General features: G+C 49.6%; 49 protein-coding genes, 1 tRNA gene and 2 rRNA genes. 16 read left to right on the top strand and 36 right to left on the bottom strand.

Annotated features, from left to right (window positions below; all coding sequences use genetic code 11):
- Nucleotides 1-247: 247 nt before the first annotated feature.
- Nucleotides 248-883, bottom strand: a complete 636-nt coding sequence (locus tag AC6R1A_RS18335; RefSeq protein WP_274674146.1) for an inovirus Gp2 family protein — start codon at nt 881-883, stop codon at nt 248-250.
- A 422-nt stretch (nt 884-1,305) separates the two neighbouring features.
- Here AC6R1A_RS18335 and AC6R1A_RS18330 point away from each other — a divergent pair, with 422 nt between their 5' ends.
- On the top strand, nt 1,306-2,289 hold the full coding sequence (locus AC6R1A_RS18330) for a hypothetical protein (protein WP_253816125.1): 984 nt from the start codon (nt 1,306-1,308) through the stop codon (nt 2,287-2,289).
- A 28-nt stretch (nt 2,290-2,317) separates the two neighbouring features.
- On the opposite strand, the gene AC6R1A_RS18325 is transcribed toward AC6R1A_RS18330, so the two are convergent.
- The 3 genes from AC6R1A_RS18325 to fabR all read right to left on the bottom strand — a co-directional run bounded on the left by AC6R1A_RS18325 (nt 2,318) and on the right by fabR (nt 4,883).
- Nucleotides 2,318-3,577 (bottom strand): tyrosine-type recombinase/integrase, encoded by a 1,260-nt coding sequence (locus AC6R1A_RS18325; RefSeq protein ID WP_248419499.1) that lies wholly within the window; start codon nt 3,575-3,577, stop codon nt 2,318-2,320.
- Nucleotides 3,578-3,870: 293 nt separating this feature from the next.
- Nucleotides 3,871-4,242, bottom strand: a complete 372-nt coding sequence (locus tag AC6R1A_RS18320; protein ID WP_500632160.1) for a YijD family membrane protein — start codon at nt 4,240-4,242, stop codon at nt 3,871-3,873.
- Nucleotides 4,242-4,883 carry an HTH-type transcriptional repressor FabR gene (gene fabR, locus AC6R1A_RS18315; RefSeq protein WP_334555580.1) on the bottom strand — a complete coding sequence of 214 codons (642 nt, stop codon included), beginning with the start codon at nt 4,881-4,883 and terminating at the stop codon, nt 4,242-4,244. The genes AC6R1A_RS18320 and fabR overlap by 1 nt, the downstream gene beginning before the upstream one ends.
- Nucleotides 4,884-5,175: 292 nt before the next feature.
- Here fabR and sthA point away from each other — a divergent pair, with 292 nt between their 5' ends.
- A complete protein-coding gene (gene sthA, locus AC6R1A_RS18310) occupies nt 5,176-6,576 on the top strand; it encodes a Si-specific NAD(P)(+) transhydrogenase (RefSeq protein ID WP_334555581.1) in 1,401 nt (466 codons plus the stop codon).
- 80 nt (nt 6,577-6,656) lie between these two features.
- Here the strand turns inward: sthA and dinF are convergent, their stop codons facing one another.
- The 3 genes from dinF to lexA form a co-directional block, all read right to left on the bottom strand.
- Nucleotides 6,657-8,003: an MATE family efflux transporter DinF gene (dinF, locus tag AC6R1A_RS18305; protein WP_500633539.1), complete on the bottom strand. Its 1,347-nt coding sequence runs from the start codon at nt 8,001-8,003 to the stop codon at nt 6,657-6,659.
- 42 nt (nt 8,004-8,045) lie between these two features.
- Nucleotides 8,046-8,858 (bottom strand): class I SAM-dependent methyltransferase, encoded by an 813-nt coding sequence (locus tag AC6R1A_RS18300; RefSeq protein WP_500633541.1) that lies wholly within the window; start codon nt 8,856-8,858, stop codon nt 8,046-8,048.
- 125 nt (nt 8,859-8,983) lie between these two features.
- Nucleotides 8,984-9,604, bottom strand: a complete 621-nt coding sequence (lexA, locus tag AC6R1A_RS18295) for a transcriptional repressor LexA (protein WP_500632159.1) — start codon at nt 9,602-9,604, stop codon at nt 8,984-8,986.
- A 307-nt stretch (nt 9,605-9,911) separates the two neighbouring features.
- Here lexA and plsB point away from each other — a divergent pair, with 307 nt between their 5' ends.
- A complete protein-coding gene (plsB, locus tag AC6R1A_RS18290; protein ID WP_500633540.1) occupies nt 9,912-12,350 on the top strand; it encodes a glycerol-3-phosphate 1-O-acyltransferase PlsB in 2,439 nt (812 codons plus the stop codon).
- 90 nt (nt 12,351-12,440) lie between these two features.
- Here plsB and ubiA read toward each other — a convergent pair whose 3' ends face one another.
- Together ubiA and AC6R1A_RS18280 are read right to left on the bottom strand one after the other, a co-directional pair.
- Complete coding sequence (gene ubiA, locus AC6R1A_RS18285; protein WP_487902842.1) at nt 12,441-13,295, bottom strand: 4-hydroxybenzoate octaprenyltransferase; 855 nt, start codon at nt 13,293-13,295, stop codon at nt 12,441-12,443.
- Nucleotides 13,292-13,834, bottom strand: a complete 543-nt coding sequence (locus AC6R1A_RS18280; protein ID WP_334555586.1) for a chorismate lyase — start codon at nt 13,832-13,834, stop codon at nt 13,292-13,294. Before AC6R1A_RS18280 ends, ubiA begins: the two co-directional genes overlap by 4 nt.
- A gap of 165 nt (nt 13,835-13,999) precedes the next feature.
- Between AC6R1A_RS18280 and AC6R1A_RS18275 the strand changes: the two genes are divergently transcribed.
- On the top strand, nt 14,000-14,407 hold the full coding sequence (locus AC6R1A_RS18275; protein WP_500632156.1) for a flagellar basal body-associated protein FliL: 408 nt from the start codon (nt 14,000-14,002) through the stop codon (nt 14,405-14,407).
- Between the two features lie 64 nt (nt 14,408-14,471).
- On the opposite strand, the gene glpG is transcribed toward AC6R1A_RS18275, so the two are convergent.
- The 6 genes from glpG to ftsY all read right to left on the bottom strand — a co-directional run bounded on the left by glpG (nt 14,472) and on the right by ftsY (nt 19,953).
- Entirely contained in the window at nt 14,472-15,311 is an 840-nt protein-coding gene (glpG, locus tag AC6R1A_RS18270) for a rhomboid family intramembrane serine protease GlpG (RefSeq protein WP_334555588.1), read from the bottom strand.
- A 23-nt stretch (nt 15,312-15,334) separates the two neighbouring features.
- On the bottom strand, nt 15,335-15,658 hold the full coding sequence (gene glpE / locus AC6R1A_RS18265; RefSeq protein ID WP_334555589.1) for a thiosulfate sulfurtransferase GlpE: 324 nt from the start codon (nt 15,656-15,658) through the stop codon (nt 15,335-15,337).
- A 419-nt stretch (nt 15,659-16,077) separates the two neighbouring features.
- Nucleotides 16,078-16,935: an RNA polymerase sigma factor RpoH gene (gene rpoH, locus AC6R1A_RS18260; RefSeq protein ID WP_334555590.1), complete on the bottom strand. Its 858-nt coding sequence runs from the start codon at nt 16,933-16,935 to the stop codon at nt 16,078-16,080.
- 167 nt (nt 16,936-17,102) lie between these two features.
- A complete protein-coding gene (gene ftsX / locus AC6R1A_RS18255) occupies nt 17,103-18,071 on the bottom strand; it encodes a permease-like cell division protein FtsX (protein WP_500627814.1) in 969 nt (322 codons plus the stop codon).
- A complete protein-coding gene (gene ftsE / locus AC6R1A_RS18250) occupies nt 18,058-18,735 on the bottom strand; it encodes a cell division ATP-binding protein FtsE (protein ID WP_500633480.1) in 678 nt (225 codons plus the stop codon). The genes ftsX and ftsE overlap by 14 nt, the downstream gene beginning before the upstream one ends.
- Nucleotides 18,736-18,765: 30 nt before the next feature.
- Nucleotides 18,766-19,953 (bottom strand): signal recognition particle-docking protein FtsY, encoded by a 1,188-nt coding sequence (gene ftsY, locus AC6R1A_RS18245; protein ID WP_500627813.1) that lies wholly within the window; start codon nt 19,951-19,953, stop codon nt 18,766-18,768.
- 207 nt (nt 19,954-20,160) lie between these two features.
- On the opposite strand from ftsY, the gene rsmD reads away from it, so the two are divergent.
- Entirely contained in the window at nt 20,161-20,766 is a 606-nt protein-coding gene (gene rsmD / locus AC6R1A_RS18240) for a 16S rRNA (guanine(966)-N(2))-methyltransferase RsmD (RefSeq protein ID WP_500633481.1), read from the top strand.
- Nucleotides 20,767-20,793: 27 nt separating this feature from the next.
- Complete coding sequence (locus AC6R1A_RS18235) at nt 20,794-21,066, top strand: DUF1145 domain-containing protein (RefSeq protein ID WP_334555595.1); 273 nt, start codon at nt 20,794-20,796, stop codon at nt 21,064-21,066.
- Between the two features lie 94 nt (nt 21,067-21,160).
- Here the strand turns inward: AC6R1A_RS18235 and AC6R1A_RS18230 are convergent, their stop codons facing one another.
- From AC6R1A_RS18230 to AC6R1A_RS18220, 3 genes are all read right to left on the bottom strand, one after another.
- Nucleotides 21,161-21,745: a YhgN family NAAT transporter gene (locus AC6R1A_RS18230; protein WP_334555596.1), complete on the bottom strand. Its 585-nt coding sequence runs from the start codon at nt 21,743-21,745 to the stop codon at nt 21,161-21,163.
- Between the two features lie 93 nt (nt 21,746-21,838).
- On the bottom strand, nt 21,839-22,462 hold the full coding sequence (locus AC6R1A_RS18225; protein WP_500633482.1) for a lysoplasmalogenase: 624 nt from the start codon (nt 22,460-22,462) through the stop codon (nt 21,839-21,841).
- 938 nt (nt 22,463-23,400) lie between these two features.
- A complete protein-coding gene (locus AC6R1A_RS18220; RefSeq protein ID WP_487902836.1) occupies nt 23,401-23,769 on the bottom strand; it encodes a DUF4145 domain-containing protein in 369 nt (122 codons plus the stop codon).
- A gap of 260 nt (nt 23,770-24,029) precedes the next feature.
- Here AC6R1A_RS18220 and AC6R1A_RS18215 point away from each other — a divergent pair, with 260 nt between their 5' ends.
- Nucleotides 24,030-24,359 carry a DUF2500 domain-containing protein gene (locus AC6R1A_RS18215; RefSeq protein ID WP_334555599.1) on the top strand — a complete coding sequence of 110 codons (330 nt, stop codon included), beginning with the start codon at nt 24,030-24,032 and terminating at the stop codon, nt 24,357-24,359.
- Here the strand turns inward: AC6R1A_RS18215 and AC6R1A_RS18210 are convergent.
- The 7 genes from AC6R1A_RS18210 to rhtB all read right to left on the bottom strand — a co-directional run bounded on the left by AC6R1A_RS18210 (nt 24,356) and on the right by rhtB (nt 30,651).
- Nucleotides 24,356-25,369: an acyltransferase gene (locus AC6R1A_RS18210; RefSeq protein ID WP_500632150.1), complete on the bottom strand. Its 1,014-nt coding sequence runs from the start codon at nt 25,367-25,369 to the stop codon at nt 24,356-24,358. The genes AC6R1A_RS18215 and AC6R1A_RS18210 overlap by 4 nt on opposite strands.
- Before the next feature lie 99 nt (nt 25,370-25,468).
- Nucleotides 25,469-26,689, bottom strand: a complete 1,221-nt coding sequence (gene arsJ / locus AC6R1A_RS18205) for an organoarsenical effux MFS transporter ArsJ (protein WP_500632149.1) — start codon at nt 26,687-26,689, stop codon at nt 25,469-25,471.
- 64 nt (nt 26,690-26,753) lie between these two features.
- Nucleotides 26,754-27,242: a cyclin-dependent kinase inhibitor 3 family protein gene (locus AC6R1A_RS18200; protein WP_500633483.1), complete on the bottom strand. Its 489-nt coding sequence runs from the start codon at nt 27,240-27,242 to the stop codon at nt 26,754-26,756.
- A gap of 12 nt (nt 27,243-27,254) precedes the next feature.
- Nucleotides 27,255-28,256, bottom strand: a complete 1,002-nt coding sequence (locus AC6R1A_RS18195) for an ArsJ-associated glyceraldehyde-3-phosphate dehydrogenase (protein ID WP_500632147.1) — start codon at nt 28,254-28,256, stop codon at nt 27,255-27,257.
- A 49-nt stretch (nt 28,257-28,305) separates the two neighbouring features.
- Nucleotides 28,306-28,647 (bottom strand): metalloregulator ArsR/SmtB family transcription factor, encoded by a 342-nt coding sequence (locus AC6R1A_RS18190; protein WP_487902831.1) that lies wholly within the window; start codon nt 28,645-28,647, stop codon nt 28,306-28,308.
- A gap of 136 nt (nt 28,648-28,783) precedes the next feature.
- Nucleotides 28,784-30,010: an EAL and HDOD domain-containing protein gene (locus tag AC6R1A_RS18185; RefSeq protein ID WP_500633484.1), complete on the bottom strand. Its 1,227-nt coding sequence runs from the start codon at nt 30,008-30,010 to the stop codon at nt 28,784-28,786.
- 23 nt (nt 30,011-30,033) lie between these two features.
- On the bottom strand, nt 30,034-30,651 hold the full coding sequence (gene rhtB / locus AC6R1A_RS18180; RefSeq protein ID WP_334555606.1) for a homoserine/homoserine lactone efflux protein: 618 nt from the start codon (nt 30,649-30,651) through the stop codon (nt 30,034-30,036).
- A gap of 79 nt (nt 30,652-30,730) precedes the next feature.
- On the opposite strand from rhtB, the gene AC6R1A_RS18175 reads away from it, so the two are divergent.
- Together AC6R1A_RS18175 and AC6R1A_RS18170 are read left to right on the top strand one after the other, a co-directional pair.
- Complete coding sequence (locus AC6R1A_RS18175; protein ID WP_500633485.1) at nt 30,731-31,741, top strand: alpha/beta fold hydrolase; 1,011 nt, start codon at nt 30,731-30,733, stop codon at nt 31,739-31,741.
- A gap of 182 nt (nt 31,742-31,923) precedes the next feature.
- Complete coding sequence (locus AC6R1A_RS18170; RefSeq protein ID WP_500633486.1) at nt 31,924-32,751, top strand: Cof-type HAD-IIB family hydrolase; 828 nt, start codon at nt 31,924-31,926, stop codon at nt 32,749-32,751.
- Here the strand turns inward: AC6R1A_RS18170 and AC6R1A_RS18165 are convergent.
- Complete coding sequence (locus AC6R1A_RS18165) at nt 32,748-33,221, bottom strand: EVE domain-containing protein (RefSeq protein WP_500628065.1); 474 nt, start codon at nt 33,219-33,221, stop codon at nt 32,748-32,750. The genes AC6R1A_RS18170 and AC6R1A_RS18165 overlap by 4 nt on opposite strands.
- A 38-nt stretch (nt 33,222-33,259) precedes the next feature.
- Between AC6R1A_RS18165 and AC6R1A_RS18160 the strand changes: the two genes are divergently transcribed.
- A complete protein-coding gene (locus AC6R1A_RS18160; RefSeq protein WP_500633487.1) occupies nt 33,260-34,813 on the top strand; it encodes a COG3650 family protein in 1,554 nt (517 codons plus the stop codon).
- Nucleotides 34,810-35,409 carry a tRNA-uridine aminocarboxypropyltransferase gene (locus tag AC6R1A_RS18155; RefSeq protein WP_500633488.1) on the top strand — a complete coding sequence of 200 codons (600 nt, stop codon included), beginning with the start codon at nt 34,810-34,812 and terminating at the stop codon, nt 35,407-35,409. Before AC6R1A_RS18160 ends, AC6R1A_RS18155 begins: the two co-directional genes overlap by 4 nt.
- Nucleotides 35,410-35,430: 21 nt before the next feature.
- Here AC6R1A_RS18155 and yigB read toward each other — a convergent pair whose 3' ends face one another.
- From yigB to lptM, 6 genes are all read right to left on the bottom strand, one after another.
- Nucleotides 35,431-36,150, bottom strand: a complete 720-nt coding sequence (yigB, locus tag AC6R1A_RS18150; protein WP_500633489.1) for a 5-amino-6-(5-phospho-D-ribitylamino)uracil phosphatase YigB — start codon at nt 36,148-36,150, stop codon at nt 35,431-35,433.
- On the bottom strand, nt 36,147-37,094 hold the full coding sequence (gene xerC, locus AC6R1A_RS18145) for a tyrosine recombinase XerC (protein WP_500633490.1): 948 nt from the start codon (nt 37,092-37,094) through the stop codon (nt 36,147-36,149). Before xerC ends, yigB begins: the two co-directional genes overlap by 4 nt.
- Complete coding sequence (locus tag AC6R1A_RS18140) at nt 37,066-37,776, bottom strand: DUF484 family protein (RefSeq protein ID WP_500633491.1); 711 nt, start codon at nt 37,774-37,776, stop codon at nt 37,066-37,068. The genes xerC and AC6R1A_RS18140 overlap by 29 nt, the downstream gene beginning before the upstream one ends.
- Before the next feature lie 42 nt (nt 37,777-37,818).
- The gene (dapF, locus tag AC6R1A_RS18135; protein ID WP_500633492.1) at nt 37,819-38,649 is read right to left on the bottom strand and encodes a diaminopimelate epimerase; all 831 of its coding nucleotides are present in this window, start codon (nt 38,647-38,649) and stop codon (nt 37,819-37,821) included.
- A 10-nt stretch (nt 38,650-38,659) separates the two neighbouring features.
- Nucleotides 38,660-39,913 carry a diaminopimelate decarboxylase gene (gene lysA / locus AC6R1A_RS18130; protein WP_500633493.1) on the bottom strand — a complete coding sequence of 418 codons (1,254 nt, stop codon included), beginning with the start codon at nt 39,911-39,913 and terminating at the stop codon, nt 38,660-38,662.
- A gap of 67 nt (nt 39,914-39,980) precedes the next feature.
- On the bottom strand, nt 39,981-40,097 hold the full coding sequence (lptM, locus tag AC6R1A_RS18125) for an LPS translocon maturation chaperone LptM (protein ID WP_420378243.1): 117 nt from the start codon (nt 40,095-40,097) through the stop codon (nt 39,981-39,983).
- Between the two features lie 75 nt (nt 40,098-40,172).
- Here lptM and cyaY point away from each other — a divergent pair, with 75 nt between their 5' ends.
- Nucleotides 40,173-40,487 carry an iron donor protein CyaY gene (gene cyaY, locus AC6R1A_RS18120; protein WP_500633494.1) on the top strand — a complete coding sequence of 105 codons (315 nt, stop codon included), beginning with the start codon at nt 40,173-40,175 and terminating at the stop codon, nt 40,485-40,487.
- A gap of 62 nt (nt 40,488-40,549) precedes the next feature.
- Here cyaY and AC6R1A_RS18115 read toward each other — a convergent pair whose 3' ends face one another.
- Nucleotides 40,550-43,078: a class I adenylate cyclase gene (locus AC6R1A_RS18115; protein WP_500633495.1), complete on the bottom strand. Its 2,529-nt coding sequence runs from the start codon at nt 43,076-43,078 to the stop codon at nt 40,550-40,552.
- A 356-nt stretch (nt 43,079-43,434) separates the two neighbouring features.
- Between AC6R1A_RS18115 and hemC the strand changes: the two genes are divergently transcribed.
- From hemC to AC6R1A_RS18095, 4 genes are read left to right on the top strand one after another with little or no spacing between them, the layout of a single operon-like run.
- Complete coding sequence (hemC, locus tag AC6R1A_RS18110) at nt 43,435-44,373, top strand: hydroxymethylbilane synthase (protein ID WP_334555620.1); 939 nt, start codon at nt 43,435-43,437, stop codon at nt 44,371-44,373.
- Between the two features lie 4 nt (nt 44,374-44,377).
- Nucleotides 44,378-45,124, top strand: coding sequence for a uroporphyrinogen-III synthase (locus AC6R1A_RS18105; protein ID WP_500633496.1), 747 nt, complete (start codon nt 44,378-44,380; stop codon nt 45,122-45,124).
- Nucleotides 45,124-46,353 carry a uroporphyrinogen-III C-methyltransferase gene (locus tag AC6R1A_RS18100; protein ID WP_500633497.1) on the top strand — a complete coding sequence of 410 codons (1,230 nt, stop codon included), beginning with the start codon at nt 45,124-45,126 and terminating at the stop codon, nt 46,351-46,353. The genes AC6R1A_RS18105 and AC6R1A_RS18100 overlap by 1 nt, the downstream gene beginning before the upstream one ends.
- Nucleotides 46,353-47,531, top strand: coding sequence for a heme biosynthesis protein HemY (locus AC6R1A_RS18095; protein ID WP_500633498.1), 1,179 nt, complete (start codon nt 46,353-46,355; stop codon nt 47,529-47,531). Before AC6R1A_RS18100 ends, AC6R1A_RS18095 begins: the two co-directional genes overlap by 1 nt.
- Nucleotides 47,532-47,979: 448 nt before the next feature.
- On the opposite strand, the gene AC6R1A_RS18090 is transcribed toward AC6R1A_RS18095, so the two are convergent.
- The 3 genes from AC6R1A_RS18090 to AC6R1A_RS18080 form a co-directional block, all read right to left on the bottom strand.
- Nucleotides 47,980-48,056, bottom strand: a tRNA-Asp gene (locus tag AC6R1A_RS18090).
- 41 nt (nt 48,057-48,097) lie between these two features.
- Nucleotides 48,098-48,213 (bottom strand): 5S ribosomal RNA (gene rrf / locus AC6R1A_RS18085).
- An 86-nt stretch (nt 48,214-48,299) separates the two neighbouring features.
- Nucleotides 48,300-50,508 (bottom strand): 23S ribosomal RNA (locus AC6R1A_RS18080); the annotation flags it as partial.

Genomic DNA, 50,508 nt, shown 5'->3' with positions numbered 1-50,508 from the left:
GTGGGTTCTATTCGCCATGAGTAATGCCTTTTGTGTGTGAATGACATAGGCATTACTCGCGCTGTATTTTTTAAGGTGAGTAGCGACAGCAACCAAAACTCATACTGCGATTATCGGCGTCTTTGGTGATGGTTAGGTGATTAGGCGCTTCTGAGCGACTGTGGACTACATTGAGTTGATTAAGCATTCTAGTTCCTATGGTTTGCTGTTCATCCCACAGGGACTATGGCCGTTACTTTTAAGCTGACTAACTGCTAGTGCCAAAGTTTCTCGCGTTTCCCTGGTAAACCTTTGAGTAAGGTTTAGCGAAATAGCAAACTCTTTTGAATAACTCATTCTTCGAGCTCTGAACATCAGATGAGTTAAGATTCAAGTAGTACACACCATTCTTGCAGAAATGGACTAGTGCAGGTTTATCCTGTTTGATAGCACTGCACCAAGATTGCTTCATTAGAGCAGCTAGACACCCTTCTGATGCACCTACGTCACCGAGTCGATGATAGATGTCTTTATTCAGGAAAATAGCCACATGGTAGTGATACTGCTTAGAGGTATTCTTCTCTTTGGCCCATACGTAACTGGTCTTGTTACTTAAGCTCCTTCCCCAGCTTTTCTCTTTGCGTTTGATATCCACATCCAGTTTGGCATTTAGAGATTTGAAGAATCGAGTAATGACCTTTGAATCTGCATCATCGAAATCTTCGGGTAAGTGTAGGTCTATCCGAAATACGGATAGCCTAGAGTGATACTTCAAAGCTTTCTCTATCAATTGAGAAATCTTGTAGAGGTAAAACTTACGGTAGAAGAATCGTTGCTTTCGTTTTGTTGGTTGAGGTAGGTCGTAGTTGTTGAATTTGTCTTCAGATGTGTACTGGTGATTCATGGTGTTATCCCTATGTGTGTGTCTCATACACACAGGGAGTAACGTTAATTTTAATAGTTGGTAGTTATGTATATTACCTATACCAACACGCTTCATATCTGTGTGATTAGATAACAGCGTCACAAACCACACCTCCACCAATCATTTCCCTTTTTTATCGTTACTAACCTGTATTTTCTCATTCAATTAGAGTGTCACTCGCACAACTTGATTACTCGAACTTTATGCCGCTAGTAAAAACAGGTAAAATCAGTAGAAAAAAGAGCTACGTCATGTGTTGAATACAAGCTATTGCGAGAAACAGCGAATGACACCAACAAAAACATAGGAACTTATTTACTACATAAATCAATCATAAAACACTCAATATAAACATAGTAAAAGATACTTTATTTCATCACTTATTCGTACGGAAAAACATCGTGAGCAAGAAGAGCATATACGAAGAAAAATTAGCTGAGAGAGGACTCTTTCGAGTCAATAACGTGCGGTATTTGAAGTACTACCTGTTCTTTATTTCTCAAAACACCGACATCTCATACAGCGTAGAGAGCGAGGATAAAGAAGAGTTACAACGAAAGATCAACATGGCAATTAACAACGTGCATACGGGTATTGATAGCCAGATAGAAGAGATGAACGAGCAAGCAATAAAGCACTTATTGCCCAACCGTTCCTTTCGTTGGATCGAAAAAAATGAAGATAGAATGGTCTACTTCGTCTGGTCAATGCTGAGGTTTGTTTCAACAAGAACCTACGAGTTAGATGATCAAAAGCGAGCTTTTAGTTACGAATTTTCTGTACGTTACTGCTTACGGCACTTAGATGATGAAGAAAGAAACCCATACCATATTTCAGGATTAAATAAGTTACCGCTCAACAGTGCTGAAGCGTTGGAGCTTGTCTATGATTTTTTTGACCAATGGGATGCAAAAGCCTCTGCGAAAGAAAAGCTCATGGGCATTTTAAAAGAGAAATGGCGATACATAAGTCATCACTTGAATCCAAACTACAGTTGGATAGAACCCAAAAATAAAGCACAAAACATATGGATTTATAACTACATCAAATCCAAGCTGGAGTTTCTACCGCACTTGATACAACCAGTGTCAGCAGCACAGTATTACAATAGCAACATTGCCATACTCGACACCTTGTTCACATGTCACCAAGATGAAATACTGAACCCAAATAGACGGAGAAATAAAAGGAAAAGTTCATCGAATACTGAAGATTCATCTCGTCACGAAGAACGGTACATAACCAGTAATGACGTAATGTATAAGATGATGAAGGCTTGGAAACAAAAGCGGTTTCGAGAAAAAACCGGACGCACATCAGCTAAATCTAAACCAAGCGATACACAGTCCGAACAGACACCTCTCCATGACGAACGGTTAATCTGATCGTAAAGCAAAGACTAAATTAGGTAAGTTAGGCCATCTTAGCTGAAGGTAACGGGTGGACGTTCGCTTCCATTAGCGATTGCAACTTGTTACCCCATGCTTCCAGAACCTTCAATTGCTCATCGATATAATCATGATGGTTGTAGACTCTGAGCATACCTGGGAGCTGGTGGCCGACTGTCTTTTCAATCGCTACGATATCTAACCCCATTTCACTACAACGACTGATAAAGGTACGGCGCAAGTCGTGAGGTGAAAAGCGCTCAAAATCGATAGGTAGATTACGTTTGATCAATGCCCGTACTGCCGCAGGTTCTTGCACTTTATCGACAGTTAGCTGAGGCCATACCAACTTCCACTTACTTGGCACGCTGTCACGCTGCTCTTTTAGAAGGGTCAGCAGATAGCCACTTAAAGGCACTTTACGAGCATCTTGGCTTTTAGTGTGTCGTTCTTCTGAGCTGGCTGGTAACAGCCAAGTTCCCTCTTCAAAATCTAACTCACTCCAACGCATTTCTAGTACAGCACTAATTCGCTGTCCACAACCAAGTAAGAACTGCATTAAACGAATGTTAGAGGGATCTGTACGCCATGACGGCATACTCGTTAACAGAACCTTTAACTCTGAAAAGCTTAAATTACGTTTTGTCACTTTTGAGCCGCCGCCAACGTCTTTTGCTTTCAGCTGTGGTGCAGGATGAGTATCAAGCATATTTAGTGCTAGGGCATGGTTAATCACTTGATTGATGATTTTATGGCAAACCCCGATAGCCCCCGCCATACGCTTACCGTCTTTATCGACCTTCGCATCAAAGACCCGGTTGAGGTCATATATGCTCAAATCAGCCAATTTGATGCTACCGAGAATCGGCTTGATATCTCGATAGTAAATGGTCCTCGACTGGTCACCACGAAGCTGTTTTGAAAGACGTTTTTCATCGAAACTAATAAACGCATCGTCAAAGGTCTTCGCCTCATCTTGTGCTCGTTTCTCGATATCCAACTCAACCTTTGGGTTCTTACCATTTTCCAGCCAACTACGATAACGACCCGCTTCCTTTCGCGCCTGATCCAATGTCATCCCGCGCTCTGGTTTGATCTTAATGTATCGACCCATAGAGATTTTTTCGTGTTTCTTCCCTACTTGAAAACGAAAGATCCAAGTCATTGTGCCTGTTGGACGAACTCGAATGTTCAATCCTTCGACCTTCTTATCGGGGATCGAGTATTCCTTATCCTGTGGCTTCAATGCTTGCAACGTTGCATTGGTACTGATTCGTTTCGTCATCGTTGGAAAACCTCTGCATTTCTGGGTACGGCTCTGGGTACGGCGTGGGGTACGGCAAGCGTCGAGTTTCTATTGTACGGCTTTGGACTTTACCGGACAATACGATTACAAAAAACAAATAAAATCAGGTGGTTAACTTTGAAAAATATAACTCTATAGACTTTGGCGGATTAAAGGTTCGATTTACCCACCACATGGAAGCGGGTGTGATGCTTGAGAAAAAAGACTAGCCCCTTAAATGAACAAACGAGCCTTAGGGCTCGTTTGTTGTTTAGGAATGTGTGGTCGCGTACTTATCGCTCGGCGCCAATGTAGCCGAGCTTTTTACCGATCCACAGCAGCAACAAGAGTGAGACGATGATCGAAAAGAAGTTTGAACCGGCCTCTGGGTATTGCGCTTTCACAAATGCGGAGTGACCAAACGCACCGACGAAAAAGCACGCGAGTCCGACGAGAGGAATATCCTCGGATACCGGATGACGGAGATACTCTTGGTACAAGGCCTGTAAGGAGAGCACCAAAGCGATCAACGGAAAGATAGAGAAAGAGACCTCACTCATCGTCAACCAAGACAACATGGCATCACCGCACATACCTGCGATTAATGCCAAAATGAGGGTTTTCTTTTCAGAACCACGATCGACTGGGTTTGTTTCGTTCGACATTAGTTTATCCCACCTTTTAATCGGTTACGTTCACGTTCTTTGCGATACCAATAAGCCCCTTTGGCTATCATTCGCAACTGCATTATCAGACGCTCGGCCAGTTCATCGCGTTCACGTCTGTCTAGATCTAACGCTTCGGCCCCAGAGCTAAATACCAGCGTCACGGACGCTTGTGCCTGGGTAAACGCCTCTTCACGAGACATGCCTGAGCTGATTAAATACTCGGTCAATTCGGCGCAGAAGTGTTGCATCTCTCGGGCAACCGCAGTACGAAACTCAAAAGACGTTCCGGAGCGCTCACGCAGTAGCAAACGAAACACGTTGGGGCTACTTGCGATAAACTCCATAAACGTCTCGACCGAGGTGCGAATCACACTGCCTTCTTTGACGATTCTCTGCCGCGCTTGGCGCATCAACTGACGCAGCAACAAGCCGCCTTCATCGACCATGGTCAATCCCAACTCATCCATGTCTTTGAAGTGGCGATAAAAAGACGTCGGTGCAATCCCGGCCTCTCGTGCCACTTCTCGCAAGCTCAGGTTCGAGAAACTCCGATCAGCACTTAATTGACTGAAGGCCGCATCAATCAATGAGCGACGAGTTTTCTCTTTTTGTTGTGCGCGTATTCCCATGGATTTCATCTTTGGTATCTGTGTTTAACCTCAATGCCAGTCAATATACAACGATTGGCTTACGGAGATAACCTCAATTCGTTGTTTAGTGAAGAATCGCTATTAAAACACGCCCGCTTAATTGAAGGCAAAATTCCCTCTCACTTGCCCGCCTATCCTGTGCGCCAGGCCGAAGATTCACTTCTCGCACTCTATTCTCGTGATCTCATCGACTCTCTCAGTCGCTTTTTTTTCTTTGCCTCTTGGAATCAGTTAAAATCTCGCTACAGCAATGTTAACACTCTATAACAAGGATAAAACTATGGCTCAGAGCAACCACTTTGATGTGATCGTAATAGGTAGTGGCCCTGGTGGTGAAGGGGCGGCTATGGGATTGACCAAAGCGGGGCTCAACGTCGCGATAGTAGAGAAAGAGAGCAGTGTCGGTGGCGGGTGTACACACTGGGGCACCATCCCCTCCAAAGCGCTGCGTCACGCGGTTAGCCGAATCATTGAATTCAACAACAACCCGCTGTTTTGCCACAATAACAGCAGCTTACACTCGACCTTTTCCAACATTCTTGGTCATGCTAAGTCGGTCATCGACAAACAAACTCGATTGCGCCAGGGATTTTATGATCGCAACCAATGCTCGTTGATTTTTGGTACGGCGCGCTTTGTGGATAAATACACCATCGCGGTGATGCAAAGCGATGGCACCGAAGAGACCTACAGCGCCGACAGATTTGTGATTGCGACAGGCTCACGCCCCTACCAACCGGCGGATGTCGATTTCCTCCACGAGCGTATTTACGACAGCGATTCTATTTTGAGCCTGAAACACGACCCGCGCCACATCATCATCTACGGCGCAGGCGTGATCGGCTGTGAATACGCCTCTATCTTCCGTGGGCTTGGGGTAAAAACCGATCTCATCAATACACGTGATCGCTTGCTGTCCTTTTTGGACAACGAAGTGTCTGACGCACTCTCCTACCACTTCTGGAATAGCGGCGTGGTGATTCGCAACGATGAAACCTACGAGAAGATCGAGGGCACTGAAGACGGCGTGATCGTCCACCTCCAATCGGGTAAGAAAATGCGCGCCGACTGTTTGCTCTACGCCAACGGCCGCACCGGCAATACCGACAAGCTCAACTTAAGCGCGGTAGGGCTTGAAGCCGACTCGCGCGGTCAGTTGAAAGTGGACACCAACTACCGCACGCCAGTTGAGCACATCTATGCGGTCGGTGATGTGATTGGCTATCCAAGTTTGGCCAGTGCGGCGTATGACCAAGGCCGATTTGTGGCGCAGGCCATTACCAAAGGTCAAGCGGATGGCTACTTGATTGATGATATCCCAACCGGCATTTACACCATCCCTGAAATCAGCTCTGTGGGGAAAACTGAACAAGAACTGACAGCGGCGAAAGTCCCGTATGAGGTTGGACGCTCGTCGTTCAAACATTTGGCTCGCGCCCAGATTGCAGGCAAAGATATTGGCAGTTTGAAGATCCTTTTCCACCGTGAAACTAAAGAGATTTTAGGTATTCACTGTTTTGGTGAGCGAGCGGCTGAGATCATCCATATCGGACAAGCCATCATGGAACAAAAAGGCGAAGCGAATACCATCGAGTATTTCGTCAATACCACCTTTAACTACCCAACCATGGCGGAGGCCTACCGCGTCGCCGCCCTCAATGGTTTGAATCGCTTGTTTTAACCCTTACTCGCGACTTTCATCTCATTCGACACGGCGTCAGGCTCTGCTTGGCGCCGTGTTTTTTCTTCGCAGCCATGACCTCAAATCGACTCAGGAAAGAACGCGCCCGCTCGCCACTGGCGATACAAAACCCACCCTAATGCCATGCCTCGCGCGGCCATAAAACAGAGCATCGATAACCAAAGCGCGTGGTTTTGCAACGCCTCAAACAGCCAGAATAGAATGAAGAACCCACAGGTCGCGACAAACATGCTGTTTCTCATTTCTCTTCCTTTCGTCGCGCCGACAAAAATACCGTCGAGTAGAAAACACCACATAGAAACCAACGGCATGGCTACCAGCCAAGGAAGAAAGTGCAGCGCTTGCTGCTGGACGGACTCAATATCCGTGATCATTGCGATCAAGGGCGATCCCAGTTGGGCAAACACCAACGTCAATATGGAGCAAATGATCAGACTCCAGAAAAAGGTGCCCAGCAATGACTGCGTCAGTTGATGACGATCTTTTGCGCCGATGGCCTTACCGACCATTGCCTCCATTGCATAGGCAAAGCCATCCATTGCGTACGAGATCATCATCAAGAAACTCATCAAGACGGCATTCGCCGCGACAATCTCATCGCCATAGTTTGCGCCTTGAAAGGTCATAAAGGTAAACACCGCTTGTAGGCAGAGCGAGCGAAGGAAGATATCTCGATTCAGTCTGATAAAACGGCTTAGCCCACGGGTGGTGGCACGCAACACATCACCAATAGGCGGTAGGTTCTGCTGGTGCCATGTTCGCCATACGCAGAAAAAACCAAAACTCATACCGGTGTAATCGGCCAATACCGACGCCCAAGCCGCCCCTTCGACTTGCCACTCCAACCCGATCACAAACAGCAGATCGAGTGCAATATTGGTCGCGTTGGTGATCACCACCATCCACATGGGCGCTTTTGCGTTTTGTGTTCCAAGCAGCCAGCCAAGCAGCACAAAATTGGCTAACGCCGCAGGCGCGCTCCAAACACGGATGGAAAAGTATTGTTCACCATAAAATTTGACTTGCTCGCTGGCCTCACTGAACTGAAAGACGATATCGGCCACTGAAGCATGCACGATGAGAAACAGCAGCGCAAAAAGCCACGCCATCGCGAGCCCTTGCGTCAACACAAGCGCCAACCCATGCCCTGACTTCCCGCCATACGCTTGGGCCGCTAAACCTGTGGTGGCCATGCGCAGAAACCCGAGCAACCAGAAAGTCACACTGATCATGGTGGTACCTAGCGCGACACCGCCTAAATACCACGCATGTTCTAAATGACCAATAACCGCGGCATCTACCAGCCCCAACAGAGGCACAGTGATGTTGGACAGCACCATAGGAATGGCGAGCCACAAGACTTTTTTGTGAAGAGAGAGATTGGAAAGAGTATCAAGGATCTGCACGGGTGGAATTCACTTAAGGACGATGTGTCCAGTGTAACCTTATCACCAGCGCAGCTGAACCACCACGGGCGTTAAACGATGCTTGAGGCGATGAATTTTTCTCAGCCATCGTTGCCACAGCTTCCAACGATGACAGTGCTGATCTAAAGGCGAAAAGAGTTTCACTGAACTTGCCCAAGGTAGTATGCGTTTAACCATCTCATCGGCCGACTTATAACCGTGCGCGTAGTGTGATGAGCCCATTTTCTGCCCCAATGCACTGGGTGTTAGGTCTCCGGCCAACACCAAGCACGCTCGGGCACTGTCAAAGTGACACCCCATGGCTTGAATGAAACGGGCAATTTGTCGTTCATTGCCATCAAGCAGTGCACATTCGCACACAATCATCACTGGAGATTTTTCCCCGATAGGTAGAGACGACATCCAACTCAAATCGGTAACACTGCCGCATAAATGGTGGTAGCGCTCACTGCGATGAAACAGCTTTTGCCGCCACAATAGATTTTCGGTGACATCCAGTTCGAGCCAATGGCAACGGCCATTGTCGACTCGGTAGAACCGAGTATCCAGCCCAGCGCCAACATTAATAATCCAGCCGTCTGGGTTATGTTGGATAAAGTGTTTCACTTGCAGGTCACACAGCTGTGTAATGGTCGCATGGAGCAGCTGTTTTTGAGGAATATCGCCCGATAAACACTCTGGCGCTAACTCACAATGTCGGCACGCGTTAGCGGCGATAGGATCGTAAACCAAGCCATTATCGACAAGGCTTTCACGACTGCGAAGCCACAAGGGCTGCAAAAGATTGGCGGGGATTTGATAGCGCGAATGCGCGTTGTGGTGCCGGGAAGCCATGCTCATTATCTCTCTATCGCGAATGAAGAAATGATAATGAATATCAATTGCAACATCAAGCGCAAGCGAACGCATCTTGATGTTGCTCTCAAAGGCAAGACTGACTCAGAGGACTCGACGTCGAATTACATCCAGTCGGTATTGCGAATGATGCCAACCGCTAGACCTTCAATCGCCAGGTTTTGGCTAGTTAAATCGACCTTGATTGGCGAAAATTCTTCATTTTCAGCGTGAAGCAGTACCGTTGACCCTTTACGTTCCAAACGCTTTACCGTCACGTCATCATCGACACGCGCGACAATCACTTGGCCATCACGAACGTCTTGTGTCTTATGAACTGCTAGTAGATCGCCATCCATAATGCCGATGTCTTTCATACTCTCGCCGTGAACGCGCAGTAGGAAGTCAGCCTGTGGCTTAAACATACTCGGGTCCACTTGGTAGTGTGCCTCAACATGTTCCTGAGCCAAGATAGGTTCGCCCGCAGCGACTTGGCCAATCAGTGGCAGCCCTTCGTCGTCATTAGCGGCATCGTTCAACAACACACGAATACCTCTTGAGGCACCGGGAATAATTTCAATCACTTGCTTACGTGCGAGCGCTTTCAAGTGCTCTTCCGCTGCATTGGCAGAGCGAAAACCGAGCTCACGGGCAATTTCAGCGCGGGTTGGCGGCATTCCGGTCTCATCAATTTTACTTCTGATGAGGTCAAAAACTTGTTGTTGGCGGGGCGTTAAGGGCTTCATAAGTCACCTGTCTTTTTATACAGTTAACTGTGAGTATATCCAGTATTGAGAAAAAGGAAAGGGTTAATGACGGATTTTATTTTCTGGTCGGGCTTAAGCTATTTACCTCACATTGATGCTTTCATGCTCAATTATCGTTAAAAGGTTTGACCAGTTTCTGCTATCCTTGCCAGCTGAAAACCCGCTTGGGCTTATTTCCACTTCTCAGGAGGCTCGGTGAGAGGCGTCAAACGCTCACACCCAACGGCCGTGACAGAAGTGGAAATGCGCTTTGGCATACTTTTGATTTTTGAGGCTAAGAACCTTTATGTCTTCTGGACACTCTTTCTCGCGATCTTTGTTAAAGCTGCCACTGTCAGTCTTAGTCAAAGGGACGGCGATTCCTTCCGATCCGATTGCTGATCACAATATCGATGTCGACAAACCGATTATCTACGCATTGCCATACCGCTCAAGTGTTGACTTGCTCGCCCTGCAAAAGCAGACGCAAAGACTTGGCTTGCCGGATCCGTTAACGCCGCTAGAAATCAACGGCAAATGTTTCCATCGCTACGTATTCACCTCGGCGCGCAATACTGTGGTGAGCCGAGACGATGATGTGCCTCGCGAATCCGTGGCGCTATTTTCTGAGCTGCTCGAACTGCACAAATTCGATAGCGAACTGGACGTTCAGATGATCCCTGCCACCGTGCTGTGGGGACGAAAACCAGGCCGAGAGTCTTCGCATAAGCCTTATTTGCAGTCGCTAAACGGCCCACAAAAAGCCAAAGCGGTGCTGTTTTCTGGTCGAGATTGTTTAGTACGCATCAGCCCTGTGGTCTCTCTACGCTATATGGCGGATGCGCATGGGACCGATTCGTCGATTGCACACAAACTCGCTCGTGTGGCGCGCATTCATTTCTCGCGTCAGAAACTGGCCGCCTCTGGGCCAAACTTACCGAGTCGCCAAGCACTATTTCAACGCTTACTCAAATCCAAAGCGATTGAGAAAGCGATTGAGGATGAAGCGAAAGCCAAAGACATTTCCATTGAAAAAGCGCGCAAAGCGGCGCATGACATCATGGATGAAATCGCGGCAGACTTTTCTTACTCCTTGGTCAAAAGCGGCGATCGCATTTTGGGCTGGCTGTGGAACCGAATCTATCAAGGCTTGAACATCAACAATGCCGCAGCGGTGCGCAAGCTCGCTCAAGATGGCCACGAGATTGTCTACGTGCCGTGCCATCGTAGCCATATGGATTACCTATTGCTCTCTTACGTCTTGTATCACGAGGGCATGGTACCGCCGCACATCGCGGCTGGTATTAACCTGAACTTTTTCCCCGCCGGACCGATTTTCCGTCGCGGCGGCGCCTTCTTTATCCGTCGCAGTTTTAAAGGCAACAAAATTTACTCGACGATTTTCCGCGAGTACCTTGCTGAACTGTTTGCCAAAGGCTACTCGGTTGAATACTTCTCTGAGGGCGGGCGTTCTCGTACCGGACGTTTGCTGCAAGCCAAAACCGGTATGCTTGCGATGACCATCCAAGCGATGCTGCGTGGACTCAATCGTCCGGTGACGCTTGTGCCTGTCTACATCGGCTACGAGCACGTGATGGAAGTGGGGACGTACGCTAAAGAGCTGCGCGGCAAGCGCAAAGAGAAGGAAAACGCGAGCTTAGTGCTGCGCACCATCCGTAAACTGCGTAACTTCGGACAAGGCTACGTCAACTTTGGTGAGCCGATCCCACTCAACCAGTTCCTCAATGAGCAGGCACCGGAATGGACGAAAGATATCGATCCGATGGGCGCTTCTAGGCCACAGTGGCTCAACCCAGTGGTCAATACACTAGCGACCAAAATGATGACCCACATTAACGATGCGGCCGCTACCAATGCGCTGACCTTGTGTGCCACGGCGCTGCTCGCATCAAGGCAGCGAGCGTTATCGCGCGATAATCTCGTCAGCCAAATCGATTGTTATCTCTCGATTTTGCGCAATGTGCCTTACTCATCGACCTACACGGTACCGACAGAGAGCGCAGAAGCGTTAGTGCAACACTCTGAAACGTTGGATAAGTTTGTGCTAGAAACCGACTCGATGGGCGAGATTGTGTCACTCGATCGCAACCAATCGATTTTGATGACCTACTACCGCAACAACATCATCCATCTGCTCGCCTTGCCTTCATTGATTGCCCAAATGTTGGTGCGTCACCAAGCGATGAGCCTAGAGCAGATCAAACAAAACGTTGCCTTAGTGTACCCGTTCTTAAAGCAAGAGCTGTTTTTGAGTATTGAGGAGTCTCGACTCGATGAACTTACCGAGTCCTACATCGAAGAGATTGCGCGCCAAGGCCTGGTGAACATCGACCACGAAGAGCAGGTCTCCATCAACCAAGCCAACAGCCAAGTGCTGGTCCTGCTTGGTCGCACCATCAGCGAGACATTGCAGCGCTACGCAATTGCGCTCAACTTGTTGGTAGCCAACCCAGAACTAGGCAAGAGCGATTTGGAGCAGCAGAGCCAAGACATTGCACAGCGCCTTGGTCGACTGCATGGCATTAACGCACCTGAGTTCTTCGATAAAGGGGTGTTTGCGGCGTTATTCACAACGCTCAAGCAGCAAGGCTACCTCGATGTGGAAGGCAACTGCGATTTAGACAAGAGCCAAGCCTACGCATCATTGCTCTACTCGATGCTCTACCCTGAAGTACGCTTGACCATACAAGAAAGCATTTATCAGTCGGTGGATGCGACGCGATAAACCACAAAGGGCACGATGATCGTGCCCTTTGCATATCCCCTCTCCTATCTAGAGAACCTTAGCGCTCGAAACAAGAGGGTGACGAAACGGTTACCAAAACGCGATCGCCAGTCCTATCGCGACACTCAACCCCACATAGTTGTTATTAAGGAAGGCGCGAAAGCACAAGTCTCGCTCACGATGACGAATCAAATGCTGCTGAAAAACAAACAACGCCCCCACCACCAGCAAGCTCCAGTAGTAACTCGCGCCAAGCGCATAGTAGACACCCACATAAATCAGCATCGCTAGCGTGGTCAGTTGCAGCGCGCCAATGATGGTTTTATCACGGCGACCAAACAGAATCGCGGTCGACTTAATGCCTATCTTCAAATCATCGTCGCGATCAACCATGGCGTATTGCGTGTCATAAGCAATCGTCCACAGAGCGTTAATGGCAAAAATAAACCACGCCATCATCGGCAAGGTATTCGCCTGCGCAGCCCAAGCCATTGGAATGGACCAACTGAACGCTAAGCCAAGAAACAGCTGAGGTAGATGGGTATAGCGCTTCATAAATGGATAGATGAACGCCAAAAACAGCCCAACAAACGACAGTTGGATGGTGAGCGGATTCATGGTCAGCACTAATAGAAATGAGGCCACCGCCAAGATAAGAAACAGACCGACCGCTTCTTTCGCCGACACGCGCCCAGACGGTAACGGACGCTGCTGCGTGCGCTTAACATGGCCATCAACACGACGGTCAGCAAAGTCATTAATCACGCACCCTGCGGCGCGCATAAAGATGACACCCAGAACAAAGACAATGAGCACCATAGGATCAGGGCGCCCTTGCCCGGCAATGATCAATGCCCATAGTGTCGGCCAAAGCAGCAGTAGCGTCCCTATCGGTTTGTCCATTCGCATCAGTTGCCAATAGGCGATGGCTTTTGAAGCGCTCATTGCACACTCTCCTTAGTGTAAATCGGGGCGGTAGGCAGAAACAGCTCGGCAACCAGCATGGGTTTATGGTTCATCCACAATCGGGAGCGGCGCGCCAATAAACGGCCTCCCTCGACCTGTGCCCAGCCAACTTGCAGTGCATCACGTTTGACGTTGTCGGCGCTAAAGACGGTCAGTCCAAGTGGGATCTCGCCTTGCGCGGTCAAATCAACATGCTGCTCTTGCAGTGAGGATTGAGGAATTAAGGTCCGCCCTAGCACCCAAGCGGTCTCATCGCCTTTCAATACCACTTTACGTAACAAACACGCTTCGTGGCTCAACAAGGCGATCTCTTGGGCATTCAAACGTTCCGATGACACAATGCGGTTGTGCAGCAAATCGACACTTAAGGTTTGGCAATACGATTCCAATAAACGTGACAATGAGCCCTGTTCTAACAGCCAATCTTTGGCGATCGGCGTTGGAAAGCTAAACTGGTCGGGATCATGCCATTCGACCTCTCGTAGGGCAGACAAACAATGCGAAGTTGATGGATTCATACTAGTATTCAATAGTCAGCTTTATATCGTAAAATAAAGCTTAAATAACAACGTTAACCACGGTATCGAGTGTTCAACGCCTCTTTTAATCACAGACAGAGGCAACATTGTAACAAGACTCTGACCTTTCGAATATCGTGAAAAGAAGAAAGAAAATCGCCCACTATGATGAAACGTTACCTAGCGCAGCTTTTTGTTGCTGCGAGTCTGCTCGTTAGCCTCCCCTCCTTGGCAGAAAAGGAAGGCGGGCCTCAACTGGCGTATTTCACGCTGGAACCGGATCTCACCACGAATTTTTATACCAAGGGTAAAGATTTGGGCTACGTTCAGGTGCGCATTGACATCATGGTTGCTAATCAAGCCGATTTGGCGGTGATTGAGCTGCATCAGCCTTTGATTCGTGATGCCGTGATCGAGTTGCTCGGGCAGCAGTCAAAAGACACCATCACCTCGCTGGCAGGACGAGAAGACTTGCGTAAAAGCCTAGTCGAAGAGCTCAACTCGATTTTACTGCCGGAAACCGGAAAAACCGTCATCGCGGATCTGCTGTTTACTAAATATCTCTACCAGTAAACGTGCACCCGTCAATCTCGATAGGTCTGTTAACGCCGCTAACGCGGCGTTTTCTATTTTGTCCCTACCCTTGGTATTTGGCTTTGCTCGCATCGAGTAACCCTAAGCCAACCCCAGACAACAGCCCCACCAAGTGAGCGGTATTGGCAATGGCCATAAAGGGCTGCATAAAGCCAAGCACCAACCAAACCAACATAAACCCAATCACCTGTTTTGGCATCATCAAACCGAGCGCGGGCGCCTTGTAGCCCATCATCCAGATGTATCCAACCAACGCGTACACCACACCAGAGAGGCCGCCAAAGTTGGCGCCTTCAACCCAATACTGCCCAGCGCCTGAGAGTGCCGCCGAAAGGACAAACAGTTGCAACAGCTTCCCTTGACCCAGTCGCTGCTCTATATCACCGCCAAGTTGCCACCACCAAAGTAAATTGAACACGATGTGCAACGCCGAAAAATGCAACACCGCATGACTGAGCCAGCGCCAGAGCTGCCATTGCTGGCTAGCGTCCGCAGGGAAGTGAAGCGCGAGGAAAATCGCTCGCCCTTGACCTATCTGCTGAAGAACAAAAATCACCACACATAGCAGCATGACGGCTAAAGTGATCGGCCCGGCTTTCGCTTTGATCATCGCGATGAAACTGGGTGAACGGTACTGGAAAGGATTGACTCGGGTATCCGCCACCTCCCACGACGCAGCGTGGTACTTATCTGCATTCGGGTTAGCCAGAAATTGCTCAAGCTCCTGCATCACCAGATCATAATGCTCACTTTCTTTGAGGAATAAGACAAAGTCGTCACTCTCCTCATCGCGCATCATGCCAACGGTGATTCTACGAGCCGCCATGTAATCAACAAAAGCTTGGCCCATTCTGGGGTTCTTGATGGTGGTCACTCTTACCATTAGGTTATCCTGAAAGATTGGGGTTAAGCCGTCTGCACGGTAGGTAGCCCAGCGCGATGCCAGGCTTCAAAACCACCATCCACACTGTATACCTGCTCAAACCCTTGGTTCACTAAATATTGCGCCGCACCTTGGCTGCTGATCCCGTGATAACACATCACCAAAACCGGCTGGTCAAACTCCACCTCGTCCATAAAGGCCACCATGGTGTCGTTGGTCAGATGATACGCATGCGTAGCATGCGCAACGGCAAAGGATTGTGGATCACGAATATCCACTAGGCGCGCGCCTTGCTGCTCAATCATTTGCTGCGCAGAGGCAACATCGATGTGCTGAAACTGGTCCATTTACTTTCTCTTTATGCTTTTATTGTCTGCGCTCATTGTAACCTATCCAACGGAGGACAAGTACTGTCGGTTAATAAGGTTATCCACCAGCGATCAAAATGACGTCATCTGTGGATAAAGTTGTGGATTGCGTTGATAAAGTGTTTGAATTAAAAAAGATCCACAATATGTAGTGATGATCATAACTATTCTGTGAGTGATTCAAAACATATCCCCATAGAAAAACCCGCCATTAGGCCTTTATTCACCCTGCTTTCTGACATCTAGCCAAGAAATTCCCCACAGAGTTATACACAGGAGTGAGCGTTGAAATGATCGCCAACTGGTTAATATAAAATGCTTTATACGATCCAAACAAAAAGCCGAGGTCACAAGACCTCGGCTTTTCATGTTTGTGTTTCGCGCTTTGCGTTAGCGGATTAAAACTCGCCGACTGCGGCTTTGAGCTTCTTCATCGCGTTTTTCTCAAGCTGGCGAATACGCTCAGCAGATACGCTGTAGGTATCAGCTAACTCTTGCAACGTCGCTTTGTTGTCATCTAACCAGCGAGAGCGAACGATATGTTGGCTACGCTCATCAAGACTTGAAAGCGCTAGGCTCAAGCGATTGTTGGTATGAGCTTCCCAGTTGGCCGCTTCGATATTTTCTGCGACGTCAGAGGCTTTATCTTCAAGGTAAAGCATCGGAGCCGAGTAAGATGTACCGGTGTCATCGTCATCACTAGAAAGCTCAAATGTCGCGTCTTGCGCAGCGAGACGAGATTCCATCTCACGCACTTCTGAAGGCTCAACACCCAACTCTCTTGCGACGGTTTCCACCTCGCCGTTGTTGAACCAGCCTAAGCGTTTCTTCGACTTACGCAGGTTGAAAAAGAGTTTGCGCTGCGCTTTGGTCGTGGCGATCTTGACGATACGCCAGTTGCGAAGTACGTATTCATGGATCTCTGCTTTGATCCAGTGCACGGCGAACGAGACAAGACGTACACCAACTTCGGGATTGAAGCGTTTGACCGCTTTCATCAAACCGATGTTGCCTTCTTGAACTAAGTCGGCCATAGGTAGGCCGTAACCAGAATAACCACGAGCCACATGCACAACGAAACGAAGGTGCGAAAGGATCAATCCTTTAGCGGCTTCAATTTCACCGTCATAGTGTAGTCGTTCGGCAAGTTCACGCTCTTCGTCCGCGGTCAGCATTGGGTAGCTGTTTACGGAGCGGATGTAGCTGTCTAAGCTATCTTGAGTTACTACCGCCATTGGATACGCTTGGTTAGTCATTCAAATCCTCATCAATCTCTGATCTGGAGTGTAATTTAACCCATCAATCTTGAACTCAAAATGAACAAGTTTCAAGCTGGGATTTGCCATTATGCATAAAGCACGCTCAGGCACAATAGAAAGTATACGCTACCGTATACTTTTTTCATTATTATGACCACGCCCTGTTAAACAGGTTCAATTTCTTTTAAATGGCGCCGCGCCGACACTTTCGCCGCCAAGCAGCCTAGAAAGATGCCAAGCATGATCAGTAAGAGCGACTCATCCCAACTGAGCCCGATAAGACGAAAACGGCTGTCATAGAGCAGCGCTAATTGCTCTACGCTGTGATTAAGGACGATGGTAATGATGGCCGTCAGTATCCATGCGCTCAATGCGCCGAGTAAACCAAACCACATCCCCGAGTAGAGATAGGGGCGCAAAATAAAGCTGTCTGTCGCGCCAATCAACTTCATGGTTTGAATCTCTTCTTTATTTGCCAACACATTGAAGCGCAGCGTGTTGCCAACAATCAAAAACACGGAGCAGAGCATCAGTACAGACAACGTAATGATGATCCCGGTGACCAGTGTCTTAATCGCATCGAGCTTTGTCAGCCAATCTTCGTCCAAACGCACATCGGCGATGTCTTCTTGCTCTGCAACCTCTGCCGCAAGGCGCTTGATCATCGCTTGGTCATCGCTGCTTGGGGTAATAATAAGCACGCCCGGCAGCGCGTAGTTATCAAGCAATGAGATCGCCTGTTCAAAGCCAGAGTACTGGCTAAAGTCTTCTAAACCTTGTTGCGGCGAGATGTAATCGACTTTGGCGACTTCAGTTCGGCTCTCTAACTGATCTTTTAGCACCATCACCTTCGGCTCTGGCGTCTGCTGCTTAATGTAAGCACTCACTTGCGAAGGGCTGGTCACGTCACTAGAGGCAGCGGCGATGTTTTTACCGAGCAAATAGAGAGCGGAGGGCATGGCGAGCGCCATGGAGATCACCGCTAGGGTCAAAAAGTTTGCCAGTGGTCGAAACCAGAGCGCCGCAAACGCTAACCGCGCCTGCTTAAAGTGCACCGACAAAAAGCCATCACGCTGGACTCGATTCTGGCTCGCGCGGCCTTGCTTTGTCTTCACTCGCTTATTCGCGGCCATAATCTTCGACCTCACTCAAAAAACCTTGATTCAGTTCCAAATGGCGATATTGCGGCCGAGTGTTGACCAGCCCGACGTCGTGAGTGGCAAGCAATATGGTGACGCCTGCACGATTGAACTCTTCAAAAAGTCGCACCACTCGGTTGGAGAGATCAGGGTCGAGGTTGCCGGTCGGCTCATCCGCCAGTAATAACGTCGGACGATTGACCACGGCTCGAGCGATCCCGACGCGCTGCTGCTCACCACCAGAGAGTTGACTCGGCAGGCACTTGGCTTTATTCAGTAATCCCGTTTTGTCTAAGGCCGCCGAGACGCGGCGCTTAATTTCGTTTTCCGAGATGGATTCAATACGCATCGGCAAGGCCACATTGTCGAAGACACTGCGATCCATCAATAAACGATGGTCTTGAAACACAATGCCAATATTGCGGCGTAAAAATGGAATGTCTTTGCTTGGAATTCGAGTGATGTCGTGCTCATTGAAACTGATTTTTCCATCCGTTGGACGTTCAATGGCACAAATCAATTTTAACAATGTGCTTTTCCCTGCACCGGAGTGACCACCTAAAAAGGCCATCTCCCCTCGGCGCAAATGAAAGTCTACTTTTTGCAGCGCTTGACGACCGCCTCGGTACGCCTTACTCACTTGCTGAAATTTTATCACCCGAACGTCCTCTCACAGGTCTCAGTCAGCTTAATCTTCGCGGCTAAACAGTGCGTTGATAAATTCTTGTGTTTCAAATGGGCGCAAATCGTCAATGCCTTCCCCGACACCGATGTAACGAATCGGGATTTGGAACTGATCCGCAAGCGCAAAAATAACGCCACCTTTGGCCGTGCCATCCAACTTAGTCAGCGTGATGCCGGTTAATGGCGCCACATCGCTAAATAGCTTGGCTTGGCTGATCGCGTTTTGCCCAGTACCCGCATCTAGGGTGAGCATAATTTCATGCGGCGCTGAATCATCGATTTTCTTCATGACACGCACAATTTTGCGCAGTTCTTCCATCAAGTTGGCTTTGTTTTGCAGGCGACCTGCAGTGTCGGCAATGACGACATCCACGCCTTTCGCTTTGGCAGATTCAATCGCATCATAGATGACCGAGGCGCTGTCTGCGCCGGTGTGCTGCGCGACGACGGGCACGCTATTGCGCTCACCCCATACTTGCAGTTGCTCAACGGCTGCGGCGCGGAAGGTATCCCCAGCGGCCAGCATGACACTCTTGCCTTGTGCTTGGAACTGCTTGGCCAATTTGCCGATCGTCGTGGTTTTACCAACGCCATTCACGCCGACCATCAAAATCACGTACGGCGTTTTACTGCTGTCCACCACCAATGGCTGCTCGACTTTGGCCAAGATATCCGCCATTTCGTCTTTAAGGAGATCGTACAACGCTTCGCCATCTTTTAATTGCTGACGAGTGGCTTTTTCTGTCAATGAATCAATGATTTTGACTGTGGTATCCATGCCGACATCAGCAATCAAGAGCTGCTCTTCAAGCTCTTCAAATAGCTCGTCATCAATCTGCTTACCTTTGAACAAACCAAAAAAGCCTGCACCTATGTTGGCTTTGGTGCGTGCAAGGCTACGCTTTAAACGTGCGAAAAAGCTCTCGGTCGGTTTCTCTTGTTCAACCACACGAGGGGCCACCACCTCAGGTGTAGCGTCAACCTCAGGGGCGACATCAACCTCACTGGCTGGCTCATTGGCTGACTCACGAGGCTCTGGCGACACCTCGGCATCAGGCTGTGTCTCTTGGGCGGGCGACTCGACAGGCTGCGCTTCTTGTTGTTGTGCTGATTCACGGCTCTCGGCTTGTGTCTGCTCTTCGTCACCAAAACCTAACCAAGAGAGTAAACCGCGCTTCTTTTTTTCCGACATCTGGAGCATTCCTAGATAGTAACTATTAACTTCGCGTGCATTACAGGCTGCATACCCTGTATAAATGCACGCTAACGACCGAGTGACGCTTTCCCTGCATTCAGATGATGCGTTACACTCTGTCCTTACTGAAAATTGGGCTATATTACCGCGCTCATTGCTTGAGCGACTGGATATAGTATCACTTTATTAGCGGTCAAAAAATCTATGGTAAGACGTCGCCAGCAAAACACATCACAAAATAAGCCATCCACTGGCTTTGTTCGCATCATTGGCGGTATTTGGCGCGGGCGAAAGCTGCCTGTTCACGATGCCCAAGGGTTGCGCCCCACAACCGATCGCGTCAAGGAAACCTTGTTTAACTGGATCGCGCGCGACGTGCCAAGAGCCAAATGTCTGGATCTGTTCGCAGGCTCTGGCAGCTTAGGGTTTGAGGCGGCTTCTCGTCAGGCGGATGAGGTAACATTGATTGAACTCAACCCTACCGCTTTCAAGCAGCTGAAAGCGAACGCTGAAGCGCTAAAGGCTGACACTCTCAAAGTGCACAACGGCGACAGCTTGGCGTACCTTCGCCAAGCCGGCACACCGCACCATGTTGTCTTCATCGATCCGCCGTTTCGCCAAGGTTTATTGAATGAGGTGGTGACCCTACTCGAACAAAACGGTTGGTTGGCCGACGATGCGATGATCTATATTGAAACAGAGAAAGAGTTGGTGCTCGATTGCATTCCGGCTCATTGGCACCTGCACCGCGAAAAGGTGGCCGGTCAAGTGTGTTACCGTCTGTATGAGCGACAGCACACCGAGAACTAACAAGCAGAGAACAAAAGGACGAGATCGATGCCTCTATTTATTCTGGCCGGAAAAGCCCTATTTAGCCTAGTGTGGTTGGTGCTGGTGTGGAACCTCATCGCCCCCTTCCCTGGCAACACCGCGTATGCCCTGTACGCGATGTTTGCCTTTATGCTGATCATGCACGGGATCCAATCTGCGATTTTTATTCGCGCGTTCGCTAAGCCCTACAACCTCAGCGCTTGGGAGAAGTGGTCTTTTCTCTTTTTTGGCGTGTTTGCCTTACTGCATATTCGTCAAAAATACATGCAAAACTCCTGATAGCGTTTTCAGACATCATCTTCTGTAACGACACACGCCGCCCAATGGGCGGCGTGTGTCGTTACAGCGAAGTCGTCGTAATGCTGCGAGCGATTTATCCCAGGTAGCCTTTAACACCATCTAAGAACATCTGAGTTGAAATCATGATCAGCAACAGCCCCATCAGGCGCTCAACGGCTTTTAAACCACGCTCACCCAAAATTCGGTGGAAGAAGTTATAGAACATCAAGATAAAGAAGGTCGCGCCCCAAGCGAGCATCACCGCTCCCGACAGTTGCAGCAGTTTGTCAGGGTGTTGACTAGAGAGCAGCAAAATCGCCGCGATCACCGATGGGCCCGCAATCATAGGGATGGCCATCGGGACAATAAACGGCTCTTCCCCAGCCGCCAAGCCAGTAATGCTACCCGCACTAGGGAAGATCATCTTGATTGCGATGATAAAGAGGATAATACCGCCGGAGATACTCAAGGTTTCTGGCTGCACGTGAAGGAAGTTCATGATGCCCTTACCAGCAAACAGGAACAGCAGCAAAATCGCTAACGCGAACAGCAATTCACGAATCAGGACGCGACGACGACGTTTCGGCTCTAAGTGCTTAAGAATCGACAATACAATCGGCAAATTGCCCAGCGGATCCATGATCAAAAACAGCATGGTCGCGGCAGATAAAATGTCCATGACTCACCTCCAAATAAAAAGTCGGCGAAGTATAACAATGTCGCGATCAAATTGGCAGTAAAGCGGTAACCTAAATGATACAGCCCGTTGACGCTAGAGGATCATCGCCGCAGTAATCAGAGAGTGAGCCAAAATATAGCTGCCCGAAATCAGGTAACGCCCCCCTTTCACTGGATGACGATAATCATGTAGGGCAAGCAGCACCGCGGAGACCGTCAGCACAAGCGTCCCAACAAAACCCAGCGCTGAGGAGAGCGAGTGCTGAGACAACCACACTTCACCCGCCGCCCAGTTGAGCTGCAATAACACGCTGCCCATGACAACAACCGGAAAAATCAGTTGGTCCAATTTCGGTAACAAAAGGAAGAAGGAAACAATCCCGATAGCAAGCAGCATGGCCGGTAACCACCACACCATCTCTCCCGAGAGCTGTAACCAAAATGATGTGCTATAGCAAAGTTGGGCGGCAATAAAGGCAGAAAAACACCACTTTGGCCACCGGCCGAGCAAATAGAGGCTATCTGCCGCGACGGAAACCAGAAGGCCCAACGTAATCCATCCAGCAATGACTGGCGCAGCGCCGCCATCACTCCATAATAAGACGACCAACATCAACAACGACATTGTTTTAAACAATGCCGCTTGTCTTGGGTTATTGCTTTCATCGGCAGAGATACTAATAAAGCTCGATAATGCGACCGACAGCCAGCTCCACATGTGTTCACCTCTTTTAAACTGAGGTGCCAGTGTAGGCGGGGGATAGCGGATGTCCAGATCGCGCCATCAAAACTTCGATCTTGATTAGGCTTCTCAACGATTTTCTCTGCAAGGCGCTCAAGCTTAACGCAACCAAGCAATGCCAAACGCCAGCTTGTAGGAATAATCTGAAAAACAGACGAACTCAGCCCCTATTGAGTGATGTGACAATGAAGCGATCATTTCTAAGCAAAAACCCAGAGAACAGATAAGAAAAACAGAAACAAATCCAATCATATTAATAAGTTAAACAAAAATCTTGGAGTACAAAAAACCGTCTTTACAAATTATCTCTTTTCTAGACTGTGCGCTGCCACCCTTCACCCTCTCATTCACGACAAAAAATGATAATCATAACGGCAAAACTACGACTTTAACCAAAATAATTCCACCAGCCAAAAATAAGCCCCATAAAACACAAAAATCAGAAAAATAGAACGAACAACAGAATACATAAACATTAAAATACAATCACTTAAAACTAAAATTCACACACAAGAACAAATAAAAACCAACACAAAAACCAAACATTCACCGGGTAAAAACAGGCAAAAACCGGGAGTTTTAACAGAAAATTAACAGCACTTTTTCTCTATAGGGATAAAATAGCTTGATAACCCCCCAAAACTATTGCTATTCTAAAAGGCATAGAGTTAAGCATCACTATTAAGGAGCAGTGTTATGATTACTTCTTCACAAAAACAAGGACTTGTAATGATCGCGGTTGTTGTTGGCCTAATGACACTGCCGATGTTGTACTAGTCTGAATTGTAAAAAACAAAAAAGGGACGCCGTAGCGTCCCTTTTTTGTTTTTGCCTGTTTTACCACCTATCTATGGCGACCTTATCGACACCTGCGCTGTTTATCCGCAAATCACAAAACATCGATTAATGGCCTTTTAACCAAGGTGCTTAGTTAAAACATCCCAATGTGCATAATAGAAGAACAGCGCCGCTAAGGTCGCCATGGTCATCAGCACAATCGCCGTTCGCCAAATAAACCGACTGCTTCGCGGGATCAGTTCTTTTTCACACTCATCACACGTGTTGAGAAAACTCGCTGGGTCTTCAAGCTGGTAATCGTATTCGTGTACCACTTTGTTCCGAATCGTCGCGATATAACGCAGCTTGCCAATCACATCATGAGGTAAACGCTCTTCGCAACTTGTAACAAGCTGATGCAAGCCTTTCCCCTCTGCGTGATATTGTGTCCGAAGGAGCTTCTCGATTTTACGAGTTCTCGTAATGACACTCTCAATATCAGACATAATTTCCCTCCGTCTCCGTTAGTTTAGGGAGAATTCAATCAATGCGCTATCCAGTTTTGGCAAATTTTTCACAGTTTCGAGTAAATTTGTGTAAAGGAATCAACAAGTAACTAACATGAACGGACACGGCATCACCGCCTGTGATATCGCTCGAGAAATGTGAGAAATCCACTGAAACGTCACTAAGATATGTGGGCTGGATCTGACATCCCCACCTGAAGCGGATTACACTAACGCGGTACTTTTGAGGAGCCCGTTGTATGCCTATTACTCTGTTTGTCGCGATTGTGCTGTTTGTGCTGATCAGCGGCGCACTGTTTGTTCGCTTTTATCGCCAACACATGCAAGGCGAAGGCTCGCAGGAGCAGAGCGCGCAGGTCACGATACTCGATAAACAGAGTGTGCCGGTCGAGCATGCCGCCCCCGGCGAAGATGATTTGGAATACTGGATTTATGTGCAAAAAGGTCGGCTTGGGCCTAAGCGAGAATTTCAAGTCGGCGTCCACTACTACCACGCACTAAACCCAGGGGACAAAGGCACCCTGACCTATCAGGGCGACACCTTTCTTCACTTCGCACGCCAGCGTTAGGGGAGTAGCCAGCGCGTTTTACTCGATAGAGAAAGGCAATGACTCATGAGCAGTGCGCCCGCGCCGCTAAGCAATATCCACAATGGGATCACCCAGGCAGGATGGCCTTGATACCAACCGTACTCTTTCATTGGCCACAAAAAAATAGGATGCAACAAGTAGATCCCCAAACTGTGCTTACTCACCACGCCTACCCCTTTTGCCACCTGCGGCGATAAGCGTTCTCCCAGCCCTCGACACAGCATGAACACCATACTGGCAGCCAACACCACATTGAGGGTTTTATAGGAGAGCCAGCGACCGACCGTGTATTCGCCCGACGCAACACTGTACGTCACCACCATGTGCACCGTCACCCACAAGGCCACACCACCAAGCAGCATGCTCACCCCTAACAAGGTTCGGTTGAGCGGTACTCTTTGATAGAGCAAGTAGCCAAGAGGTAAGTACCCACTATAGAGCCAAAGCTCGTGGCTCCATGGCCCATCAATTCGGAATAGATATAAGGTCGTGGTAAGCAGCCAGATGGCGACATACGCCCACAACGCGCCATCGCCATACTCCTTCACCACATACTGAAAAACAGGAATGACAAAATAAAGCGGGATAAAGTAATAGAAGAAGCCAAGGTGATAGTAAGTTTCATGCTGGGCGCTACCTAACAGGACCGCTTTGACCGTCTGAGCATCAAAACCTTGCGCGCTCCACCCTGAAAGATAGGCATAAAAAATCGACCATACGACAAACGGAATCAGCACCTTACCCAAACGGCGCTGAACGTAATAGCGCAAATCAAACGGGCGAGTATCGCTCAGCATCAAGGCGCCACTGATCAAAATGAACACCGGAACGGCCCAACGCGTCACCCCGTTGACTGCCACCGCTGTCCACCATTGCTCAAAAGGAATAACGCCCAATTCGTGCCGGTAAGGAGCGAGCACATGAATGGCAATCACAGCGACAGCCGCAACACAGCGAAGCAAATCAAAAAAGAGGACTCGTTGGCGCATAGGATGGATCTCTTGTCTGGGATCTCTCGACTATAACAAGAAAAGCGCTGACAAAAGGGAAAACTTCGTCAGCGCTTTGTGAAGACTCCTACCAAGCGATCAAGCAATGGCAGGCTGTTTCACTTTTGGTAATTTCAATGAGATCAGCGTCGTTAGAGCCAAAAACGCAAACGACACCCACAAGCAGGCCGCCAAGCCCGCCACCTGAAATACCCAGCCAGAAAGAATGGTGCCGATCAAACGCCCCATCGCATTGGCCATATAGTAGAAGCCAACATCCAGTGAGACACCATCGCCCTTGGCATAACTGACAATCAGGTAAGAGTGCAGTGACGAGTTGACCGCGAATATCGCGCCAAACACCATTAAGCCACCAACAATCACCCATTCCGGTTGCCAACCGATCTGCACGGCATAGGCAATAGCCGCCGTCACGACGGCGAGTGCCCCGGCCCAGACTAACGCTGCATGACCATCAGGCACGCGGCCCTGCGCTTTGCCGGTGATCTTCGGCGCCAAGCCTTGCACTATGCCGTAAGCGATGGTCCAGGCAGCGAGAAATCCCCCCACCCACAAATGCTGCCAACCAAAAACAGAACCTAGGTAGATAGGTAAGGCGACCACAAACCACACATCACGAGCGCCAAACAAGAATAGGCGCGCTGCCGAGAGGATGTTGATGGACTCAGATTTAGAGAAAATCTGCGTAAACTTGGGTTTGTTTTTGGCTTTGCCCATACCACTGTCTAAGCTCAGCACACTGCCAATAAAGACCAAGGTCAGCACGCCTGCCATCAGCAATACTGCGGACTTAAAGCCCACCAGCGAGAGCAGTAAACCACCGATAAAAAAGCCCGCCCCTTTTAGGGCATTTTTGGAGCCGGTTAAAATCGCGACCCATTTATACAGCGAACCTTGCTGCTCATCCGGCACTAACGTTTTGATCGAACTTTTCGCGCTCATCTTGTTCAGATCTTTAGCAATACCCGATAACGCCTGCGCCGCCATCACCCAAGGGATGGTCAGCCAAACGTTCGGCACCGCCAACATTAATAACGCGCCGATTTGCAGCGCCAGCCCTAGATTCATGGTCTTGTTGAGGCCCAAACGCGCACCGAGCCAGCCGCCGACCAAGTTGGTGACGACGCCAAAGAACTCGTAAAACAAGAACAATGAGGCAATTTCGAGCGTGCTGTAGCCCAGATCATGAAAGTAAAGCACCACCAACATACGCAGGGCGCCATCGGTGATGGTGAAATTCCAGTAATTAAACGTGACCAACATGTATTGGCGGACGCTTTTGCTCAGGTTAGCGAACATAATTCACCTATCGCGATGTTTGAGCGCTTTTGAGTTGCCATAGTCCAAAAGCGCTCTTCGGTTGTTAGCCAGCTACGGATTGAATGTAATCCACTTGCACAGGCTTAGTGAATGCGCCCGGGCGCAGCGCCTGCACTTCTTTAATGATGGTCTCTAGTGGCCAATTTTTTTCCAGCAACAGATGGGCAGCGAATAGACCGGTACGACCCGAGCCGCCCATGCAGTGCATCGCTACTTTGCCGCCATTATCGACAATACGGTGCAGCGTTGGGCTAGCGAGTTTCCACTTAGCCGCAAATTCACTGCCAGGGGCGCAGTCGTCTTCTATTTCAATTTGAAACCACTGCATACCGAGCGCTTGGGTTTTTTCGCCCAACGCCGCGACATCTTTACTGGCTAATTCCGCATCGTCGAGCGCAGTGACGATCGCTTCAACACCTTGTGCTTTGAGTTGTTCAAGCGAGGCATCAAGGTCTGCGTCTTTTGTACCTGGACACGGCGTCAGCACCAACGCACCTTGTTCTAAATCCAGTTGCCATGTTGGGTGTGTCATGATCAATCCTCCTTATGCCAAACCGACTTTGCGTACCAACTCAGCAGTGCGAGTGGCGTAACCCATTTCATTGTCATACCAAGCGTAGATTTTGACCATGCGGCCACCAACGACCATAGTCGAGAGTGCATCTACGATAGTTGAGCGTTGGTCACCCTTGTAGTCGATTGAGACCAGTGGACGCTCTTCAAAGCCCAAAATGCCCTGTAATTCGCCTTGTGACGCTTCTTTAAGGAGCGCATTCACTTCTTCAGCGGTGGTGTCTCGGCTCACATCGAAAATAATGTCGGTGAGCGAGGCGTTGGCCAGTGGCACACGTACGGCGTGACCGTTAATCTTGCCTTCTAACTCTGGGAAGATTTCGACGATCGCTTTTGCTGAGCCGGTAGTGGTTGGGATTAGGCTCATCCCACACGCGCGCGCGCGGCGTAAATCTTTATGCGGCGCATCCAAGATGGTTTGCGTGTTGGTCAAATCATGAATGGTCGTGAACGAAGATTGCTCAATACCCAGTTTTTCATGAATGACTTTCACCACGGGGGCAATACAGTTGGTGGTACATGACGCTGCCGTCACAATTTGATGGACCTCAGGGTCGAAAATATGATCGTTCACGCCCACCACGATGTTCGCTACACCCTCTTCTTTGACAGGTGCAGAGACCACAACACGCTTCACGCCTTGCGCAAGGTATTGGTTCAAAAATGACGTTTTGCGATGCACGCCCGTTGATTCAATCACGACATCACATCCTGACCAATCAACGGCATCGATGTCGCGCGATTGAGTGGTCTTAATACGCTGACCATTGATGATCATGCTATCGCCCTCAACGCCCACTTCATGATGCCAACGGCCTTGCACGGAATCGAACTCTAGCAAGTGCGCTAACGTCGCGGTATCACCCGCCACATCATTGATTTGAACAAACTCCAGCTCATCCCAATCAAACGCAGCGCGCAGCGCCAAACGGCCGATACGACCAAATCCGTTAATCCCTACTTTAATTGTCATGTTGCACTCTCTCTCAATTGGCAATCTGTTTCATCATTCATTTAGACCGCTACACGCAGCACACAGGGCGAGCCTGAATCGCGTGTAACCTTTGTTGATCTTGTTGGTACTGCGTCTTTAAGCAGTTTGAAGCCACCAGATCATCGATCAATTTGTTCATCCATCCCGGCAAATCGGCGGCCAGTCGATAAAAGACCCACTGGCCCTGACGTACATCGACCAAAATGCCGTTTGAGCGTAGCAACGCAAGATGACGAGAAATTTTCGGTTGGCTCTCTTGCAGCGCCTCGGTTAACTCACCGACACACAAACACTCTTCGCGCACGATCAGCATTAAGCAACGAACGCGAGTCTCGTCCGACAACAACTTGAAGAATTGGTGAGGTAACATTGTCTACATTCTCATATGTGGATATTCATATATATTCATCTATCAGGAGAGGAAGATCAAGAGGGAGAGTGGCAATGTCATAAAAGTTTCAAACAAGGTCGCGCGCTGTCAATGGACGCGCCTGACATTAGGCGCTTTACACTAGACGGTTAACGTCTTGGCTCCAGCGCTGCGCTTCGTTGATACGCGGCATGACGTCATCCACGCTGAGGTTGAGTTTTCTACACACTTGCTGCATACCGTGCCAGTCGCAGCGTTCGTAGCACTCTTCCAGCAGCAATAAGTCGCCGTAAGGGCCTTGGCGCTCCAATAGAGCCAATTTAATCGCACGATTGAGTGGCAACTGACTCACCAGATCCTCAAGCGGTAAGTCCAGCAGCGCATCCAAAACTGAGAATAAACCAATTAAGAAGGCTTGATCTCGATAAGGCTGGAACGGATTGTCATACGACATCAGTAAGCAGAATTGCGCGCGCTGCAACGACAAGTTATACAGCTCTACGGGTTTGTTGGTCGAGATGTATGACGCCACCGCCAACGAGACAAAGACACGCAGCTTATCCTCACCGAGGTAAACCAAGGCTTGGCGAAATGAAGAGATGGTGACCGACAGCCGCTCCGACATGGTATTGACGAACCGCAGCAATTGATAAGACAACGCGATGTCTTTCGCGACGATCGCTTCGACCTTGTCAAAATCAACACGAGGCTGGCACACCTCTTTGAGCAGCTCCATCGCAATCAAGTGTTCCGGTGTGACGTATTTCTGCCGGGAGAGAATCGGCTTACTGAAAAAGTAGCCTTGAAACAAGCTAAAACCTGCCGAACGCGCGGCGACGTATTCCGCCTCTGTCTCTACTTTTTCTGCTAAATATTGCCGTTTAATACCACGATTTTTTTGTTCTTTGACGATTTGACACGCCGCCTCCAAACCCAATGCCAACACATCCAACTTGATGATCTGCACATACGGCAAAAAGCGTTTCCACTGCGGGGTATAAACAAAATCATCCAGTGCGATCACATACCCTTGGCGGCTAAGATCTTTAATGGCATCAAACAGCTCATCGGTTGGCTCGCAGGTTTCCAGCACTTCGACCACAATCTGCTCTTTGGGCAGCGATTCGGGCAAACGGCGGATGAGACTCTGGTAAGGGAAATTGATAAAGCAGCGCGATTTCGCTAACGACGGATTGGTGCCGAGCGAGAGGAAGTTCTCCACAATCAAGCGATAAGTCGCTCGATTGGAGGTAATGTGCGCCGGATACGCGTTGTTTTCTCCATCACGAAACAACAACTCGTAACCGACGGTTTGTCTTTTAGCGTTAAAAATTGGCTGGCGGGCCACATACGTGTCACGCATGACTACGACCTAGCGGGTGTCTATTATGCTTTTGCAGTGGCCAATAATGCCCCACAACCGACAAACATGGAACCAAATAGCTTATTGATTTTACTCATAACATGACCGGAACGAATAAATTTTCCCATTTGAGCTGCCAAACTGGTGTATCCCAGCATCACGACAGAATCGATCACCACTGTCGTCGCTCCCAACACCAACAGCTGAGTCAGCTGATCGCCCTTAGGATCGATAAACTGGGGAAACAAAGCGACCAAAAACACGATAGATTTAGGATTGGTGAGATTAATCAAAGTGGCATTGCGAAGCAGCTGACCACTGGTCAGTGCCGCGCTGACCTCGGCAGTGGCAAGCGTTGATTTATCACGCCATTTTTGAATGCCTAGCCACACCAGATACACCACACCAACCCATTTGATGATGCTAAACGCCAGAGCAGACTGAGCGACAATCGCACCAATGCCCGCCCCGACTAAGGTGATATGGATGGCGAGGCCAAGCTGCAAGCCCGCAATGGCCGCAAGTGACTTACGCGTGCCGTAGCTGAGACCATTACTGATCGAGTTCACTGTGCCTGAGCCAGGCGCTAAGCTAAACACAATCGCGGTCAGCACATAAGCCAACCATAAGTGCATATCCATTTTGTTTTCCTCTCGACTAACGTGCGTTTGCCCAACATAATTGAGTTTCTACTTTGGTGCAGCAATAGGTCTCCATACCATGAATCCTTCTCCTTCACCCATCAGACCTCGTTATACTCAAGAGACAAATTTTGAGCAAGCGATCCATGCCGATATTGCGCAATTATGGCAGAGCCGCCAAGAAGGCTACCTAGCCATGCGCGATAAAAAGAAGCTCTATTGGGCCGCATTGACGTCAGAGCATCACAACAAAGCCGTGGTGGTGGTGAATGGTCGCATTGAGTGCGCAATCAAATACCAAGAGCTGTTTTACGATCTCTATCAGCAAGGCTTTGATGTTTACTCTTACGATCACCGCGGGCAAGGGTTGTCAGACCGGTTAATCGATGACACTGAGATGGGCTTCGTGCAGGAGTTTGACGACTATGTCCTTGACCTAGATAGCATGGTGACGCACTTTAACTTAGAGCGTTATAACGAGCGCTTTATTCTCGGCCACTCAATGGGTGGCAATGTGGTGACACGTTACTTACAGACCCAAGGTATTGAGAACAAAGAGGCCTTTTTCCACGCCGCCGCGCTGAGCGCGCCGATGTTTGGCGTCAATATTGCGCCCTACCTCAAGCCTTTCGCGCCCATGATTGGCCAGTTCCTCACCGCCGTCTACCCCACTCCTAGATTTGCCCCCGGCCAAGTGGCGTATTATCCCAAACCGTTTGAGGGCAACTTTCTCAGCCAAAGTGAGGCGCGCTACCAGTGGTTTCGTAATCTCTATGATGAGATGCCACAACTGAGAATTGGCGGCGCCAGCACCCGCTGGGTCTGGCAGAGTTTAATGGCGTGCAAACAGTGTTTGTTGATGACCCGCCACCTGAAAACTCCGCTGCTGATTTTGCAGGCGGGCGACGATCAGATTGTCGCCAACGACGCGCAAACTCAGCTCGCTCGTAAACTCATCAAAACCAACTCTCGCAGCAAACTGGTGACCATTGACGGAGCGCGCCATGAACTGCTGTTTGAACGCGACGAATACCGCAACCGCACCCTAGATGAGATTTTGTCCTTCTTTGACCAACATGGCAGCGTGTAAGCTCGCAATGCACTCTCTCAGAAACAGGTCAATGGGCAGTGTGAAAACAGGAAAAGGGCAACAGAGAAAATTACCCTCTTTTTCTTGCCATGCATGACGTAGAATAAGCACTCTTGCCCATTGGCCAACAACATGTTGGCCCTCCTATATGGCACACGGCAACCAATCATTAAGAGGGTGATATGACCGACACACGTACCGACACGCCTTTTCGCATTGTCGCTTCCGATCTCGATGGCACGCTACTGGCACCCAACCACCAGCTGAGCGCGTTCTCCAAACAAACATTGAAGGACCTGCACGCCAAAGGTTACACCTTTATCTTCGCCACCGGACGCCACCATGTTGATGTCGCGGGCATTCGTGAAATTGCTGGCATCCCAGCGTACATGATCACCTCAAATGGCGCGCGTGTTCACGATCAGCATGATCAGTTGATGTACAGCAAAAATATTCCCAGTGATCAGGTGCAAGCGGTGATCGATGTGATCAAGCAAGATCCCAACCTCTTTATCCACATGTACCGTAATGAGGAGTGGTTGCTTGATCGCGACGACGAAGAGTTGGCCAAGTTCCACAGTGAATCCGGCTTTCGTTATCAACGTTTTAGCGCCAATGCCGCGCCAACCGAGGGCATTGCAAAAATTTTCTGCACCCACCCAGACAAAGATCATGACCGTTTGGTGGAGTTTGAAACCCAACTTCGCGCCAAATTTGGCGATAGCTTAAGTATTGCTTTCTCCACTCCTTGGTGTCTGGAAGTGATGGCAGCAGACGTGTCAAAAGGCGAAGCGCTGAAAGTCGTGGCCGAGTCGCTTAACCTGACACTCGACAACTGCATCGCCTTCGGTGATGGCATGAACGATGTGGAAATGCTCTCGATGGCAGGCAAGGGATTGGTCATGGCGACCTCTCACCAGAAAGTGAAAAACGCGCTGCCCAATAACGAAGTGATCGGCAGCAACGCAGACGATGCCGTCGCGCATTACTTGCACGACCACCTGTTTTAAGCGCTCCCGTCAGCCCGAGACTCTCGGGCTAAAATAGCCTGCCATTGAGATTCCGTGACCGGCATGATCGACAAGCGATTGCCCTTTTTCACTAGGGGCATCGCTTCCAGCTCAGGCATGGCTTTCATCGTCGCAAGCGAAATTAAGCGATCGGTTTTGCGCACAAATTCAATATCGACCATAAACCAGCGCGGATTGTCTGGGCTCGATTTCGCATCAAAATAGTCGCTTTGTGGGTCGTGAGCAAAGTGATCGGGGTACGCCTCTTTGACGACCTTCGCAATCCCCGCAACGCCGACTTTCTTACACGAGCTGTGGTAAATCATCACCAAATCGCCCAGCTTCACCTCATCACGCATCATATTTCGCGCTTGATAATTGCGAACACCTTCCCAACACGACACCTTTTGTGTACGAAGAGTGTCAATAGAGAAGGTGTCTGGTTCAGTTTTAAATAACCAATATGCCATAATAAAATCCATTACGTTTACGCTAAGGAAGATATAGCATGAAGGCGCTTCGAAACCCAGTCGCTCTGTCCATCATATTGTTGTTACAAGCGTGCAGTTCTCAGCCATCACCCAGCAGTGTACAACCTGCGCATGTAACGCTCGATAGCGAAACGCCCACGCCTACCCAAACCTTCATGCTACGCGGTGAAGTGGTGCTCGGCCACGAAGTACGCAGCCTCACCCCTTGCGGCAGCAATCAGCAGTACTGGCTGGATCTCTCCAATGACCGATTTGCCCAAGGCATGAAACTGGTGCGCTCACCGTACAGCCCTTTGTATGGTGAAATCGTCGGTCACCTAGAGCCCACAGGGCAACAAGGGTTTGCGGCCAATTACGCCGCCAAGTTTGTGGTTGAGAGCATTAACCTTCTTAGCGCTGAAAATCCTAAACGCTGTCAACAAGCGCTAAAACCGACCCGGGCGTTTGGTAATGAGCCGTCTTGGTCTGCCCATTTTGAGTCAGACCAATTGGTCTTTCAGCGTATGGGGTTTGAAGCGCAGTCCTTCACCGTCGAGCGCAAGCGTCTTGAACAAACCCGTCGCCGTTACAGTTGGCAAGATGGCTCACTCGAACTCAATCAACGCAGTTGCGTCGATGGCATGAGTGACAGCCTGTATGGTTGGACCTCCACCCTAACGATCGGTGATAAGCAGTATCAAGGCTGCGCCACGCTTGCTAACCAAGACAACACCCAACACTGGGTCGATGACTATCACGCGGCCTCGACCAAAGCACAGCACTTCACCGTGACCATGGCACTCAACCCTGACCATACCGCCATGACGACCTACGCCTATAACAATGGCGATGGCGATTCGGTGGAACACGGCTTTTGGCAGCAGATTAATCCTGATCAGGTGCAAGTGGTGATGACTCATCTTCAGCAGCAACCGTTACTCTCAGAGCGTATCTTTACTCGTGATGGTCATCAGTTGAATGCGAAGAAAGAGCGCGTTGGCGACGTGATTTATGCCATTAATGATGGTGGGCTAACGTTATACAAAGCTAAGGTGGCCTTGACGCAAACAGGCGCGCAGTCTGCTGCGGCGGCCTCTAGCCTCACCCGCCTACCGCAAGGCGATGACATTCCTTCTTCAGCCAAGTTTGATGCACAGGTCGATAAAGCACTTCGCGACTATTTCGCCATGCACAATACCGATCCAAACGGGACAAAATACCGCTGGCTGACCTATGATCTCAATGGTGATGGTCAACCGGAACTTCTGGCACAACTGGACTGGTGTGGCTCTGGCGGCTGTACACTGCTGATTTTTGAACAGCACCAACAAACGTGGCGATTCAACAGTAAAATCACCTTAGTGCAAACCCCATTTAACCTCGGCACTCAGGCCCATGGTCAATGGCAAGATTTGGTGATGTTCGTCAGTGGCGGCGGCGCCGTGCCTAATCAACACGTGTTGCGTCACAATGGCATCAACTACCCGCTTAACCCCAGCGTTGAACCTGTCGCCAATTACGATGAGCTCAGCCCAGTGCAGCTTTTCTCCGATGGGGTCACGCCGCATCAAGAAGGGCTAATACTAAAATGAGTAGCGCCCCTTGCCCGCGATGTAAACTGCGACATCAATGTGTGTGCGTTCGTCAACCACACGTTGAATTGAACGCCCACATTGCCCTGCTGACGCACCCAAACGAGCAGCAGCGCGATACCAATACCGGAGGGCTGCTCAGTCACACTCTGTCAACGTGTAGCGTGCATACGTGGCAACGAACCTCGCCTTGCGATACCTTGCTAACGCTGATGCAAAACCTACGCTATCGGCCATTCTTGCTTTACCCAGGTGAGCAAAGCCTAACGCCTCAGCAAGCGAGCGCCGACGCTGATATACACGGTGCAACGCCGCTGTTTATTGTGTTGGATGGCACGTGGCAAGAAGCGCGCAAAATGTTCAATAAGAGTGCGTGGCTCGCTTCACTGCCTTGTGTGCAGCTCTCGCCTCAAGCCGCTTCTCTCTACGACTTGCGACGCAATCAATCGGAAGGGCACCTGTGCACCTATGAGGTGGGCGCTGAGATCGTGCACGCGTTAGGCGCCCCCCAAGAGGCAACGCGCATGAGAGAGTTTTTCAGTTACTACTTAGCGGCCTTTCAAGCGGATAAAAGTGGCCATGCACTGCGCACTTGAGCACTGAAACACCATGTGACACTAATCGGTCAGTAACAGCAAATCCGACAATTGGTTAATTTCTACATCAGGCAGCACCCGCGCGTGTCGAGCCTGCCTTGGGCTGATAGCGGTATCATTAAACCAGCACGCTTGAAAACCACTGGCTTTTGCCCCTTGCACATCGGTATTGAGATGATCGCCTACATGAAGAATGCTACCGGCATCCAGCGCCAGATGCTGCGCCGCTTTGCTAAACATTTCGCCATGCGGTTTTGCGTAGCCATCCGGCCCCGCTTTGAGCGTCAGGGTGAAATACGCCGCTAAACCGATTCGTTCGACATCAACGTTACCATTGGTGATGGCCACCAGCGGCATCTGCGCTGCTAGCCGAGTTAACACACGATGGGTCTCTTCTGGCACACTAAAGTCACTGCGCAGTCTCAGCACTTCCTCAATCGCGCTCGAAGCAGCGCTGTGCGCTTGTTGCTCGTCATAACCTAGTCTCACCAAGCCACTCTCTATCTGTTGAAAGCGCCACTTGGTGACATCATTAGGCAACCAAGGATCGCGCTCGGCCAAGCGTCGCTTGTGGCTCTGCCACCAGCTCAGTGGCACCGTCGCGCTGACAGGGTGGTGATGGTGTAGCCACTCGACCATACGCGCTTCTAAGGTACGAATGATCGGCCAATTATCATACAGGGTGTCATCAAGATCGAACGTCATTGCCTTGATGGGTTTGAGCTGGCGATAAAATTTCACTCATCCTCCTCTTTTTTCGACCTGCCCTTTTTTCGCGCTCTTGGGTGCGCTTGGTCATAGACCTGCGCCAAGTGCTGAAAATCGAGGTGCGTATAGATTTGGGTGGTGGAAATGTTTTCGTGTCCCAAGAGCTCCTGCACGGCACGCAAATTGTTGCTCGACTCCAGCACATGCGTCGCAAACGAGTGACGCAATTTATGCGGACTGACATGACTGGCAATGGCCTGCTTCTGCCCCCACTCCGCCATGCGTTTTTGTACGCTGCGATGAGAAATTCGACCACCCAGCTTAGAGACAAATAACCCTGGTTCATCGGGATGCGCTAAATGTCCGCGCACTTTGAGCCATTTCGCCACCCAGTCGGCAGCCATACCCGAAAACGGCACTTTGCGCTCTTTGTCTCCCTTACCGACGACGCGAATTTCACCGTCCGAAAGACCCACGTCTTTGACATTCACGGCGATCATTTCAGCCAAACGTAAGCCAGCACCATACATCAGCTCCATCATGGCGCGATCGCGTATCGCCAACGGATCATCTTCATTGACTTCAAGCAGCTGCCCCACTTCATCGACATCAAGGTTCTTAGGCAGTGGCCGCTGTTTGCGCGGCGCAGAGACGCCTTTGGCTGGATTCGCCGCAAGATCACCTCTCAGCACTAAAAAGTCAAAAAAGCTACGCAAACAAGAAAGACGTGTCGCAATACTGCTTCCTTTCATCCCTTCACGCATTGCTTTACCGGCCACCTGTCTAACCCAACCCGCGTCCACTTGGGTCCACTTTTTTATACCCAAACTCGCTAGGTGCGCAGCCATGGTTTCCAGTTGCTGTTTGTAGTTGCGTTGAGTATGCAAACTCAGCCCTTTTTCACTTCTTAAATAATCGTAGAAGCGTAGTAAGGGCTGCTGCAAACCATTAGGCAGAGGTGGTGGAGCGTCGCTCATTATCTTGCGCCTGCCAAGGCAGGGTATCAATCAGGTGAGAAAGGACGAGCGCCAGATGGCGCAAAAAGAGAGTATCCATGTGTGGCTGAAAATGGCCACCGTCGGAGCTGGAAAAGGCCAAGATACCTTGGAGCGAGGTCTTATTCAGTGGCATCACCACGTAAGATCCCATTTCCGGCGCTGGGCTATGCGGCCCAAACAAGAGTTCACGATCGCACGAACGCATACGGCCAAGATAGGCACTCTTACCATTCAGGTGGTTGGTGGCAAAGCGTTGATAGCTCTCTTTGCTCAGGCGATACTTATCTTGTCCGCCCTGCACACCAACCAAGCGAATATACGCCACTAAGCCCAGAGATATCGCCATGTCTTCGATCGATTTGAGCACCGAGCTTAAGCTATCGCTGCGCAGAATATGCTCTTGCAGCTCCATAAATTCATGGAAAGTACGATCGTTATTTTTCGCCAGCGACATCAATGTCGTGATCTCTTCTTCAAGCTCTTCAATACGCTGACGTTGGCGGTTCAGCTGAACGTGGACGAGAGAGACAGCGCCTTGCTCTTGGTGAGGCAAAGCCAATCTGTCCACCAGCGCTTGACGCTGGGCGAAAAAATCCGGGTTGTCACTGAGGTACTCGGCAACCACTTCCGCGGTCAGTGCGTCCACTTCAATTTGAGACACAATTCATCCCTTTACTTGTTATCTATCGAGGTGTGGATTGAGCTAGCAGCTCAGCTGGCCATCAAACACATGTGTGGCTGTGCCTGTCATGTAAAGCGGTTTACCTGGCCCCTTCCAGCGAATGTTGAGCTCGCCACCGGGCAGAGAGACTTTGACATTCTCATCCAATAAGTCTTGGACGATACCGACGGCCACCGCGCCACATGCGCCACTGCCGCACGCCTGCGTTTCCCCAGCGCCACGCTCGTACACACGTAGGTTGATCGCTTGGCGGTTAACCACTTGCATAAAGCCAGCATTCACGCGTTCAGGAAAGCGCTCGTGCGACTCCAGCAGCGGACCTAGATTATCCACATCTGCAGTTTGAACGTCATCGACAACCGTCACAACATGAGGGTTACCCATGCTCACCGCTCCACAAAATAGCGTTTTATCTGCGGCGCGTAAGATGTACGTTTTCTCGGTTTGCTTGGCTTTAAAAGGGATCTTGCTCGGCTCAAACTCTGGCACGCCCATGTTGACCGTCACTTGATCGTCCTCTTCAATATTAAGGACCATCTTACCTTTCTTGGTGCTGACACTGATGCTGTACTTGTTGGTCAAACCTTTCATGCGGACAAAACGCGCAAAGCAACGAGCGCCGTTACCGCATTGCTCAACCTCACTGCCATCGGCATTGAAAATTCGGTAGTGAAAATCGGTTTCCGGATCGTACGGCGCTTCCACCACCAACAGTTGGTCAAAGCCCACGCCAGTATGTCGATCCGCCAAACGGCGGATCAGATCCGGTGAGAAAAAGATGTTTTGGGTAATACAGTCAACGACCATAAAGTCGTTGCCTAAACCGTGCATCTTGGAAAAGTGAAAATGCATAACCCTTTCATTACTCCGGAAGAATATTTTCTAGCGCCCACAAACTGGACAGCTCTTCACGCTGGCGAACCAAATGCAGCTTATCACCATCAACCATCACTTCCGCCACACGAGCGCGAGTGTTGTAGTTGGATGACATCACAAAGCCATATGCACCGGCAGAACGCACCGCAAGCAGGTCGTTCTCTTTCAGCACCAAGGCGCGATCTTTACCTAAGAAATCACCGGTTTCACAGATAGGTCCGACCAAATCGTAGGTCACCGCTTCCCCTTCGCGAGGTTTCACTGGAACGATGTTTTGCCACGCTTGGTATAGCGCAGGGCGCATCAAATCGTTCATCGCCGCATCGATAATGGCAAAGTTTTTGTGCTCCGTGTGCTTCAAAAACTCGACCTTGGTGAGCAAGACACCCGCGTTCGCGGCAATCGCACGACCTGGCTCAAAAATCAGCTCCAAATCTTGATGATTGTCCAAGCGGCCCAGTAGCGCTTTGGCGTACTCCGAAGGCTGCGGTGGTAATTCATCACGGTAGACGACCCCTAAACCACCACCGACATCGAGGTGCGCAATGTTGATACCTTGCGCTTTTAAGTCATCGATCAATGCCAGCAGGCGATCGGTCGCGTCGATAAATGGGTCGATGTGTGTCAGCTGTGAACCAATGTGACAATCGATACCTTTGATCTCCAGGTTGCTCAAGCTTTGCGCAAACTTGTAGACATCCGGGGCGCGTTCAAACGCAATACCAAACTTGTTGTCACGCAGACCTGTTGAAATGTAAGGGTGGGTATTCGCATCCACATCCGGGTTAATGCGCAGTGAAATAGGCGCTTTCACCCCCATCTCTACCGCGACTTGGTTCAAGCGCTCAAGTTCCGGCTCAGACTCAACGTTAAAACACTTAATGCCAAGCTCAAGTGCGCGTTTCATCTCTTGTGCCGTTTTGCCCACACCAGAAAAGACCACCTTGCTCGGATCGCCACCGGCAGCAATCACGCGCTCCAACTCTCCACCAGAAACAATATCAAAGCCCGACCCTAGACGCGCCAACGTATTCAATACCCCAAGGTTGGAGTTCGCTTTCACGGCGTAACACACCAAATGAGGGTGCTCACCCACCGATTTGTCGAAGGCATTCCAATGGCGCTCTAACGTCGCTCGAGAGTAGACATAAAGTGGCGTACCAAACTGCTCAGCCACATCACTAAGCGGTACGTTTTCGGCCCAGAGCTGGCCATCGTCCTGATAATTGAAGTAATCCAAAGTACTTTCCCTTAAATAGTCGTTTTAATTGCGATGAACACCGTTAATGGCGATGGACGCGTGGAGATTAGGAGGATTGCTCGTTCGTTTGCGTCTCTTCTGGCATGTACAAACCGCCCGTCTGACCACATCCTGCCAGACCTAACACTGAAAGAAGAAACAGAGCAAGGATTGATTTTTTCATGGGTTCTATCGTGATTATTTGTTCAATGCCCCCTATAATCGCACCACAACCAAGAAAAGCAATAGGATAGATAGGATGAACGAGACTGAATTTCATCAGTTGGTGGATGTTCAAATGCAAATCATTGAAGAAATGATTGATGACTCAGGCGCGGACATCGACTACGAGGTCACAGGTAACGTGATGACACTGGAATTTGACGATCGCAGCCAGATCATCATTAACCGACAAGAGCCGATGAAAGAAATCTGGCTCGCATCGAAATCCGGTGGTTTCCATTTCTCCTTGGTCGAGCAGCAATGGATCTGTTCAAAAACAGGCAAAGAGTTGATCGCCATGGTCAAAGAAGAGTGTGAAAAGCACGCCAATGAAGAGATTGACTGGGCTTAACCCCATTCAGAATCAAAAAAAGAGCACGCGGTGCTCTTTTTTTATCTCTTTACTTTGCGGGTTCAAGCGTTCACAACTCGGCTTGGCTTGGAGTAGTTTGAGCCATCATTGCGATAAGGGACGATGTAAGAGTCGCCCTCTTCGGGATGCACGATTTGATAATACTGCGGCAAATTGAAGTTAATGAATTTAGACGCCAATTCGCTTTCGGTTTTGACGGACGAGTAGAAACCATTGACGCTCGCGATCATCTCATCTTTTTCACCGCTAAATTGGTGATACACCTCAACTTGGTTTGACTCATCCAGCACATAGATGTTGAAACCTTTGTCTGTGTCTTCAAAGAAGAACTGAATCAAACCTTCACTGGCAAAACCATCAATGACCTCTGGCATTTGATAATCTTGCTCTTTATCGAGCATCAACAAGGGCGAGCCTTTCAGTTTGTTGGTTGAAATGCTGCGATAGAAATCGACTGAGTTTTCCAGCATTTGCACCGACACCCCACGGCGTTCAAAAAACAAACCATAGGTCTGTTGACCAATCTTAAGCGCTTTGAAACGACGACGTTTTTCTTGCTCAACCGGCTTCAAACGCAAATCAATGCATTCGGCCAATAACTGGTAGACCATGTTGCGCATCACACCGCGCAAGTTCTTGCTGTAGCAGAACACATCCACCGACTCCGGTGGCAACGCATCTTGGTGCATCTTACCAAGTACCGTTTTGAGCGCATCCAACATAGCGGTCTCCCCTTTGAAGTGCAAGGTACGCACTTCATGCCATGAGTTGCGATAGACCAAGTCCACGCTACCCACAAGACAGGTTTGGTCAGGGCCAAAGCTAAAGATGTCTGTGCTCTTTTGATCCAACTTCAGCGCACGGCCGCTCAGCTCTGAGGTCGGGTCACTTTCAAAGTTGATGAACATGGCCAACTGGCTGATCTCACACGGACTCGCCAACGCCTGCATCGTAGGGCGACGCTTGCGCAGTGAGAAGGTATTGCGTAGATCGCTGACCATTTGGTAGAACTTATCGATGTCCAACTCGGCATCACGAATCACAGAGTGCAAACGGGTGGATTCCGTGATCAAACCGTTAAAGAAGGACCAAGCCACCAGTTTACTCAAGTATTCGTTGTGCTCAAGTGGCGCACGACCGATGATTTTCTCTGCCTCTAACGGCTGTTTATACAAGTACCATCCCGCTTTGTTCGTTCTGCCCGGACGTACCTCAATAAAGCTCAAATCAGGTTCATGCAGATCCGGAGAAATTTGCGGATTCAGCAGCGTCACCTTACCCGGCAACACCTCAAACGCAGCGTACAACTTGCGCGCCAAGATACTGATATCTTGTGGGCTAATCGCGGAGGTGATGTCGTTACGACGTGCAAATTGGATCAGGTTTCGGTAACTCTGCATCAAAGCATCTAACAAGGCGTGGTGTACCACTTTCACTTGCTCGACTTTCCAGTTGCGGCGATCATCCAATTCAGCGATCACGCTCGGTGACCAGTCCCATTTTTGGATCATGTCAGACAGCGCTTCACGGCGCCAAGCCACCGAACCTGCGCCAGGCTGGCGAGAGAGTTTTTCATGGGTTTTGAGATAGAAACAACGACGCACCAAATCCAAGCGGGTGTGATCACCGATACGCTCTAAATAGCGCGTCACTTTCTCAAGCATCAAATAGTACGCGTCCATCCCATAGAGATCGGGCTTGTGCGCGAAAAAACGGCGTTTAGTATCAAGGCTCAACAACTGGGTGTGCGGATACTCCCACGAGTACGCCTCAAGCAAAATCGCTTTCAATACCGATTTGTAGGGCGAATCGATGCTCTTATAGAGTTGCCATAGGTTTGAGCCAAAGTACTCTTCTGCCGGGATACGGTTCAATTTACCAAAATCAATCCACTCCGAGCAGTTAATCACATTCTGGCTACAGAGATGCGTCACGTACTCGTCGTAACACTCTTCCATTTCTGGTGGCACGATTTGCCACAGCAGCCTTTGGCCAGCTAAACGTACCGCACTGCGATAAAACTCATCGAGTAACAACAGGTGCTGCGATGACCCGCAGTTATCCCCGGTCATCTCTTCACACTTATTGCTGCGAAAACGGCTTTCGTCCATCAAGAAAAAGTTGGCTTCAACGCCACGGCTCAGCGCCCACTCGGTGATCAAGAGACATTTGTTGGTCAAGCTGTCTCGTTCGTCAGCACTCATCTTCGAGGACACGCACACCCAAATGTCTAAATCACTGGAGGTACTCTGGCCAATTGAAGAGGTGCTCCCCATAGTATACAGACCCAAAATCATTGGGTTGTCTGCGGTGACGAGCGGTTGACCGATCGTCAGCTCGGTGTCCGACACAAACTGACTTTGAGGTTCACTCAATTCAAAATTGCGAATACCGTAGGGGACTTTGGATGCGTAGTAGCCGGGAATTAAAGGATGGTTGTAGTGCAGAAGAGTAGGAATCAGATGGAAAACATGCTGGGCCTGCGCATCCATAAGCGCTAACGCACGTTCAATGCGTTGCTGATTGAGATCATCAAGTCTATGGATTAGCGATTGGGTGTAAGCCAGCAAGGGATGTTCCTTGGTTAATTATCTACAGCGTGCTGTGTTTAATAATTATTCTGAAGCACTATCAAAACGTGATCAATTTAACACTTTTCTTTGGGCTGGTAAAGAATTGTACGATCGATTCAACACTATTTTGTGTCTCTTGACTGACGAGTCGTTCTCTTTTTATTACGCGCTACAGTGTGGTCCGGATACGTGATGAGTAACAATAGCGCAGCTCATAAACGAGATTGCAATCACACTTTTTTGATGATTTTTTGCTACGGATTGAGGATTGCCGCTTAGGACTCATATTGCATTGAGCATTTTTATCTCAGAGTGATACGATGGAGCCATCATTTGGTTTATCTGTTTCTATCATGACTCAAACGACTCCGATCCGTATTGCAACGCGCAAAAGCCCCCTTGCTCTTTGGCAAGCTCATTATGTGAAAGACGCCCTTCAAGCCGCTCACCCTGGTCTAGAAGTCGAGCTGGTGACTATGGTCACGAAAGGCGACATTATTTTAGACACGCCACTCGCCAAGGTCGGCGGAAAAGGGCTGTTTGTGAAAGAACTAGAGGTGGCGATGCTTGAAGGTCGCGCGGACCTCGCCGTGCACTCAATGAAAGACGTGCCGGTGGAGTTCCCCCAAGGCTTAGGTCTCGTCACCATCTGTGAGCGCGAAGATCCACGCGATGCCTTTGTTTCGAATCAGTACAGCAACATCGACGATTTACCACAAGGCGCAGTTGTCGGTACATGCAGTTTGCGTCGTCAGTGTCAGATAAAAGAGTATCGTCCCGATTTGGTGATCAAAGAGCTACGCGGCAACGTCGGCACCCGACTCTCTAAGCTCGATGCAGGTGAGTACGATGCGATCATTTTGGCCGCGGCTGGCTTAAAACGACTCAAGCTTGAAGAGCGCATTCAGAGTTACATCGAGCCAGAGCAATCCCTACCCGCCGTTGGACAAGGTGCCGTCGGCATCGAATGTCGCCTTGATGACGAGCGTTTAATCGCGTTACTTGAGCCTCTCAATCACCCAGACACGGTCGACCGCGTGTTGTGTGAACGCGCCATGAACCTCACCCTTGAGGGAGGCTGCCAAGTTCCTATCGGCAGTTATGCACTGCTGGATGGCGATCAAATCTGGCTTAGAGCCTTAGTCGGTGAACCGGATGGATCCACCATCGTTCGTGGTGAGATCAGCGGTCCTCGAAGCGAAGCGGAGCAACTGGGAGTCACACTGGCCAATCAACTGCTCGATAATGGCGCCAAAACCATTTTAACTAAGCTATACGCAGAACAAGAGTAATGCCATGGCAGTATTGGTGACCCGGCCAGGTCAGCAAGGCCAATCGCTCTGCCATCAATTGCAACACCTCGGTGTCGCGAGTGAGCATCAACCGCTCATCTCGCTTCACCCGGGGAGACAACTTAGCGATATCGCGCATGCGTTACATCGCGCCGACCTCATTATTGCCGTGAGCCAACATGCGGTGCACTTTACCGATCAAACCCTTCGCCAACATCAGCAACACTGGCCACATTCAGCGCGATACATTGCCGTTGGTCAAAAAACTGCACAGATCTTAAGCACAAAAACGCAACAAAACGTAGACTATCCTCAAGTGGGCGATAGCGAGCATCTACTTGCGCTTGAACCCCTTCATGACGTCACCAATAGGCGTATTGTCATCCTACGCGGAAACGGTGGCCGAGATTTGATTTTCAATACCTTGCAGGCACGAGGGGCCTTAGTGGAGTATCGAGAAGTCTATCGTCGTGAAAACATTGCTTTGTGCTCAGATTTGCTCGTCCCACTCTGGCAAAATAAGCACATTGATCAGCTAGTCGTTACTAGCTCGGGTCAGCTTGAACACCTTGTCTCGCAAATCGGCAAGCGCTATCAAGCCTGGCTATTTGGATTAACGCTATACGTTCCTAGTGAGCGTATCGCTCTAGACGCACACCAATGGGGCTTTGTCGATGTCATCACGACCCCTAGTGCCTCTAATTCGGACTTACTGGCCGCTCTCCAGCCAAAACAACAGGACAAAACATAATGACAAGTAAAAAAAACAATGGACATGTTGAACCCGAAGAAAACAAAACCGCGCCAAACCAAGCAGCGATGACCGAGGAAAGCAGCGCGGTGGACACTGAATCTCAAGATGTGACTTCACCTGAAACCGCATCAGAGCCAAGCCCGGACGACACAGCGCCAGTTGATAGCAAACCCAAAAGTGAAGAGCTTGAAGAAAAACAAGGCAAACGCGGCGTGAAGCTAGCTACGATCGCCATCGTTATCGCGGTGCTGATTGGTGGCGGACTCACCTTTTACATCCAAGAGAAGAATCAGCAGCAGCAAGCGCAAATCGCTGCGCTGCAATCAGAGCTCAATCAAGCCAAACAGGCCATGCAGGCTCAGTTGGATCAGAACCAACAACAAATCTTATCGAAGGCCACTGAGCTTAGCCATCGCGCAGATACCGTTCTAGAGCAGCAGCAAAAAAGCATCGAGAGCTTACAGATCGCCATGGCAGACGTAAAAGGCCGTCGCCCCAATGATTGGTTACTGGCTGAGGCTGACTACCTCGTCAAGCTCGCTGGACGAAAACTGTTTTTAGAACACGACGCGGTCAGCGCCACTAAACTGATGGAAAGTGCAGACCAGCGCATCGCAGCACTGAATGACCCAAGTCTTGTACCTCTGCGCAAATCCATGGCGAATGACATCACCAAACTCAAAGGGGTCCCCCTTGTAGATCGAGAAGGCTTGGTGCTAAGACTTACCGCTCTTCAGCAACAAGTCGATAGCTTACCGCTCGCCAATGCCATTCTTCCAGAGGCGCAAGCGGTGGAAGCTCGTCAAGTCTCGCAAGACGTGGCAGATTGGAAAGACAACCTGATGACCTCGTTACAAGAGTTCTCAGAGAACTTTATTACGTTCCGAACTCGTGATGGCAATGTCATCCCACTGCTCTCTCCCGAGCAGCATTTCTATCTCAAAGAAAACATTAAAGCGAAGCTAGAAACCGCCATCAAAGCGGTATATGTCGAGCAACAAGAGATCTACACCACAGCGCTTGCCACCGCAGGTGACTGGTCTCAAGCGTTCTTCAACCAAGATGCCAACAATGTTCGTGAGTTCAATCAAGCCCTAGGCATGCTAGGCCAACAAACCATCCAAGTCGATTACCCGGTAAAACTCGACACACAAGAAGTGCTGTCTGACGTTATTCGCGATCGCCTACGCCGCGAAGTCACCACATTGATTACGGAGGAGAAATAATGTTTAGACTGATTTTCCTCTTTGTCATCTTAGGTGCGGGGTTGTTTGTCGGCACTCAATACTCGGGGCAACAAGGTTATGTCCTAGTCTCTATCGCCAACACCACGATTGAAATGAGCGTCACCACCTTAGTGATTTTCTTGATTGCGACGTTGGCCGCCCTCTTTGCTCTTGAGTACCTCGTTAAGAAAATGCTCTATGCCAGTTCTGCCACTTGGAATTACTTTAGCGTACGTAAAATGCGCCACTCTCGCAGATTGACGAATGAAGGCTTAATTAAACTGATTGAGGGAGACTTTAAAAGCGCAGAAAAAAAGGTCACGCGCTGGGCAAACTATCATGATATGCCTGTCGTTTGTTACCTTATTGCCTCAGAAGCGGCGATAGGTCTCGGAGACAACAAAAAGGCCGATCACTACCTTGAGCTCGCAGGTAAACAGCCTGGTTCTAACTTAGCGGTGGAGCTAACACGTGCCAAGCAGCAGGTGAGAGAGGCCAACTACGCTGGCGCACTGGAAACCTTACATCTTCTTAAGGGCCAGCATCCCAACAACGTGGTGATCGTTAACCTACTTAAGCAAGTCTATGTAGAACTGAAACAGTGGCAGTCACTGATTGATCTGACGCCCCAGCTAGGCAAACTTGGCTTGATTAGCGAACAAGATCAACAAACCTTGATCCAAAGAGCGCAATGCGGCTTATTGGCTGATGTCGCCGAAAACAAAGGCAGTGAAGGCCTAATTGGTCACTGGAACAGCCTACCGAGAAAGCTCAAGCAAGACGCCCATCTAGTAGAGTGTTTTGTGAAACAATTGATTGCGCGCAACGCCGATCACGAAGCCTTCACCGTCATTAAAGAAACAGTGAAAAAGCACCCGAACTCCACACTGATCACCTTGCTACCAGAGATGAAATTGTCCGACACCCACCCAAGCAAACTACTGCTAGAGGAAATGGTGCGTAAAGACGCCAATAGCGCCGAAGCACACAGCGCTTTAGCGCAATTGCATATGAGAAACGAACAGTGGCAAGAAGCGCAGCAACATCTTGAGAAAGCCTTATCTGTCCGCTCTAACGTTTCCGACTATGCATACTTGGCAGATGTACTGGAGAAACAAAACCTCAACAAGGCAGCGCAGGAAGTATCGAAAAAGGCGCTGAGTATTATCCAGTCCTAGTTTCTACCGTGAATAAAGCGGGTCATTAGCCCAATACCAAAACTGGCCAATACGGCCAGTTTTTTTGTCCTTAAGAAAGCGTTTAAAGCATGGTCACTGAATAGTGACAAGGGACTATTGGCCACAAGGTAAACGCGATACTGAAAGCCTATCGTAGACCAAAGGCTTGCCCTTTATTTACGCTAGTATCCGACACGAATTGAGCAACGACATCAAGTTTGATGGAGGAAGGTGCACGTGTGAGAAAACTACGAGCAGCGGGTGCTAGATAATCCGTGGACGTTGCCGCACCATTCGTCGCATTCAATCGACACACTACCTAGAACGCAAAGATCCTGAAGTGCGAGACATTATTCTTTAATCTCGCCTTGCTCTCTCTTCGAAGCCAGCACTTTCGGGAGCGTTAAACGTAAAAAAGCCCAGTCTTTCGACTGGGCTTTCTAATAAGTGGCGGAGTGGACGGGACTCGAACCCGCGACCCCCGGCGTGACAGGCCGGTATTCTAACCAACTGAACTACCACTCCGCAGTGGTATCACTCGCCTAAGCAAGTGTCCATAATTTAAAGCCTGGCGATGTCCTACTCTCACATGGGGAAGCCCCACACTACCATCGGCGCTAATTCGTTTCACTTCTGAGTTCGGCATGGAATCAGGTGGGTCCAAATCGCTATGGTCGCCAAGCAAATTCTTTAATTCGGAAAGCTGTTTTCAGTTCTTACACATTCAATGTTCTTTCATTGAGTCCATCAAAACCCTTTGGGTGTTGTATGGTTAAGCCTCACGGGCAATTAGTACAGGTTAGCTCAACGCCTCACAGCGCTTACACACCCTGCCTATCAACGTTCTAGTCTCGAACAACCCTTAAGGGCACTTAAAGTGCCAGGGAAGACTCATCTCAGGGCTCGCTTCCCGCTTAGATGCTTTCAGCGGTTATCGATTCCGAACTTAGCTACCGGGCAATGCGATTGGCATCACAACCCGAACACCAGAGGTTCGTCCACTCCGGTCCTCTCGTACTAGGAGCAGCCCCCTTCAATCTTCCAACGCCCACGGCAGATAGGGACCGAACTGTCTCACGACGTTCTAAACCCAGCTCGCGTACCACTTTAAATGGCGAACAGCCATACCCTTGGGACCGACTTCAGCCCCAGGATGTGATGAGCCGACATCGAGGTGCCAAACACCGCCGTCGATATGAACTCTTGGGCGGTATCAGCCTGTTATCCCCGGAGTACCTTTTATCCGTTGAGCGATGGCCCTTCCATTCAGAACCACCGGATCACTATGACCTGCTTTCGCACCTGCTCGAATTGTCATTCTCGCAGTCAAGCGGGCTTATGCCATTGCACTAACCTCACGATGTCCAACCGTGATTAGCCCACCTTCGTGCTCCTCCGTTACTCTTTGGGAGGAGACCGCCCCAGTCAAACTACCCACCAGGCACTGTCCTCACCCCAGATAATGGGGCTAAGTTAGAACATCAAACATACAAGGGTGGTATTTCAAGGTCGGCTCCACAGATACTGGCGTACCTGCTTCAAAGCCTCCCACCTATCCTACACATGTAGGCTCAATGTTCAGTGCCAAGCTGTAGTAAAGGTTCACGGGGTCTTTCCGTCTAGCCGCGGGTACACTGCATCTTCACAGCGATTTCAATTTCACTGAGTCTCGGGTGGAGACAGCGTGGCCATCATTACGCCATTCGTGCAGGTCGGAACTTACCCGACAAGGAATTTCGCTACCTTAGGACCGTTATAGTTACGGCCGCCGTTTACCGGGGCTTCGATCAAGAGCTTCGACCGAAGTCTAACCCCATCAATTAACCTTCCGGCACCGGGCAGGCGTCACACCGTATACGTCATCTTACGATTTTGCACAGTGCTGTGTTTTTAATAAACAGTTGCAGCCACCTGGTATCTGCGACTCTCAATAGCTCCATCCGCAAGGGACTTCACCGTCAAGAGCGTACCTTCTCCCGAAGTTACGGTACCATTTTGCCTAGTTCCTTCACCCGAGTTCTCTCAAGCGCCTTGGTATTCTCTACCCGACCACCTGTGTCGGTTTGGGGTACGATTCCAACTTATCTGAAGCTTAGAGGCTTTTCCTGGAAGCATGGCATCAATGACTTCACGCCCTTGGGCGCTCGACATCGTGTCTCAGCCTTAAAGAGAGCCGGATTTACCTAACTCTCAAGCCTACGCACTTGAACCTGGACAACCGTCGCCAGGCCCACCTAGCCTTCTCCGTCCCCCCATCGCAATAAGTTGAAGTACGGGAATATTAACCCGTTTCCCATCGACTACGCCTTTCGGCCTCGCCTTAGGGGTCGACTTACCCTGCCCCGATTAACGTTGGACAGGAACCCTTGGTCTTCCGGCGAGGAGGTTTTTCACCCCCTTTATCGTTACTCATGTCAGCATTCGCACTTCTGATACCTCCAGCATGCTTTACAACACACCTTCAACGGCTTACAGAACGCTCCCCTACCCAATACCTAAAAGGTATTGCCGCAGCTTCGGTTTATAGCTTAGCCCCGTTACATCTTCCGCGCAGGCCGACTCGACTAGTGAGCTATTACGCTTTCTTTAAATGATGGCTGCTTCTAAGCCAACATCCTAGCTGTCTAAGCCTTCCCACATCGTTTCCCACTTAGCTATAATTTGGGACCTTAGCTGGCGGTCTGGGTTGTTTCCCTCTCCACGACGGACGTTAGCACCCGCCGTGTGTCTCCCGGATAGTACTTACTGGTATTCGGAGTTTGCAAAGGGTTGGTAAGTCGGGATGACCCCCTAGCCTTAACAGTGCTCTACCCCCAGTAGTATTCGTCCGAGGCGCTACCTAAATAGCTTTCGGGGAGAACCAGCTATCTCCAGGTTTGATTGGCCTTTCACCCCTAGCCACAAGTCATCCGCTAATTTTTCAACATTAGTCGGTTCGGTCCTCCAGTTGATGTTACTCAACCTTCAACCTGCCCAT

The sequence above is a fragment of the Vibrio sp. R10-SG3-ISO3 genome (genome assembly GCF_059834225.1).
This window is presented reverse-complemented; position numbering and strand designations above follow the sequence as displayed.

Excerpts from the sequence above, each read along its gene's own strand:
- AC6R1A_RS18230 (WP_334555596.1), bottom strand. The coding sequence starts at position 21,745 with ATGGACATTTTATCTGCCGCGACCATGCTGTTTTTGATCATGGATCCG.
- AC6R1A_RS18275 (WP_500632156.1), top strand. The coding sequence starts at position 14,000 with ATGATGAAACGTTACCTAGCGCAGCTTTTTGTTGCTGCGAGTCTGCTC.
- ftsY (WP_500627813.1), bottom strand. The coding sequence starts at position 19,953 with ATGTCGGAAAAAAAGAAGCGCGGTTTACTCTCTTGGTTAGGTTTTGGT.
- hemC (WP_334555620.1), top strand. The coding sequence starts at position 43,435 with ATGACTCAAACGACTCCGATCCGTATTGCAACGCGCAAAAGCCCCCTT.
- cyaY (WP_500633494.1), top strand. The coding sequence starts at position 40,173 with ATGAACGAGACTGAATTTCATCAGTTGGTGGATGTTCAAATGCAAATC.
- AC6R1A_RS18280 (WP_334555586.1), bottom strand. The coding sequence starts at position 13,834 with ATGAATCCATCAACTTCGCATTGTTTGTCTGCCCTACGAGAGGTCGAA.
- fabR (WP_334555580.1), bottom strand. The coding sequence starts at position 4,883 with ATGAAATCCATGGGAATACGCGCACAACAAAAAGAGAAAACTCGTCGC.
- sthA (WP_334555581.1), top strand. The coding sequence starts at position 5,176 with ATGGCTCAGAGCAACCACTTTGATGTGATCGTAATAGGTAGTGGCCCT.
- dapF (WP_500633492.1), bottom strand. The coding sequence starts at position 38,649 with ATGCATTTTCACTTTTCCAAGATGCACGGTTTAGGCAACGACTTTATG.
- AC6R1A_RS18095 (WP_500633498.1), top strand. The coding sequence starts at position 46,353 with ATGTTTAGACTGATTTTCCTCTTTGTCATCTTAGGTGCGGGGTTGTTT.
- ftsX (WP_500627814.1), bottom strand. The coding sequence starts at position 18,071 with ATGGCCGCGAATAAGCGAGTGAAGACAAAGCAAGGCCGCGCGAGCCAG.
- lptM (WP_420378243.1), bottom strand. The coding sequence starts at position 40,097 with ATGAAAAAATCAATCCTTGCTCTGTTTCTTCTTTCAGTGTTAGGTCTG.
- AC6R1A_RS18210 (WP_500632150.1), bottom strand. The coding sequence starts at position 25,369 with ATGCGCCAACGAGTCCTCTTTTTTGATTTGCTTCGCTGTGTTGCGGCT.
- AC6R1A_RS18195 (WP_500632147.1), bottom strand. The coding sequence starts at position 28,256 with ATGACAATTAAAGTAGGGATTAACGGATTTGGTCGTATCGGCCGTTTG.
- AC6R1A_RS18220 (WP_487902836.1), bottom strand. The coding sequence starts at position 23,769 with ATGTCTGATATTGAGAGTGTCATTACGAGAACTCGTAAAATCGAGAAG.
- AC6R1A_RS18100 (WP_500633497.1), top strand. The coding sequence starts at position 45,124 with ATGACAAGTAAAAAAAACAATGGACATGTTGAACCCGAAGAAAACAAA.
- AC6R1A_RS18335 (WP_274674146.1), bottom strand. The coding sequence starts at position 883 with ATGAATCACCAGTACACATCTGAAGACAAATTCAACAACTACGACCTA.
- AC6R1A_RS18160 (WP_500633487.1), top strand. The coding sequence starts at position 33,260 with ATGAAGGCGCTTCGAAACCCAGTCGCTCTGTCCATCATATTGTTGTTA.
- glpE (WP_334555589.1), bottom strand. The coding sequence starts at position 15,658 with ATGGACCAGTTTCAGCACATCGATGTTGCCTCTGCGCAGCAAATGATT.
- AC6R1A_RS18215 (WP_334555599.1), top strand. The coding sequence starts at position 24,030 with ATGCCTATTACTCTGTTTGTCGCGATTGTGCTGTTTGTGCTGATCAGC.
- rsmD (WP_500633481.1), top strand. The coding sequence starts at position 20,161 with ATGGTAAGACGTCGCCAGCAAAACACATCACAAAATAAGCCATCCACT.
- AC6R1A_RS18225 (WP_500633482.1), bottom strand. The coding sequence starts at position 22,462 with ATGTGGAGCTGGCTGTCGGTCGCATTATCGAGCTTTATTAGTATCTCT.
- AC6R1A_RS18200 (WP_500633483.1), bottom strand. The coding sequence starts at position 27,242 with ATGACACACCCAACATGGCAACTGGATTTAGAACAAGGTGCGTTGGTG.
- AC6R1A_RS18175 (WP_500633485.1), top strand. The coding sequence starts at position 30,731 with ATGAATCCTTCTCCTTCACCCATCAGACCTCGTTATACTCAAGAGACA.
- AC6R1A_RS18105 (WP_500633496.1), top strand. The coding sequence starts at position 44,378 with ATGGCAGTATTGGTGACCCGGCCAGGTCAGCAAGGCCAATCGCTCTGC.
- AC6R1A_RS18165 (WP_500628065.1), bottom strand. The coding sequence starts at position 33,221 with ATGGCATATTGGTTATTTAAAACTGAACCAGACACCTTCTCTATTGAC.
- AC6R1A_RS18320 (WP_500632160.1), bottom strand. The coding sequence starts at position 4,242 with ATGTCGAACGAAACAAACCCAGTCGATCGTGGTTCTGAAAAGAAAACC.
- lexA (WP_500632159.1), bottom strand. The coding sequence starts at position 9,604 with ATGAAGCCCTTAACGCCCCGCCAACAACAAGTTTTTGACCTCATCAGA.
- ubiA (WP_487902842.1), bottom strand. The coding sequence starts at position 13,295 with ATGAGCGCTTCAAAAGCCATCGCCTATTGGCAACTGATGCGAATGGAC.
- AC6R1A_RS18170 (WP_500633486.1), top strand. The coding sequence starts at position 31,924 with ATGACCGACACACGTACCGACACGCCTTTTCGCATTGTCGCTTCCGAT.
- AC6R1A_RS18235 (WP_334555595.1), top strand. The coding sequence starts at position 20,794 with ATGCCTCTATTTATTCTGGCCGGAAAAGCCCTATTTAGCCTAGTGTGG.
- glpG (WP_334555588.1), bottom strand. The coding sequence starts at position 15,311 with ATGGTAAGAGTGACCACCATCAAGAACCCCAGAATGGGCCAAGCTTTT.
- plsB (WP_500633540.1), top strand. The coding sequence starts at position 9,912 with ATGTCTTCTGGACACTCTTTCTCGCGATCTTTGTTAAAGCTGCCACTG.
- AC6R1A_RS18185 (WP_500633484.1), bottom strand. The coding sequence starts at position 30,010 with ATGCGTGACACGTATGTGGCCCGCCAGCCAATTTTTAACGCTAAAAGA.
- AC6R1A_RS18155 (WP_500633488.1), top strand. The coding sequence starts at position 34,810 with ATGAGTAGCGCCCCTTGCCCGCGATGTAAACTGCGACATCAATGTGTG.
- AC6R1A_RS18300 (WP_500633541.1), bottom strand. The coding sequence starts at position 8,858 with ATGGCTTCCCGGCACCACAACGCGCATTCGCGCTATCAAATCCCCGCC.
- AC6R1A_RS18325 (WP_248419499.1), bottom strand. The coding sequence starts at position 3,577 with ATGACGAAACGAATCAGTACCAATGCAACGTTGCAAGCATTGAAGCCA.
- arsJ (WP_500632149.1), bottom strand. The coding sequence starts at position 26,689 with ATGTTCGCTAACCTGAGCAAAAGCGTCCGCCAATACATGTTGGTCACG.
- rhtB (WP_334555606.1), bottom strand. The coding sequence starts at position 30,651 with ATGGATATGCACTTATGGTTGGCTTATGTGCTGACCGCGATTGTGTTT.
- rpoH (WP_334555590.1), bottom strand. The coding sequence starts at position 16,935 with ATGACTAACCAAGCGTATCCAATGGCGGTAGTAACTCAAGATAGCTTA.
- xerC (WP_500633490.1), bottom strand. The coding sequence starts at position 37,094 with ATGAGCGACGCTCCACCACCTCTGCCTAATGGTTTGCAGCAGCCCTTA.
- AC6R1A_RS18190 (WP_487902831.1), bottom strand. The coding sequence starts at position 28,647 with ATGTTACCTCACCAATTCTTCAAGTTGTTGTCGGACGAGACTCGCGTT.